The sequence below is a fragment of the Sphingopyxis sp. CR5 genome (genome assembly GCF_059693785.1).
The window spans coordinates 1-57,671 of sequence record NZ_JCATIE010000010.1 but is presented as its reverse complement, the minus strand read 5'-3'; the positions used below and the strand labels follow the sequence as shown (position 1 = coordinate 57,671).

At 63.0% G+C, this 57,671-nt stretch carries 49 protein-coding genes and 1 pseudogene (1 of these 50 running past the window's edge); 12 read left to right on the top strand and 38 right to left on the bottom strand.

Going from position 1 to position 57,671, the window contains the following annotated elements; all coding sequences use genetic code 11:
* The 6 genes from AC58D2_RS15560 to AC58D2_RS15535 form a co-directional block, all read right to left on the bottom strand.
* Positions 1-683: the 5' portion of a SulP family inorganic anion transporter gene (locus AC58D2_RS15560; RefSeq protein ID WP_497391886.1), read on the bottom strand. Its footprint begins 829 nt before the window's first position; 683 of the gene's 1,512 nt are visible here — the first part of the coding sequence; it begins with the start codon at positions 681-683; the stop codon falls past the left edge of the window.
* Entirely contained in the window at positions 683-1,375 is a 693-nt protein-coding gene (locus AC58D2_RS15555; protein ID WP_497391884.1) for a carbonic anhydrase, read from the bottom strand. Before AC58D2_RS15555 ends, AC58D2_RS15560 begins: the two co-directional genes overlap by 1 nt.
* An 82-nt stretch (positions 1,376-1,457) precedes the next feature.
* Positions 1,458-2,777, bottom strand: coding sequence for an ATP-binding protein (locus tag AC58D2_RS15550; protein ID WP_497391882.1), 1,320 nt, complete (start codon positions 2,775-2,777; stop codon positions 1,458-1,460).
* The gene (locus tag AC58D2_RS15545; protein ID WP_497391880.1) at positions 2,774-3,484 is read right to left on the bottom strand and encodes a response regulator; all 711 of its coding nucleotides are present in this window, start codon (positions 3,482-3,484) and stop codon (positions 2,774-2,776) included. The genes AC58D2_RS15550 and AC58D2_RS15545 overlap by 4 nt, the downstream gene beginning before the upstream one ends.
* Positions 3,485-3,688: 204 nt before the next feature.
* Positions 3,689-4,762: a hypothetical protein gene (locus tag AC58D2_RS15540; protein WP_497391878.1), complete on the bottom strand. Its 1,074-nt coding sequence runs from the start codon at positions 4,760-4,762 to the stop codon at positions 3,689-3,691.
* 130 nt (positions 4,763-4,892) lie between these two features.
* Positions 4,893-5,795, bottom strand: coding sequence for an SDR family oxidoreductase (locus AC58D2_RS15535; protein ID WP_497391876.1), 903 nt, complete (start codon positions 5,793-5,795; stop codon positions 4,893-4,895).
* A gap of 196 nt (positions 5,796-5,991) precedes the next feature.
* On the opposite strand from AC58D2_RS15535, the gene AC58D2_RS15530 reads away from it, so the two are divergent.
* Entirely contained in the window at positions 5,992-7,350 is a 1,359-nt protein-coding gene (locus AC58D2_RS15530; protein WP_497391874.1) for an OprO/OprP family phosphate-selective porin, read from the top strand.
* Positions 7,351-7,664: 314 nt separating this feature from the next.
* On the opposite strand, the gene phoB is transcribed toward AC58D2_RS15530, so the two are convergent.
* The 8 genes from phoB to uvrA form a co-directional block, all read right to left on the bottom strand.
* Entirely contained in the window at positions 7,665-8,363 is a 699-nt protein-coding gene (phoB, locus tag AC58D2_RS15525; protein WP_497391872.1) for a phosphate regulon transcriptional regulator PhoB, read from the bottom strand.
* 5 nt (positions 8,364-8,368) lie between these two features.
* On the bottom strand, positions 8,369-9,085 hold the full coding sequence (gene phoU / locus AC58D2_RS15520; RefSeq protein ID WP_497391870.1) for a phosphate signaling complex protein PhoU: 717 nt from the start codon (positions 9,083-9,085) through the stop codon (positions 8,369-8,371).
* A gap of 25 nt (positions 9,086-9,110) precedes the next feature.
* The gene (gene pstB / locus AC58D2_RS15515) at positions 9,111-9,893 is read right to left on the bottom strand and encodes a phosphate ABC transporter ATP-binding protein PstB (protein ID WP_497391868.1); all 783 of its coding nucleotides are present in this window, start codon (positions 9,891-9,893) and stop codon (positions 9,111-9,113) included.
* A gap of 2 nt (positions 9,894-9,895) precedes the next feature.
* Positions 9,896-11,152, bottom strand: coding sequence for a phosphate ABC transporter permease PstA (pstA, locus tag AC58D2_RS15510; RefSeq protein WP_497391866.1), 1,257 nt, complete (start codon positions 11,150-11,152; stop codon positions 9,896-9,898).
* A complete protein-coding gene (gene pstC, locus AC58D2_RS15505) occupies positions 11,145-12,521 on the bottom strand; it encodes a phosphate ABC transporter permease subunit PstC (protein ID WP_497391864.1) in 1,377 nt (458 codons plus the stop codon). The genes pstA and pstC overlap by 8 nt, the downstream gene beginning before the upstream one ends.
* Before the next feature lie 151 nt (positions 12,522-12,672).
* Positions 12,673-13,722 (bottom strand): substrate-binding domain-containing protein, encoded by a 1,050-nt coding sequence (locus AC58D2_RS15500; protein ID WP_497391862.1) that lies wholly within the window; start codon positions 13,720-13,722, stop codon positions 12,673-12,675.
* Positions 13,723-13,856: 134 nt separating this feature from the next.
* On the bottom strand, positions 13,857-15,746 hold the full coding sequence (locus AC58D2_RS15495) for an NACHT domain-containing protein (RefSeq protein ID WP_497391860.1): 1,890 nt from the start codon (positions 15,744-15,746) through the stop codon (positions 13,857-13,859).
* Between the two features lie 612 nt (positions 15,747-16,358).
* Positions 16,359-19,355: an excinuclease ABC subunit UvrA gene (uvrA, locus tag AC58D2_RS15490; RefSeq protein WP_497391858.1), complete on the bottom strand. Its 2,997-nt coding sequence runs from the start codon at positions 19,353-19,355 to the stop codon at positions 16,359-16,361.
* A gap of 204 nt (positions 19,356-19,559) precedes the next feature.
* On the opposite strand from uvrA, the gene AC58D2_RS15485 reads away from it, so the two are divergent.
* On the top strand, positions 19,560-21,608 hold the full coding sequence (locus AC58D2_RS15485; protein ID WP_497391856.1) for a M13 family metallopeptidase: 2,049 nt from the start codon (positions 19,560-19,562) through the stop codon (positions 21,606-21,608).
* 6 nt (positions 21,609-21,614) lie between these two features.
* On the opposite strand, the gene AC58D2_RS15480 is transcribed toward AC58D2_RS15485, so the two are convergent.
* Positions 21,615-23,150: a BCCT family transporter gene (locus tag AC58D2_RS15480; RefSeq protein ID WP_497391854.1), complete on the bottom strand. Its 1,536-nt coding sequence runs from the start codon at positions 23,148-23,150 to the stop codon at positions 21,615-21,617.
* 115 nt (positions 23,151-23,265) lie between these two features.
* Here AC58D2_RS15480 and AC58D2_RS15475 point away from each other — a divergent pair, with 115 nt between their 5' ends.
* Positions 23,266-23,748: a hypothetical protein gene (locus AC58D2_RS15475; RefSeq protein WP_497391852.1), complete on the top strand. Its 483-nt coding sequence runs from the start codon at positions 23,266-23,268 to the stop codon at positions 23,746-23,748.
* A 38-nt stretch (positions 23,749-23,786) separates the two neighbouring features.
* Here the strand turns inward: AC58D2_RS15475 and AC58D2_RS15470 are convergent, their stop codons facing one another.
* Positions 23,787-24,347, bottom strand: coding sequence for a hypothetical protein (locus AC58D2_RS15470; protein ID WP_497391850.1), 561 nt, complete (start codon positions 24,345-24,347; stop codon positions 23,787-23,789).
* Between the two features lie 207 nt (positions 24,348-24,554).
* Between AC58D2_RS15470 and AC58D2_RS15465 the strand changes: the two genes are divergently transcribed.
* Positions 24,555-24,896 carry a UrcA family protein gene (locus AC58D2_RS15465; protein WP_497391848.1) on the top strand — a complete coding sequence of 114 codons (342 nt, stop codon included), beginning with the start codon at positions 24,555-24,557 and terminating at the stop codon, positions 24,894-24,896.
* Positions 24,897-24,960: 64 nt separating this feature from the next.
* On the opposite strand, the gene AC58D2_RS15460 is transcribed toward AC58D2_RS15465, so the two are convergent.
* The 14 genes from AC58D2_RS15460 to AC58D2_RS15395 all read right to left on the bottom strand — a co-directional run bounded on the left by AC58D2_RS15460 (position 24,961) and on the right by AC58D2_RS15395 (position 41,382).
* Complete coding sequence (locus tag AC58D2_RS15460; RefSeq protein WP_497391846.1) at positions 24,961-25,692, bottom strand: LytR/AlgR family response regulator transcription factor; 732 nt, start codon at positions 25,690-25,692, stop codon at positions 24,961-24,963.
* A gap of 7 nt (positions 25,693-25,699) precedes the next feature.
* Entirely contained in the window at positions 25,700-26,872 is a 1,173-nt protein-coding gene (locus AC58D2_RS15455) for a sensor histidine kinase (RefSeq protein WP_497391844.1), read from the bottom strand.
* A gap of 82 nt (positions 26,873-26,954) precedes the next feature.
* Positions 26,955-28,421, bottom strand: coding sequence for an MATE family efflux transporter (locus tag AC58D2_RS15450; RefSeq protein WP_497391842.1), 1,467 nt, complete (start codon positions 28,419-28,421; stop codon positions 26,955-26,957).
* On the bottom strand, positions 28,418-31,324 hold the full coding sequence (locus tag AC58D2_RS15445; protein WP_497391840.1) for a valine--tRNA ligase: 2,907 nt from the start codon (positions 31,322-31,324) through the stop codon (positions 28,418-28,420). Before AC58D2_RS15445 ends, AC58D2_RS15450 begins: the two co-directional genes overlap by 4 nt.
* Before the next feature lie 156 nt (positions 31,325-31,480).
* Positions 31,481-33,556, bottom strand: a complete 2,076-nt coding sequence (locus tag AC58D2_RS15440; RefSeq protein WP_497391838.1) for a dipeptidyl-peptidase 5 — start codon at positions 33,554-33,556, stop codon at positions 31,481-31,483.
* A gap of 102 nt (positions 33,557-33,658) precedes the next feature.
* Positions 33,659-35,293 carry a recombinase family protein gene (locus tag AC58D2_RS15435; protein ID WP_497391836.1) on the bottom strand — a complete coding sequence of 545 codons (1,635 nt, stop codon included), beginning with the start codon at positions 35,291-35,293 and terminating at the stop codon, positions 33,659-33,661.
* 76 nt (positions 35,294-35,369) lie between these two features.
* Positions 35,370-35,567 carry a hypothetical protein gene (locus tag AC58D2_RS15430; RefSeq protein WP_497391834.1) on the bottom strand — a complete coding sequence of 66 codons (198 nt, stop codon included), beginning with the start codon at positions 35,565-35,567 and terminating at the stop codon, positions 35,370-35,372.
* Positions 35,554-35,790 carry a helix-turn-helix transcriptional regulator gene (locus AC58D2_RS15425; protein WP_497391832.1) on the bottom strand — a complete coding sequence of 79 codons (237 nt, stop codon included), beginning with the start codon at positions 35,788-35,790 and terminating at the stop codon, positions 35,554-35,556. Before AC58D2_RS15425 ends, AC58D2_RS15430 begins: the two co-directional genes overlap by 14 nt.
* A 616-nt stretch (positions 35,791-36,406) precedes the next feature.
* A complete protein-coding gene (locus AC58D2_RS15420) occupies positions 36,407-36,883 on the bottom strand; it encodes a TIR domain-containing protein (RefSeq protein ID WP_497391830.1) in 477 nt (158 codons plus the stop codon).
* 2 nt (positions 36,884-36,885) lie between these two features.
* Positions 36,886-38,325, bottom strand: a complete 1,440-nt coding sequence (locus AC58D2_RS15415) for an SIR2 family protein (RefSeq protein WP_497391828.1) — start codon at positions 38,323-38,325, stop codon at positions 36,886-36,888.
* A 160-nt stretch (positions 38,326-38,485) separates the two neighbouring features.
* On the bottom strand, positions 38,486-39,154 hold the full coding sequence (locus AC58D2_RS15410) for a uracil-DNA glycosylase (RefSeq protein ID WP_497391826.1): 669 nt from the start codon (positions 39,152-39,154) through the stop codon (positions 38,486-38,488).
* Positions 39,151-40,314, bottom strand: coding sequence for a nucleoside triphosphate pyrophosphohydrolase family protein (locus tag AC58D2_RS15405; protein WP_497391825.1), 1,164 nt, complete (start codon positions 40,312-40,314; stop codon positions 39,151-39,153). The genes AC58D2_RS15410 and AC58D2_RS15405 overlap by 4 nt, the downstream gene beginning before the upstream one ends.
* Positions 40,277-40,951 carry an Nmad2 family putative nucleotide modification protein gene (locus AC58D2_RS15400; protein ID WP_497391823.1) on the bottom strand — a complete coding sequence of 225 codons (675 nt, stop codon included), beginning with the start codon at positions 40,949-40,951 and terminating at the stop codon, positions 40,277-40,279. Before AC58D2_RS15400 ends, AC58D2_RS15405 begins: the two co-directional genes overlap by 38 nt.
* Complete coding sequence (locus AC58D2_RS15395; protein WP_497391821.1) at positions 40,915-41,382, bottom strand: TIR domain-containing protein; 468 nt, start codon at positions 41,380-41,382, stop codon at positions 40,915-40,917. The genes AC58D2_RS15400 and AC58D2_RS15395 overlap by 37 nt, the downstream gene beginning before the upstream one ends.
* A gap of 793 nt (positions 41,383-42,175) precedes the next feature.
* Between AC58D2_RS15395 and AC58D2_RS15390 the strand changes: the two genes are divergently transcribed.
* The 6 genes from AC58D2_RS15390 (at position 42,176) to AC58D2_RS15365 (ending at position 47,323) form a co-directional block, all read left to right on the top strand.
* Positions 42,176-43,924 carry a ParB/RepB/Spo0J family partition protein gene (locus AC58D2_RS15390; RefSeq protein ID WP_497391819.1) on the top strand — a complete coding sequence of 583 codons (1,749 nt, stop codon included), beginning with the start codon at positions 42,176-42,178 and terminating at the stop codon, positions 43,922-43,924.
* Positions 43,925-44,042: 118 nt separating this feature from the next.
* Positions 44,043-44,963: a nucleotidyltransferase and HEPN domain-containing protein gene (locus AC58D2_RS15385; protein ID WP_497391817.1), complete on the top strand. Its 921-nt coding sequence runs from the start codon at positions 44,043-44,045 to the stop codon at positions 44,961-44,963.
* Between the two features lie 218 nt (positions 44,964-45,181).
* The gene (locus AC58D2_RS15380; RefSeq protein WP_497391815.1) at positions 45,182-45,676 is read left to right on the top strand and encodes a hypothetical protein; all 495 of its coding nucleotides are present in this window, start codon (positions 45,182-45,184) and stop codon (positions 45,674-45,676) included.
* Positions 45,673-46,176 carry a sigma-70 family RNA polymerase sigma factor gene (locus AC58D2_RS15375; RefSeq protein ID WP_497391813.1) on the top strand — a complete coding sequence of 168 codons (504 nt, stop codon included), beginning with the start codon at positions 45,673-45,675 and terminating at the stop codon, positions 46,174-46,176. Before AC58D2_RS15380 ends, AC58D2_RS15375 begins: the two co-directional genes overlap by 4 nt.
* Positions 46,173-46,421 (top strand): sigma factor-like helix-turn-helix DNA-binding protein, encoded by a 249-nt coding sequence (locus AC58D2_RS15370; protein WP_497391811.1) that lies wholly within the window; start codon positions 46,173-46,175, stop codon positions 46,419-46,421. Before AC58D2_RS15375 ends, AC58D2_RS15370 begins: the two co-directional genes overlap by 4 nt.
* A 488-nt stretch (positions 46,422-46,909) precedes the next feature.
* Positions 46,910-47,323, top strand: coding sequence for a Ros/MucR family transcriptional regulator (locus tag AC58D2_RS15365; protein ID WP_497391809.1), 414 nt, complete (start codon positions 46,910-46,912; stop codon positions 47,321-47,323).
* 3 nt (positions 47,324-47,326) lie between these two features.
* Here AC58D2_RS15365 and AC58D2_RS15360 read toward each other — a convergent pair whose 3' ends face one another.
* From AC58D2_RS15360 to AC58D2_RS15350, 3 genes are read right to left on the bottom strand one after another with little or no spacing between them, the layout of a single operon-like run.
* Entirely contained in the window at positions 47,327-47,494 is a 168-nt protein-coding gene (locus AC58D2_RS15360; protein ID WP_497391807.1) for a hypothetical protein, read from the bottom strand.
* On the bottom strand, positions 47,491-47,787 hold the full coding sequence (locus AC58D2_RS15355) for a conjugal transfer protein TraD (protein WP_497391805.1): 297 nt from the start codon (positions 47,785-47,787) through the stop codon (positions 47,491-47,493). The genes AC58D2_RS15360 and AC58D2_RS15355 overlap by 4 nt, the downstream gene beginning before the upstream one ends.
* Positions 47,771-48,076 (bottom strand): conjugal transfer protein TraD, encoded by a 306-nt coding sequence (locus tag AC58D2_RS15350; RefSeq protein WP_497391803.1) that lies wholly within the window; start codon positions 48,074-48,076, stop codon positions 47,771-47,773. Before AC58D2_RS15350 ends, AC58D2_RS15355 begins: the two co-directional genes overlap by 17 nt.
* Positions 48,077-48,249: 173 nt before the next feature.
* Here AC58D2_RS15350 and traA point away from each other — a divergent pair, with 173 nt between their 5' ends.
* Complete coding sequence (traA, locus tag AC58D2_RS15345; RefSeq protein WP_497391801.1) at positions 48,250-51,195, top strand: Ti-type conjugative transfer relaxase TraA; 2,946 nt, start codon at positions 48,250-48,252, stop codon at positions 51,193-51,195.
* Positions 51,196-51,204: 9 nt separating this feature from the next.
* Positions 51,205-51,903 carry a DUF6118 family protein gene (locus AC58D2_RS15340; protein WP_497391799.1) on the top strand — a complete coding sequence of 233 codons (699 nt, stop codon included), beginning with the start codon at positions 51,205-51,207 and terminating at the stop codon, positions 51,901-51,903.
* 148 nt (positions 51,904-52,051) lie between these two features.
* Here the strand turns inward: AC58D2_RS15340 and AC58D2_RS15335 are convergent, their stop codons facing one another.
* The 5 genes and pseudogenes from AC58D2_RS15335 to AC58D2_RS15315 form a co-directional block, all read right to left on the bottom strand.
* Positions 52,052-52,825, bottom strand: coding sequence for an SDR family NAD(P)-dependent oxidoreductase (locus AC58D2_RS15335; protein WP_497391797.1), 774 nt, complete (start codon positions 52,823-52,825; stop codon positions 52,052-52,054).
* 34 nt (positions 52,826-52,859) lie between these two features.
* Positions 52,860-54,491, bottom strand: a complete 1,632-nt coding sequence (locus tag AC58D2_RS15330; protein WP_497391795.1) for a long-chain-fatty-acid--CoA ligase — start codon at positions 54,489-54,491, stop codon at positions 52,860-52,862.
* Between the two features lie 100 nt (positions 54,492-54,591).
* Entirely contained in the window at positions 54,592-56,859 is a 2,268-nt protein-coding gene (locus AC58D2_RS15325; RefSeq protein WP_497391793.1) for a TonB-dependent receptor, read from the bottom strand.
* Between the two features lie 103 nt (positions 56,860-56,962).
* Positions 56,963-57,400, bottom strand: a complete 438-nt coding sequence (locus AC58D2_RS15320; protein ID WP_494228052.1) for a nuclear transport factor 2 family protein — start codon at positions 57,398-57,400, stop codon at positions 56,963-56,965.
* A gap of 146 nt (positions 57,401-57,546) precedes the next feature.
* Positions 57,547-57,671, bottom strand: a pseudogene (locus AC58D2_RS15315) (IS5 family transposase); the annotation flags it as partial.

Here is a 57,671-nt window from a genome sequence, read left to right as displayed (position 1 = left end):
ATCGAATCGGGCACGTCGACGCGCGTCACCGCCAGGCCGAACAGCATGGCGACCAGCGTTCCCGCGACGACGCCGAGCAGCGCGCCGGGGACGAGGCGCAGCGATGCCGGGCGCCATTTTTCCCACCCCAGCATCACGCCGATCGTGACCGCGGCGATCGCCAGCGCGAGTTCGGCGCCGCCGGGGCTCGCCGCGTCGAGCCCGAGCAGCCGGCCCGGGATCGCGGCGATATTCTCCAGCCCGCTGGCCAGCGGCCGGGCGTCGAACAGAACGTGAAACTGGCCGATGACGATCAGCACGCCGATGCCGGCGAGCATTCCGTGGACCACGGCCGGAGAGATGGCGCGGAACCAGCCGCCGAGCTTGAAGATGCCGGCCGCGAGCTGGACGAGCCCGGCGAGGATCAGGATCGGCCCCAGGGCTTCGAGGCCCTGGGTGCGGATCAGCTCGAACACGATGACCGCCAAGCCGGCGGCGGGACCGCTGACCTGAAGCGGCGAGCCCGCGAGCAGCCCCACGACGATGCCGCCGATGATCCCGGTGATCAGTCCCTTTTCGGGCGGGACGCCCGACGCGACCGCGATGCCCATGCACAGCGGTATCGCGACCAGAAACACGACGATCGACGCCGCGAAGTCGCGCGACAGGGTGCCCGGGCTGGCGGGGAGAGCCTGGCTGGACATCAGGCGGCCTCCGCCTCGTTCGCCTTCATTGCGAGGCGCTGCGCGGCGGGGAGGGCGACGGGCAGGGGGTCTTCGGCGCGGATCGGCACAAATCGGCCCGTCTGGCCATCGAGGCCGAGGATCTGGCCCTGATGGATGTCGACGAACCAGCCGTGCAGCGAAATTTCGCCGCGCGCAATTCCGGCGGCAACCGACGGATGGGTCCGCAGGTGGGCGATCTGGACCACGACATTCTCGAGGCTTGCGGCCCGCACGCGGCCGCCTTCGTCGAGCTCGTCATATCCGGTCCGCACGACATGCTCGGCGGCATGGCTGTGGCGCAGCCACGCGGCGACATTGGGCATTCCGTCCATCATCTGCGGGTTCATCAGCGCTTTCATCGCGCCGCAGTCCGAATGGCCGCAGACGATGATGTCGCGCACGCCGAGCGCGGCGACGGCATATTCGACCGTCGACGATACCCCGCCATTCTGGGTCGCGAACGGCGGGACGATATTGCCGGCGTTGCGGCAGACGAACAGGTCGCCGGGTTCGGCCTGCATGATCTGTTCGGGGACGATGCGGCTGTCGGCGCAGGAAATCATCAGCGCCTTCGGGCTCTGGCCGTCGGCGACGAGCTTGGCGAACAAATCGTTGCGGCTGGGGAAGACGCGCTTTTCGAAGTCGAACACGCGTCCGATGACGTCGTTCATGAAACCACTCCTTGCTGATTGGTTTCACGCAAATGGCGCCGCTATTTTGCTGCGGTGCGGCGGCTATGTAACGAAATGTTGCTCAGCGGCGGGGCAACCGAATTCGCGCGCCCAATCCGCCCAGGTGACTGATTCCCAAGCTCAATTGGCCGTCGTGCATCGTTGCGACGCGCTCGACGATCGACAGGCCGAGCCCGAATCCGCCCGTGTCGCGCGCCCGTGCGCTGTCGAGCCTGGCAAAGGGTTGCAGCGCCTGCGCGCGCTGGTCGTCGGGGATGCCCGGGCCGTTGTCGCCAACCTCGATCTCGACCCAGCTTTCGGCTTCGCGCAGCCGCACTTCTACCCGGCTGCCAAAGTGCAGCGCATTGTCGACAAGGTTGAGCAGCGCGCGCTTGAGCGCGACCACCTGCACCGCCATCACCAGATGGTCGGGACCGGCATAGACGACGTCGTGACCGTGGTCGCTCGCGTCGTCGACGATCGTCGCGCACAATATCGCAAGATCGGATCGCGTCGCTTCGCTCGCCGGCTGGTCGATGTCGCCCGACAGATAGGCGAGCAGCGAATCGATCATCCCTTCCATCTCGACGATGTCGTGCTGGATCTCCGGGCCGACCTCGGGATCGGCGATGCGTTCGGCGCGCAGGCGAAGCCGGGCGAGGGGGGTACGAAAATCGTGGCCGACCGCCGCCAGCGCCTGGGTGCGATCGGCGATCATCGCGGTGATGCGTCGCTGCATGTCGTTAAAGGCGCTGATCACCTTGCGCACCTCGGCGGGGCCGCGCATCGGCACCGGTTCGAAATCGCGCTGGCCAATCGCCTCCGCGGCCCTCGTGAGGTCGCGGAGCGGGCGCAGCGTGTGAAGGATCAACAGGCTGGCGAGCAACACCAGCGCGACCGCGGGGACCAGCGTCGACAACACGCGCCCGACAGTGAGGTCGAGCTGACCGATATGGTCGCGCGCGCTGAAGCGCACCCAGCTGCGATCGTCGAGCCGGATCGCACCGCTTATCGTCCCGTGCCGCCCGGGAGATTGCAGGTAGAGGCGCAGGTCGCGCGCCTGGATCTCGGGCTCCCAGTCGATGATCTGCCGGGTGATGACCTCCAGCTTAGGAGAGACCGGGGGCGGGTTGGTCAGTCGTTCCTGCCACGTCAGGTGATAGCGCGAGGTCGTCAGTTCAGAGGCCACGGTGTCGCGTTCGGCCACCGGCGCTTCCTCGATCAGCTTTGCCGACAGCACCAGATGTTCGGCCAGGCGTCGCGCCTTGTCGCCGGTGATCGAAAACTGGCTTGCGCGCTCGTACAGGAACGTGCTCGCCGCGCTTTCGAGCAGCACGGCGGCGAACAGGATCGCCACGATCTGGCCGAACAGGCCGAAGGCGCGGCGCTCGAGCAGCTTCAAAGCCGGTCCACCGGAACGTTGAGCATATAGCCGATGCCGCGCACCGTAACGATCGGTGCGGGCCGGTCGTCGGCCGACAATTTGCGCCGCAGCCGGCTGATAAGAACGTCGACGCTGCGGTCCGAACTGTCGCCGAGCCGCGTGCGCGAAAGCTCGATCAGCCGCTCGCGCGCGATCACGCGCTGGGCATTGTCGCACAGGCTGACCAACAGGTCGAATTCCGCGCCGGTCAGCTCGATTGCGACCCCGTCGGGCGAGGTCAGTTCGCGGCGCGGCAGATTGGCGGTCCAGCCATCGAAGCGCAGAATGCCGCGCTCGCGGTCGGCGGGCGGGCGCTCGATCGCATGGCGGCGCAGCACGGCGCGGACGCGCGCGATCAGCTCGCGCACTCCGAAGGGCTTGGGGATATAATCGTCGGCGCCGAGTTCCAGCCCGACGATCCGGTCCATCTCGGTTCCCTTTGCCGACAGGAAGATGATCGGAACGTCGCTCGTCTTTCGAATCTCGCGGCAGATATCGATCCCCGACGTTCCGGGCAGCATCACGTCGAGCAGCAACAGGTCGGCGGGCGCCGCGCGCAGCGCGTCCCACATCTGGGGCGCGGTGCTCGCGGTGCGCACGATATAGCCATGTTCCTGCAGCGCGCGGGCAGTGAGGGTGCGGATCGGCGGATCGTCTTCCACCATCAGGATATTGGGGGGTGTCATGCCTTCGCCTGGGAGAGTGGACGTCGTTCGGGTTCGGCGCGGCCCCCATTCCGCGGTGCCCCTCTTATCGTTCTGCGGCGATCAGGCAAGGGGGCAGGCTTCTCGCGTCGGCCCCGCAATGGCAAACGGGCCCCGGTCGGGTTGCGACCGGGGCCCGCGAAAAGGGCGGCAGGACTTCGGGACGCCGCCCGGAACCGATCGGCGTCAGGCCGATGCGCGGGGCAGGATACCCCCCGCCGCCGGCAACTGGTCGGCGAGGTTCGCCGGCAGCACGCCGACGACGACCGACCGCGCGTTCTGCCAAAAGGCCGACAGCAGCAGCAGGGCGGAGCCGATGACGAACGCGGTCAGCGCAACGTTGAGTTCGACCGCGCCAAAGGTGCGGAAGAGCTGCGTCAGCGCGAACAGCACATAGGCGAGCGCCGACACCAGCAGCGCACGGCGGTCGATCGCCAATGCGACGAAGCCGAACAGGATATAGATGCCGACGACCATCACCGCCGCGCCGCTCGAAATATTGTCGCCCTGGGTGACGCCGAGCAGGTGAAAGATCGGATGCGCGATCATCGGCGCGGCGAGCAGGTGGAGCCAGAAAGCGACGTCGCTGCGACGGGTCTGGCGGACCCGGTCGCTGCGATCCCACCACATGGCCAGCGTGAAGACGCCCAGGCCGGCGACAAGGACGAGCGACATGACAAGGTCGACGTTGGGTTCGTCGGTGCCGCCGACAACGGCAAGGATCAGCGCGATGGCGGTGCCCGCTAGCGCCGCGCTGCCCGCTGCAACGGTGATGGGCACCATGAAGCGCTTCCAGTGGAGCCAGGTCGCGCCGGCGGTGATCAGCGCCATCGCGGCTACCACGAGGGCCATCACCGTTTCGCTTGGATGCCGCCCGAAGATCGCCTCGCCATGTTCGACGAGGAAGCCGATCATCGTCGCCAGGACCCCGCCGGCGAACGCGAGGACGAGAATGATGCTCGGAAGCGCCATGCGGCGCCGGCGCGTAAAATATTCGGCAAGGAACCACGCCGAGGCGGCGACGAAGGCGCCCGCGAGCGCCTTGTGGATCGACTCGCCGATCCATGCCACCGCGACGAGCAGGATGATCGCCGCGATGCTGACGAAAATATCGTTGAAGCCGGTTATCAGGCGGAAGGATTCCTCGTCCGCACCGGGGGCCGATCGCGTCGACGCAATGTGCGACCGGAAAGCCTGCGCGGCCTCCGGCGTCAACACTTTGGCATCGACCGCTGCTTGCAGGTCGCTTTCACTGTACATCGGGGTCGTCCTTCTGTCCGATCCCCTTGCCCCGCGCCTGCTATCGCACGAGCGTGTTATCGTGTCAATACAGTGATGCAGGCGATGCGCGCGCCACCCCGGCAGGTCCGGGGCGGCGGCGCGATCGCGATCAGCCGAGCGCCTGGAGCGCCTTCATCACGATCATCGACTGTTCGCTGCCCGACTGCGGGACGATCTCGCCCTTGCGGTCGATGATCTGCTCCCACGCCGCGGCGACGCCTTCGGGGGTCCGCTCGTCCTCGGGCAGCGCGACGCCGGGGGTCGCGGTGACATAGGCGGCGTGAAACGCGCCGGCGCCGGCGCCGACGATCATGTTCGTCGGCGCATCCTCGCTGACGAGGAACAGCGCGGCGGGAACGACATTTTCGGGGGTGAACTTCTCGAACAGTTCGGGCGGAAAGATATCCTCGGTCATGCGTGTGCCCGCGACCGGGGCGATCGTGTTGCAGCGGATATTATATTTCGCGCCTTCGAGGTGCAGCGTCTTGGTCAGCCCGGCGAGGCCCAGCTTCGCGGCGCCGTAATTCGCCTGCCCGAAATTGCCATAGAGGCCGGTCGAAGACGCGGTCATCAGGATGCGGCCATAGGCCTGGTCGCGCATCAGGTCCCAGCACGCCTTGGTGACGTTCGCGCTGCCGAGCAGGTGGACCTGCACGACCAGGTCGAAATCCTCCATCGTCATCTTTGCGAAGCTCTTGTCGCGCAGGATGCCGGCGTTGTTGATCAGGACGTGGACACCGCCCCATTCCTCCTTCGTCTTCGCCACCATCTCGGCCATATGCTCATATTCGGTGACGCTGCCGCCGTTCGACATGGCGGTGCCGCCCGCGGCGCGGATTTCCTCGACCACCTGCAGGGCGGCATCCGAATGACCGGTGCCGTCGCGCGCGCCGCCCAGATCGTTGACGACGACCTTCGCGCCGCGTCGCGCCAGCTCGAGCGCATAGGCGCGGCCCAGCCCGCCGCCGGCGCCGGTCACGATTGCAACACGTCCGTCGAAATTGATCGCCATGATAATCTCCCAGAAAATGCGACCCGTTGGGTTGCCGATAGAAACGGACCCGTCCTTAGTCGTTCGCGGCGGGCTGGCAAGGGGGCGCGCAAATTCGGCATTGAAACCGAAATGTCATCATAGTGACGCGTATCTGTCATTTATGCGTCATAAGTGCGACGCCAGATTGCAACCTTTACGCAATGGAGCGATTTCGATGCGCCACGCTTTCACCGCCGCCTTGCTCGCGACGACGATGCTCTGCCTCCCCGACAACGCGCATGCCCAGGCGATGAGCGCCGACGAAGCGGCAGCGTTGCGCGCCGAACTAGCGGCCTTGCGCGCGAAGGTCGAAACGCTCGAAGCACGGCTCGACGCCGCGACGATTCCGGCGGACGAAGCCGTATCGCCCGCGCCGCCGGCAACCGGACAAGCGGCGGCTCCGGACAGGCCCGCGACGGAGATTCACTGGAAGGGCGCGCCCGAGATCGAGAGCGCCGACGGCTGGAGCTTCAAGCCTCGCGGTCGCATCCAGGTCGATGCCGCCTATGTCGGTGCACCCGGCGCGATCGCCGACCCCGCGACCGGATTCTCGAACGAGTTGCGCCGCGTCCGCATGGGGTTCGGCGGCACGATCCCGGGGGGCTTCGGCTACAAGGTGGAGGCCGATTTCGCGAGCGGCGAGTCCGAATTGCTCGACGCCTTCCTGACGTACGACAAGGGGCCGCTGAAGGTCACCGTCGGCCAGCACAATACGTTCCAGGGACTCGAGGAGTTATCGAGCAGCAACGACACCAGCTTCATCGAGCGCGCCGCTTTCACCGATGCGTTCAATTTCATCCGCCGCGTCGGCGTGTCGGGTCAATATTCGACGGGCCCGGTGCTGATCGAAGCCGGGCTGTTCACCGACAATTACCGCGCGCTGGACAGCGGCAACGACGGCTACAGCGCCGACGGCCGCATCGTCTATGCGCCGAAACTCGGCGCGACGCAGCTCCATTTCGGCGCGTCGGCGCACTGGCGCCGCCTTGGCGACACCGTGCCGTCGGTCCGCTATCGCCAGCGCCCGCTTGTTCACAGCGCCGACATCCGTTTCCTTTCGACCCCCGCCATCGACGGACGCTCCGAAACCGGGCTCGGCCTCGAATCGGCCTTCATCAGCGGGCGGCTGCACGGCATGGCAGAGGGTTATTGGCAAAAGGTCGGTCGCCCCGGCTTCGCCGACCCGACCTTCTTCGGCGGCGCGGTGGAACTCGGCTATTTCCTCACCGACGACACGCGCAGCTACAAGGGCGGAATTTTCAAGGAGGTGAAGGTCCGGCACCCGCTCGGCGAAGGCGGCATCGGCGCGGTCCAGTTTAATGTGCGGTACGACCATCTCGACCTGAACGACGCCGGGATCGTGGGTGGCACGCAGGACGGTTATATGGCGTCACTGATCTGGACCCCGGTCGACTATCTGCGCTTCATGATCAACTATGCGCATCTCGACTATCACGACGCGGTGATTCCGGCGATCACCGACCGCGACTATGGCGTCGATACCGTCGGAGCCCGGGCGCAGGTCGTGTTCTGAGTGGGCGAGGCCGATGATGGCACCGGGGGCTCGTAGCGGCCTCTCCGTCGCTCGGATTTGATTCGGGGTCCCGCTGTCCACCGGCGGAACGAATAGCAGGAAACGACCGATTGTGGCCGTAATCTCCCCTCCCGCTTGCGGGAGGGGTCGGGGGTGGGCCTGCGACGTCGCGATCAGCCCACCCCACTGCGACTAACCAGCAAGCTGGCAAGTCTCGCTGCCCCTCCCGCAGGCGGGAGGGGATATTCGAGCACTACTCAAACGTCCGCTCACCACCCCAAATCGGACGTGCACCGTCCGAAGGCTCCTTCTTCTCAGACGCTCTTCCCCGCGTCGAGCGCGTAACCGGCCGACCGCACGGTGCGGATGATGTCGGCGGTGCCGGGCAGGTTGATCGCTTTCCTCAGGCGGCGGATATGGACGTCGACGGTGCGCAGTTCGATGTCGCTGTCCTGGCCCCAGACGCTGTCGAGCAATTGCCCGCGCGAAAAGACGCGGCCGGGATGTTCCATGAAATGCCGCAGCAGGCGGAACTCGGTCGGGCCCATGTTCACGATGTGGCCGCCGCGCACGACCTTGTGCGCGACCGAGTCGAGCTCGATGTCCGAGTAGGTCAGCATTTCGCCGGCGAGCGCGGGGCGCAGGCGGCGCAGCACCGCCTGGACGCGCGCGACGAGTTCGCGCGGGCTGAACGGCTTGGTGACATAATCGTCGGCGCCGGTTTCGAGGCCGCGGATACGGTCCTCTTCCTCGCCGCGCGCGGTCAGCATGATGATCGGCACATTCGCCGACTTGGGATTGCGTCGCAGCCGGCGGCAGACCTCGATGCCTGGCAGGCTCTCGATCATCCAGTCGAGCAGCACGATGTCGGGAACGCGTTCCTCGACGAGCACGAGCGCCTGTTCGCCATCGGGGGTCTGGCGCACCGAAAAGCCTTCGCGCGCGAAATGCCAGACGATCAGCTCGGCGATCGCCTCGTCATCCTCGATCAGCAGCAGATCGGGTTGCGGCATCGGCCTTACTCCTGCTCCGCGGAGGCCGCGCCTTCGGGCGTTTCGCCGCGCTCGCGTTCCTCCATCCGCTCGCCGGTGACGACATAATAGACCATCTCGGCGATGTTGGTCGCATGGTCGCCCATGCGCTCCAGATTCTTGGCAACGAACAGCAGGTGCGCGCTCTCGGTGATGTGCTTCGGATTTTCCATCATGAAGGTCACGAGCGTGCGGAAGATGCTGTTGTAGAAATCGTCGACATTCTTGTCGCGCACCGTCACCCGCACCGCGAGTTCGGCATCGCGCGCCGCAAAGCTGTCGAGCGCGTCGTGGACGAGTTCTGCGACCTGCGACGACATCGACATCAGCACCGGGATCGCCTCGATCGAGCGCGTCTGGTCCATCAGCGCGACGCGCTTGGCGATATTCTTGGCATAGTCGCCGATGCGTTCGACGACCGACACGATCTTCAGCGCCGCGATCATCTCGCGCAAATCGTCGGCCATCGGCGCGCGCAGCGCGATCGTCTGGACGGTCAGCTGTTCGACTTCGGCCTCGAGCGCGTCGATCTTCTTGTCGCCCAGGACGACTTGCGCGGCGAGCTCCTGGTCGCCCTTGCTGAGCGCCGCCATCGCCTGGAGCAGCGCCTGTTCTGCGCGCCCGCCCATCTCGCTGATCAGCCCGCGCAGGCGGTTCAGATCCTCGTCGAAGGCCTTGACGGTATGTTCGTTGACTACTGCCATCCTAACGTCCTTTCGCGGCTAGGCCTTAGCCATAGCGGCCGGTGATATAATCCTTGGTCCGTTCCGCCTTCGGATTGGTGAAAATGTCGGTCGTCTTGCCATATTCGACGAGCGTTCCGAGGTGGAAAAAGGCGGTGCGCTGCGACACGCGGGCCGCCTGCTGCATATTGTGCGTGACGATCACGATAGCATATTTGCCGCGCAGCTCGTGGATCAGCTCCTCGATCTTCGCGGTCGCGATGGGATCGAGCGCCGAGCAGGGCTCGTCCATCAGGATGACTTCGGGGTCGACCGCGATCGCGCGTGCGATGCACAGGCGCTGTTGCTGGCCCCCCGACAGCGCGGTGCCGCTTTCGGCCAGGCGGTCCTTGACCTCGTCCCACAGCCCGGCGCGGGTCAGCGCGCGCTCGACGATGCCGTCGAGGTCGGCCTTGCCCGACGCGAGGCCGTGGATGCGCGAGCCATAGGCGACATTGTCATAGATCGACTTGGGAAAGGGGTTCGGTTTCTGGAACACCATGCCGACGCGCGCGCGAAGCTGCACGACGTCCATCGACGGGGCATAGATGTCCTCGCCGTCGAGTTCGATTGTTCCGGTCACCTTTGCGCCCGCGATCGTGTCGTTCATCCGGTTTAGCGAGCGCAGGAAGGTCGACTTGCCGCACCCCGACGGACCGATGAAGGCGGTCACCAGGTCGGTGCCGACGTCGATCGACACGTCGTTGATCGCCTGCTTCTCGCCATAGAAGACGCTGACGCCGCTGGCGCGCATCTTGGGGTCGGTGATGGAGAGGTCGTCTTGGGTCATGATCACCAGCGTTTTTCGAATTTGTTGCGAAGATAGATCGCCAGCGCGTTCATCGACAGCAGCACGATGAGCAGCACGATGATCGCGGCGGAGGTTTTCTCGACGAAGCCGCGATCGACCTCGTCCGACCAGAGGAAGATCTGCATCGGCAGCACGGTTGAGGGCGAGCAGATGCCGCCCGGCACGTCGCCGATGAAAGCGCGCATCCCGACAAGCAGCAGCGGTGCGGTCTCGCCCAATGCGCGCGCCATGCCGATGATCGTGCCGGTCAAGATGCCGGGCAGCGCGAGCGGCAGGACATGGTGGAACACCACCTGCACCGGACTCGCGCCGACGCCCAGCGCCGCATCGCGGATCGAGGGCGGCACCGACTTGATCGCGTTGCGGCTCGCGATCACGATCACCGGCATCGTCATCAGCGCGAGCGTCAGCCCGCCGACGAGCGGGCTTGCCTGGCAGAGCCCGAACCAGTTGATGAACACCGCGAGCGCGAGCAGGCCGAAGATGATCGAGGGCACCGCGGCCAGATTGTTGATCGATACTTCGATCAGGTCGGTCCAGCGGTTCCGCGGCGCATATTCCTCTAGATAGAGCGCCGCGAGCACCCCGGTCGGAAACGCGATCAGGAACGCGATGAAGATCGTCAGCAGCGACCCCTTGAGCGCGCCCCAGATGCCCGCCACCGCGGGATCGGTCGCGTCGGCGTTCCTGAAGAAAGGCCAGTGGAAGCCGGTCGAGAGCCGCCCGTCGCGCTTCAGCGCATCGACGCGCGCGCCCAGGTCGCCCTTTGCGCCTTCCTTGGCGGCGATGTCGATCGTGCTCGACGCGGGCAGCTCGAACACCGACTTGCCGTTCAGCAGTTCGGGGTCGGCCTTGATTTCGCTGCGCACTTCCTTCCAGGCGTTTTCGCTTATCAAGCCCGATCCGCCGTCGCCCAGCGCCTCGTCGGCGGCAAAGGCGACGATGTCGGCCAGCCCGGCGCTCGCGATCGCCTGGTCGGCGTCGGGGTCGTTCAGGCGCGCGGCGTCGATCGTCAGCGGCATCGCCTTGAAGTCGATCGGCACCGCGACATGCGTATAGGTAAAGCCGCGCGCGCCATTGCCGACCATCACGAATAGCAGGAAAGCGAGGAAGAATCCCGACAGCAGCACCGCGCCCAGCCCCAGCGCCTTGAAGCGGCGCTCGGCGGCGTAGCGGCGCGCGATGCGTTTCTGCATCGTCGGGGCCTTCCAGTCGGTCGGGGCGGTCGGGTTACTCATAGGCTTCGCGATACTTTTTGACGATGCGCAGCGCGACGATGTTCAGGAGCAGCGTGACGAGGAACAGCACCAGCCCCAGCGCGAACGCGGCGAGCGTCTTGGCGCTGTCGAATTCCTGGTCGCCGGTCAGCAGCTTGACGATCTGCGCGGTCACGGTGGTCACGCTGGCAAAGGGGTTGGCGGTCAGGTTCGCGGACAGGCCCGCGGCCATCACCACGATCATTGTCTCGCCGATCGCGCGGCTGACCGCGAGCAATATGCCGCCCATCACGCCGGGCAGCGCCGCGGGGATCAGCACCTGGCGGATCGTCTCGTTCGGCGTCGCGCCCAAGGCCAGCGATCCGTCGCGCATCGCCTGCGGCACCGCGTTGATGCTGTCGTCGGCCATCGACGAGACGAAGGGGATAATCATCACCCCCATCACGATGCCCGCGGCGAGCGCGCTTTCGGTCGAGGCATTGGGGATGCCGATCGTCACCGCAAAGTTGCGCAGCGCCGGCGCGACGGTCAGCGCCGCGAAATAGCCGTAAACCACCGTCGGCACGCCCGCGAGGATCTCAAGGCACGGCTTCACCCATTTGCGCACCGTCGGCGCGGCATATTGGGTCAGGTACACCGCGCTCATCATGCCGACCGGGATCGCCACTATCATCGCGATGATCGCGCCGATCAGCACCGTGCCCCAGAACAGCGGGATGCCGCCGAAGGTGCCCGCGACCGGCGCGCCGCTCTGCGGGTTCCAGTGCGTCCCGAACAGCAGCTCGCTCACCGGCACCAGGCTGAAGAAGCGCAGCGATTCGACGAGCAGCGACAGCACGATGCCAAAGGTCGTCAAAATCGCGACGAGCGAGGCGAGCAGCAGCAGCGCCATGACGATCCGCTCGACCCGCGTGCGGGCGCGGAAATCGGGGCGGATGCGCGTGAAGGCGTAAAGCCCGCCCGCCAGCGCCAGCGCCAGCATCGCGGCGATGCCGATCCACGCATAGCGGTGCGTCGCGGCTTCATAGGGTTCGACCAGCGGCGCCGCGGCGGGCAGGCGCACCTTCGCCGCCTTGCCCTGCGCAACCTCGCGCGCGTCGGACAGGATCGCGCTGCGCTCGAAGCCAAAGGCGGGCAGGCTCTCGGCCGCGGGGCTCGTCAGCACCTGATTGGTGATCAGCCCCGGCGACACGCTCGACCAGATGGCGAGGAAGATCGCCGCCGGCGCGAACAGCCACAGCGCCACATACCAGCCATGATATTGCGGCCGCGAATGCAGCCGGCGGCCGCTGCGCCCCGCGAGCATCGCCGACCGCGCACGCCCGGCCAGCCAGCCGATCAGCGCGAGGCCGAGGATGAGGAGGAGCAAGGCGGCGGCGTTGAAGGTCACGTCTCGGCTATTCCATTTTATCCTGTTCCCCCGCGAAGGCGGGGGCCCAACTCCTGCACTATCGTTTTTCGGCGATGTTTGCTGAAGATCGTGAGGGTGGATGATGGGCCCCTGCCTTCGCGGGGGCACACGGAGTTGGCAGCAGGGAAACTTACTTCAGCACCGACCCGTCGAGCGGGGTCATGTTCGTCGCCGCGGCATTCGCCGCGTCCGACACCGCCTTGGGCGACACGATCAGGCCCTTTCCGGCGAGGTAGCCGCCGGTGCCCGCGCCCTTCAGGAATTCCGCGACATACTCTTTCAGCCCCGGAACGACGCCGACATGCGCCTTCTTGATATAGATGAACAGCGGGCGCGATCCGGGATAGCTGCCGTCGGCAATCGTGTCATAGGTCGGCGACACGCCCTGCACCGGCACCGCCTTGATCCTGTCCTTGTTCGCATCGAGGTACGAAAAGCCAAAAATGCCCAGGCTGTCGGGGTTCTTGTCGAGCTTCGAGATGATGAGGTTATCATTCTCGCCCTGCTCCACATAATAGGGCGACCCGCGCAGGCCGGTGCACACCGCCTCATGCTTGTCCTTGTCGGCGGCCTTCAGCGCCTTCATCTCGGGGTTCGCGTCGCAGCCCTTGCCCATGATCAGTTCCTTGAACGCGTCATAGGTGCCGCTGGTCGACGGCGGGCCGAATACCGAGATGCCGACCGCGGGGAGGGCGGGGTTGACGTCCTTCCACGTCTTCGCGGTGTTGGGCTTGCCATAGGGGTTCGCGGCGAGCGCCTTATAGACGTCTTCCTCGCTCAGCTTGAAGCCCGGGCCGCGCTGCGCCTCGCCCAGCGCGATGCCGTCGATGCCGACCTGGATCTCGACGATGTCCGTGACGCCATTCTTCTGGCAGGTGTCGAACTCCGACTTCTTCATCCGGCGCGACGCGTTCGAAATATCGGGGGTGTCGCCGCCGACGCCCTGGCAAAAGCGCTCGAAGCCGCCGCCGGTGCCGGTGCTGTCGATCTTGGGCGTCTTGTTCCCCGTCGCTTCGGCGAACTTCTCGCCGGCCGCGGTGGCAAAGGGATAGACGGTCGAAGACCCGACCGCGCTGATATAATCGCGCGCGCCGCCGCCCTGCGACGCCTGATCCTGGCAAGCCGAAAGCGCCAGCGCGCAGGTCGCGGCGCCGGCGGCGAGAGCGAAAGACTTCAGCATGGAAAATTTCCTGTCGGGGGTCGTTACCGAACCAAGCCGCCACCCCCGCGGCGACTCGCTGAGCCGCCAATGGGGGTTTTGTGTGACGCGTATGTGACAGGGAGTGTCATGGAAGTGTCATACGCAACGAGTGGCTATATGAACTGATCGCGAGTTCCCTTAACCTTCGCCAGAAATTTTTGCCTTACTACTTTGTGGTCGCTGACAGAGTTTAGGATTTCAACGAGGATTTTATGTTGGAGCGAAACTTGCTTCACCATTCCATTCTCAATTGAATATTTTTCGTCAGGGGAAAGGGAAATATTTCTTTTCTTCTTAGATGTAAAAAATTTGGAATCTCCGAGAGAAACATATTCATATCCGAGTGACGTGGCTATTTTAAGACAAAAATCGTCGACATCTCTACTGAATAGGCCCGAGTCCGCTGCCAAGAATTTTTCCTGATAGAATTTCTCTATTACGATTGTCATTCGACGAAATTGCCCACTTTGCATATTTCCAAAGCAGCACTTTTTCCCATGAAGGCTAAGATTGATCGACTTCCACTGTAGAAATAAAGCGCGCCGTGCTAATGCTCCCCTCAATTTTTCTACTTCTTCGACATACGCCTTCAGCCTCGGGAGCACCCATTCAACTTCTATACGCTCTTGGGCCATGTCGAAAAGCATTATTAAAACGGTGTCCCAAGGACGGAATACAAATTCGTCGAGGAACTCTCCGCGGAATTGCTCCGGACATTGGCTTAGGAAAACAGCGGTAAAATATTCCTGAAATGACCTATGAACAAATGAATACAAATTACCCTCTATCTGAACTAGGCACACTGATTCTGTTAAATCGAATAAAACTTCTTCAGGATTTAAGGCGTAACCGCAGTACGATATTGCATCGTTTATAAGTTCTATAATATCCGACTTTGAAAATTCAAATTTCTCATTCATGTATGAATTAAAGCAAAATACAGAAAATAATTTGGAAAACTGGTCTATCCTCAGATTTGATTTTCTTTTTCTCTCATACTGTTCTTTGTAAGTATCGTGCTTATCAAAAAGAGTTTCAAAAGCCCTCAGGTAAAAAAGATGCATCTTGTCTGGGATGTTTGCATTTTGCTCGTAAGTTAGCATCATTAAAGTCGATAAAAGTGGCGTAGATAAAAAGCTTTTATGCTTTTTGTAAAGCCCATTCTTAAGCTTTCCTATGAATTTTTTCTTTATATTTTCATCATATTCTATCTTTTCAACAAGTTGAATTACCTGCTTTAAAGACATTGGGCATACGCCGTAGCAGTTAAATGCCTGCCAGGAAGAGAACTGTTCGTCAGGCCGGCTTGAAACAATAATCGATGTTTCCGGATACTCTTTTGCTAAATCAATTATTTGCTCTTGAATAGATTTTCTATGTTCAAAATTTATTTCATCAAACCCATCTAAAAATAAAACAAATAGACCTGACTTTAAGCCCTTTTCAAATACGCCTCTCTCAATCTTTGATGTTTGCTTGTAAAGAGAATGAATATAAGAAATTATATTCGGACTTGTAGTCCTATTCAAATCTCTCAATTCGATAAATATAGGTATTTTTCCCGTTGGATTTTCATAAAATGACAGAGCAAGATATCTTAACAAAACACTCTTTCCGAACCCTGCGAGGGCAGTAATGATGATCTTACTCCCATCAGATAGAAATGACCTAAGATCATCTTGATTTATGACGGTGGAGTTTTGTTGAAGATTTGTTTCAACAAAATGATCGATCAGCGGCACCGGTTTTGTCGGGTCCGCGAATGTTTTGATGGTCGACACACGTCGATGCGTTAGGGACAGGTACTCTTGGTACGCCGAAAATGAATGGACGAGAGTTGTTGCGGCCGCAGTCAACCCCGACTTTCCAGTTTTGGCGAGGTGAAGCAATGCACTTGCTATTACGCGTCGGATTTTAGGATCGGCAATCAGTGAATCCAGCGCATCTACGCCATTTTGGTTTTCAGTATCAGGCAAATCGTATCCTCCCCACTCGAATGTCATCAAATACAAATAGATTTGTCAAGTTGGGGTCAGAAAGCAAGACGCGTCATCTTTACCCTGTCGAGTATTGGGACTGCGTCGAGGCGGTCCGCGCCCGCTTCGCCGTCCCCGCTGCGCGCGCCTGCGTCGCACAAAGGCGGGCGCTGTCGCCCGAACCGCCCGCGATCCGTATCTATGCCGTCGAGGAGGTGACGCGCAGGGATGGCGAGGGCGGGAAACCGCGCGGCAACAAAATCGCTGTCCTACATGGCCGCGCTGTGCCAGTCTGCATCCGGCTCTTTTCAGATCATGGACAGACGCGGGTGCCGTCCGCCGGGTGTGCAGGCTTGGCCGGCTTTTTCCCGGTCCCCGAACGGGGCGGCGAAAGGCGGCGCACGAGGCTGACTTTTACTGAACTTTGGACGAGCGTGGCGCGCGGTCGCCGCAGCCGCTCGCGATCGGCATCTATGCCGCCGAGGATATCACCGCGACACGGATGGGGTGATGGCTCCCCTCCCGCTTGCGGGAGGGGTTGGGGGTGGGCTTGCACCCTTTCGGAACCCACCCCGCTGCGACTGGGCGAGCAAGCTCGCAAGTCTCGCTGCCCCTCCCGCAGGCGGGAGGGGGCTTTCCCTATTTCTCCAGCAGCGGCTTCAGATATTGGCCGGTGAAGCTGCGCGGTTCCTTCACCACCTGTTCCGGGGTCCCCGCCGCGACGATCTCGCCGCCCTTCACCCCGCCTTCGGGGCCCAGGTCGACGATCCAGTCGGCGGTCTTGATGACGTCGAGGTTATGCTCGATCACCACCACGCTGTTGCCCTGATCGACCAGCGCCTGCAGCACTTCCAGCAGCTTCCTGACATCCTCGAAATGCAGGCCGGTGGTCGGCTCGTCGAGGATGTAGAGCGTCTGCCCGGTCGACCGGCGCGACAGCTCCTTCGCCAGCTTGACGCGCTGCGCCTCGCCGCCCGACAGCGTCGTCGCCTGTTGCCCGACCTTGATATAGCCGAGGCCGACGCGGCACAGCATCGCCATCTTGTCGCGGATCGCGGGCACCGCCTTGAAGAAGTCGGCGGCATCCTCGACCGTCATGTCGAGCACGTCGGCGATGCTCTGGCCCTTGAACTTCACCTCCAGCGTTTCGCGGTTGTAGCGTTTGCCGTGGCACGTCTCGCACGTCACATAGACGTCGGGCAGGAAGTGCATTTCGATCTTGATCAGCCCGTCGCCGGTGCAGGTTTCGCAGCGCCCGCCCTTGACGTTGAAGCTGAACCGCCCGGGTTTGTAGCCGCGCGCCTGGCTTTCGGGCAGCCCCGCGAACCAGTCGCGGATCGTCGTGAAGGCGCCCGTATAAGTCGCGGGGTTCGACCGCGGGGTGCGGCCGATCGGCGACTGGTCGATGTCGATCACCTTGTCGCAATGCTCGAGCCCGGTGAGGGCGTCGTGCGGCCCCGCGACGACGCGCGCGCCGTTCAGCGTCCGCGCTGCGCTGGCATAGAGCGTGTCGATGATCAGGCTCGACTTGCCGCTGCCCGACAGGCCGGTGACGCAGGTGAAGGTGCCGAGCGGGATCGTCGCGGTGACATTCTGAAGGTTGTTCGCGCGCGCGCCCTTCAGCACCAGGTCGAAGCCGTTGCCGGGGCGGCGGTGCGTCGGCACGTCGATCTTCTTCGCGCCGGTCAGATACGCCGCGGTCAGGCTCTTCTTGTTCGCGAGCACCTGTTTCAGCGTGCCTTCGGCGACGATCTCGCCGCCGTGGACCCCGGCGCCGGGGCCCATGTCGACGACATGGTCGGCGCTGCGGATCGCATCCTCGTCATGCTCGACGACGATCACCGTATTGCCGAGGTCGCGGAGCCGCTTCAGCGTTTCGAGCAGCCGGTCGTTGTCGCGCTGGTGCAGCCCGATGCTCGGCTCGTCGAGGACATAGAGCACGCCCGACAGCCCGCTGCCGATCTGGCTCGCGAGGCGGATGCGCTGGCTCTCGCCGCCGGAGAGCGTCCCGCTGGTGCGGTTGAGGTTCAGATAGTCGAGCCCGACATTGTTGAGAAAGCCGAGCCGCTCGTTGATCTCTTTCAAAATCGCCTTCGCGATCTGCTTCTGCTGGTCGTTCAGCCTCTCCTCGAGGGTGCCGAACCACGCATAGGCGTCGGCGACGCTGCGCTGCGCCGACTGGCTGATATTCTCGCCCGCGATCTTCACCGCGAGCGGTTCGGGGCGCAGGCGCGCGCCGTGGCACGTCTCGCACGGCTGCGCGGTCTGATATTTGCCCAGCTCCTCGCGCATCCACGCGCTCTCGGTCTGCAGCATCCGGCGGTTGAGGTTGCCGATCACCCCCTCGAACGCCTTGTGCGTCGTATAGGTGCGCCGCCCGTCCTTGAAGGTCAGCTCGACGGGCATCCCGCCGCTGCCATAGAGGATGATCTGCTGCACCCCGCCGGGCAGGTCGGCCCACGGCGTCGTCAGGTCGAAGTCATACGCCTTTGCGAGGCTTTCGAGCACCTGCATATAATAGGGCGAGGGCGGGTTCGATTTCGCCCACGGCACCACCGCGCCCTTCTTCAGGCTGAGCGCATGGTTGGGGACGACGAGTTGGGGGTCGAACTCGAGCCGCTCGCCGAGCCCGTCGCACGCCGGGCACGCGCCCTGCGGCGCGTTGAAGCTGAACAGCCGCGGCTCGATCTCGGCGATCGTGAAGCCCGAGACGGGGCAGGCGAATTTCTCCGAAAAGATGATGCGGTTGAGCGGTATTCCGACATTTTTCATCCCCGTTCGCCCTGAGCTTGTCGAAGGGCCGTCCTGTTCTTCGGAAGGCAAGGACGGTGCTTCGACAAGCTCAGCACGAACGGAATTGGATGAGCCGGAGTCGTTAGTCTTACCATTAGACGACTGCGCCTCCGCCACCGTCGTATCGGCAAGATCGACATAGGCCAGCCCCTCGGCGAGCTTGAGCGCGGTTTCAAAACTGTCGGCGAGCCGCGTTTCGATGCCCTCGCGCACGACGATGCGGTCGACGACGACCTCGATGTCGTGCTTGTACTTCTTGTCGAGCGCCGGCGCGTCCTCGATCTCGTAAAACTCGCCGTCGATGCGGACGCGCGTGAAGCCTTCCTTCTGCCACTGCGCGAGTTCCTTCTTATACTCGCCCTTGCGCCCGCGCACGACGGGGGCGAGCAGATAGGCGCGCGTCCCTTCGGGCAGCGCCATCACGCGGTCGACCATGTCGGCGACGCTCTGAGCGCTGATCGGCTCGCCGGTCGCGGGCGAATAGGGGATGCCGACGCGCGCCCACAAGAGGCGCATATAGTCATAGATTTCGGTGACGGTCGCGACCGTCGAGCGCGGGTTGCGGCTCGTCGTCTTCTGCTCGATGCTGATCGCGGGCGACAGGCCGTCGATATGCTCGACGTCGGGCTTTTGCATCATCTCGAGGAACTGGCGCGCATAGGCCGACAGGCTCTCGACATAGCGGCGCTGGCCCTCGGCATAGATGGTGTCGAAGGCAAGGCTCGATTTGCCGCTTCCCGACAGGCCGGTGATGACGATCAGGCTGTCGCGCGGCAGGTCGACGTCGACGCCCTTCAGATTATGCTCGCGGGCGCCGCGCACCGAGATGTGGGTCAGAGTCATGGGAGGGGTGTGTTCCAGATTTGTTCTTGATGCGCAAGAGGCTGCGCTACGGGGTGGGAGATGGGGCGGGTCGGCGGCGACCGCAAGGTGTCCGCCGCATATGCGAGCCGTTCGTCGAAACATTTCCGCAGCTTGCCAGAAAGGCCGTGCCGCCCGGCCGCATTGTCGTCAGGATCGAGCATCACAATAGTACGGGGACCTTTTATGAAGAAATTTCTGCTTTTGTCGGCGGCGTCGCTTGCGTTGGCCGGCCCGACCGCGATGGCGCAACCGGACAGCGCCCCCGCCGCGCAGCCGGCCCCGGCCGACAGTGGCACGCTCGACCCGCTCCGGTTCGGAAGCTGGGGCGTCGACCTCGATGCCCGCGACACGTCGGTGCGGCCCGGCGACGATTTCGACCGCTATGCCAATGGCACCTGGTTCAGGAACACCGAAATCCCCGCCGATCAGGCATCGGCAGGCGTCGACTATGACGTCTATAATCTGACCCAGCGCCAATTGCGCGCGCTCGTCACGACCGCTCCCCCGACGAGCCAGGTCGGCGGCCTTTATCAAAGCTTCATGGACGAAGCGCGGGTCGAAGCGCTCGGCGCCAAGCCGCTTATGGCCGACCTGGCCCGCGTCGCGGCGATCAAGGGCAAGAGCGAAATGGCGCGCTTCATGGGACGCTCGCAGGGGGCGTTCGGTTACAGCATCGTCGGCGGCGGCCCCTATGCCGACACCGACGATCCGACGACCAACGTGCTGTGGCTGGGACAGGGCGGCATCGGCCTTCCCGATCGCGAATATTATCTGTCGGATCAGTTCAAGACGCAGCGCGACGCCTATCGCGCCTATATCGTGCGGACGATGAAACTGATCGGCAATCCGGCGCCAGAGAAGGCGGCGGACACGATCATAGCCTTCGAAACCGACATCGCCAGGGCGAGCTGGGCGATCGCCGATCGCCGCGACCTCGGCAAGATCAACAACCCGATGTCGTCGGCCGAGCTGGCGGCCTATGCGCCGGGGCTCGACTGGGACGCCTGGTTCAAGGGCGCCGAAATCCCCGCGCAGCAGCGGGTTATCGTCAACGAGAACACCGCCATCCGCGACATCGCCGCGCTCTATGCAAAGACGCCGCTCGACACGCTGAAACTCTGGCAGGATTTCCACGTGACCGACAATGCCGCGCCCTATCTTTCCAAGGCGTTCGTCGACAACCGCTTCGAATTCACCAAGGCGTTGAGCGGGGTCAGCGAGCTGCGTCCGCGCTGGAAGCGCGGGTTGACGCTCGTCGACGGCAGCCTTGGGGAATTGGTCGGTCGCGAATATGCCGCCAAATATTTCCCGCCGAGCGCCAAGGCCAAGATGGAAGATCTGGTCGCGAACCTGAAACTAGCGATGGCCGACCGCATCCGCGGCAACAGCTGGATGGCGCCCGCGACCAAGGACGCCGCGCTCGCGAAGCTCGACAAGATGCAGGTCATGGTCGGCTATCCCGATAAATGGCGCGACTATTCGGCGCTCAAGATCGATCCCGCAGATCTGTACGGCAATGTCGAGCGCAGCGCGGCATTCGAATATGCCTATTCTCTGAGCGATCTCGACCAGCCCGTCGATCGCAAGAAATGGGCGATGAACGCACAGGAAGTGAACGCCTACAACGGCGGGCTTGAAAACAAGATCGTGTTCCCGGCGGGTATCCTGCAGGCGCCCTACTTCAGCGAGGATGTCGACGATGCGGTCAACTATGGCGCGATCGGCGCCGTGATCGGGCACGAGATCAGTCACGGGTTCGACGACCAGGGGCGCAAGATCGACGCCGACGGCGCCGTGCGAGACTGGTGGACGGCGGCCGACGCCAAGCGGTTCGAGGAGCAGGCCAAGGGCTTCGGAGCGCAATATGCGACCTATGAGGCCGCGCCCGGCGCGTTCATCAACCCCGATTTGACGATGGGCGAGAACCTGGCCGACCTTGCAGGCCTGGAAGTTGCTTATGACGCGTATCATCGGTCGCTGGACGGCAAAGAGGCGCCGGTGATCGACGGGCTGACGGGCGATCAGCGTTTTTTCCTGGCGTTCGCGCAAGCCTGGCGCGACAAGGCGCGCGAGGACGCGATCAAGCAGCAGGTCGCCAGCAACGAACATAGCCCGGCGCGCTGGCGGATCATCGGCCCGACACGCAATGTCGATGCCTGGTACAAGGCGTTCAACGTCAAGCCCGACGCCAAATATTACCTGAAGCCCGAGGATCGGACCCGCATCTGGTAAGACTGTCTAACCGGTGACGGCGGGGGCGGTGTCGTGCCGCCCCCGTATCGCCATCGCGCCGACCGACAGGGCCGCGCCGCAGATCACGAACAAGGCCGGGAATCCTCCGAGGATCGACATCATGCGGATGCCGTCGATACCCGATGCGGCGACCAGAATGATTGCGACAAGACCGACGGTCACCCCCCAGACCACCTTGACCCACAAGGGCGCTTCGGGCGTTTCGGGCGAGATGCCGTGCGTCGAAAGCGCGCTCATCGCCGAGACATTGCTGTCCGCGGCGGTGACATAGGACAGGAAGATGGCGGCAATCAGCACGACAAATACGGGAAGGCCGCCGCCAAGGTCGCTGAAGAGTCGATAGAGCAGGGGGTCGGGCCCGGCGCTGGTGAGGAGCGCATAGAGATTGCCCCCCGCCTGCTGATCGAGCGCGATTGTCGTGCCTGCGACGATCGTCATCCAGGCGGCACCGAACATCGCGGGCAACAGCAGGTTGAACAGAATGAAGACGCGGACCGTGTAGCCAACCGCGAGGCGACCCAGAAAAAGAGCGGTGACCGGGGCCCAGGCGAACCAGTTGGCCCAGTTGAAGACCGTCCATTGCCGGTGCCACCCGGTATCGACGTCGAGGCCGAGGCTCCGCGGAAAGAAGGTCGCGGCGTAATCGCGTGCGCCCGACAGCCCGAGGCCGGCGAGGCGGTCGCTCGGCCCGGCAACGAGCACGAAAAGCAGCACGGCAAAAAAGAGCCAGACATTGAGCAGCGACAGGCGCGTGATCCCGCGTTGCAGCCCCAGGGCCGCCGACACGACGAAGGTCGCGACGATCGCGCCCGCGATCGCCCAGCGGAGCGCCGGACCGCCGGAAAAATGGCCAAGGCCCTCGATCCCGCCGGCGAGCGCCAATATGCCCGCGCCCAGCGATGCCGCCATCCCGGCCACAAGCGCGAACAGGCACAATATGTCGATGACCGTTCCGACGGTACCGTGCGCTCGTTTGCCGATCAGCGGCACGAACAGCGATGAAAGGCTGAAGGGTTCGGAGCGATTATAGTAGAGGAGGGCAAAGGCGAGCGCCGCGACGGTGTAGATGGCATAGGGCGTCAGCGTCCAGTGCAGGAACATCGTCGACATGGCGAAGGTCGCGGCCGCGTCGGTTCCCGGCTCCAGGCCCAGCATCGCGGGCGGATCGTTGAGGTGGAACAGCGGCTCTGCGGCACCCCAGAACAAGATGCCGGTCGCGATCGTGGTGCACAAGGTAACCGCGAACCACCGCCAGCGTCCCAGCAGCGGCGTGGCGCCGACGCCGCCTATCACGGTCTTTCCGAATGGCGAAACCGCGACGAAACCCAGCAACAGCAGGAAGGCGACGCTCGTAACCGAAAAGGCGGCACCGAAATTGTCCAGGATCCAGTCGTTGATCGCCGTTTCGGCCGCGACGAACGCGGTGCCTTGCCAGAGGCTGAGGAGCAGCGCGGCGACGAGCACGCCGAGGGGGACGAAGAATACCGGGCGATTGATCGGGTGGAGAATGGGAGCGGCCATGTAGGCGGCAGCATGGCCGGTCGGTGAAGCGGGGTCAAATCCCGCGCCGATGGGAACGCAATGTGCGACGAAGCGTTCTGGCCGCGAATAGCGTTCCGACCGCAGGAGACATGCGATGACCAAATTTGTTCCGACCGTCGTCACGGCGCTTGCCGTGGCGATCGCCACGCCGGCTCTGGCGCTCCAGCCCACAAGCGACGGGAAGGACGACCTGGCCCAGGCGGTCAGCGAATTGTCGCAGGTCGACGAGAATGCGGACGCCGCGGCTCCGAAGAAGCCGGACGGAACGACGCCCGAGGAACGTGCCAATACGGCGCGGCTGAATGCCGAACAGGCGGCGAGGGCCCGTTCGGAAAAGATCGCTTATGAGCAGCAGGTCCAGGCCGCCGCACAGGAAGAGGCCGATGCCCGGGCGAGCTATGCCGAAGAAACGGCGGCCTATGAGGCCGAAAAGGCGCGGGTCGCTGCTATGTCGGCCGAGGAACGGATGCGGTTCGAAGCCCGGAAAAAGCAGTGGGAGGCCGATGTCGCTGCGTGCAAGGCCGGCCATTCCGATCGTTGCGCCCAGCCGTCCGATCCCAAATCCTCCAACCCCTGAACCGGTCGCCGATCCGCTGAGGATTGGCCGGCGGGCCGCTATTTCGTCTGGGGCTTGGCCGCGGGCAGGGCGACGGCGACCGGCTGCGGGGTCGGGACGGCGGGGACGCTGTCGCCGGACAAGATGACCATTCGGGAATTGCCGACGTTTCGCTCGGAGAGCGTCGTCGAAGTATCGGCTGCACCTGCATTGGCCAAGGGATCGCTCGCTGGCCCGTCGACTTCGGCATACAGGCCGTTGGCCTCGCCGGCGGCGGGCGCAGGATATTCGATCGCCACCGGATCGAGGGCGCGATAGTCGTCTCCCGTGCGATCGTAGCGCGCGTGGCGCAGTCGTGCGGCGGCGGCCGCGCCATCGGCGCATCCGATGCACCGGGGCGCAAGAGGCTGGCTGTCGGTGGTCACCGAGTCGGGATTGCCGCTCAATTCGGCAAAGCTCGAAGGTATTTCGCTTGTTGTCGCGGCGCCGTACAGTCCGTCTCCTACCGCGACCTGTCCGAGCAGCCATCCCGCAACCAGTCCCGAACCCGCCGCGACGACCCCGTAAAGGAGGTAGCGGTGCCACCGCGCGGTGCCGTTCCCGCTCGATCCTGCGGTCACGGAAAAGGCTCCCCGCCGGCCGGACGTTGGTCGATCCGTGAACGTCCTTCATCCTTCAATCGAGCATTCGATGGGGCCGATCGAACCTTGGATGCGTTGCGGGGCAATCTGACCGAGATATCGAACTGCGAGGTGCGGGGGCACCGGTCTCCCCGGTCCGGACTTCCGCATCTCGCGTCTCCCCCTCGGTTCGAAAGGACTGCCCCCATGGTGAAACTTTCCCTCTTCCTTCTCGCCGCGCCGATGGCTGCGGCCAGCGCTGTTCCTGCCGTTGCGGCCGACGAAACAGGTGAACGGCGTGCCTATGTGCACTACAGCGACCTCGACCTGTCGACCGCCGAAGCCCGTGCCGCCTTGCGCGCTCGCGTCGCGAGAGCCGCGCAAAAAGTGTGCGATGGCGGGTCCATCAATCGCCTTACCCTTGGCGAACAGCGCCGATATGTCAAATGCCGCACCGTGGCGCTGCGCAGCGCCGAACCCCAACTGGCACTATTGTTCGAGGGCAAGAAGCTGGCGAGTGGAGGTCCCTTGCACGTGGCGGCGAATTGACCGACGCGGTGCCGAAAGACGGTCATGCCGAAAGGCATGGCCGCCTTTTGTTGAAAGCCAGCGCCTAGTCCTGCTGCATGATCGCCTTGACGTCGTGCAGATAGGTGCGTCCAATCCGGTGGGCGCCGCCTTCGCCGAGATCGACGCTCCAGGCCCCGTCGCCATGATGTTTCAGGCCGACGATGCCGTCGCGGCGCACCATTTTCGACCGATGGATCCGCATGAACTGGTCCGGATCCATCCGCGCTTCGAGCGTCTTGATCGTCTGGTGGATCAGCCAGCTTCGAGCCCCGACGTGCAGGCGCATATAGTCGCGTTCGGCCTCGATAAGGTCGACATGCTTGGCATCGATCCGCAGCATCTCGCCGCGGTTCTGGACCCAGAACTCTTCGATCCACTGACTCTTTTTCTGGCTGGGCCGGCCGGTGGCGCGCCAGTCGCGTACGCGGTCGAGCGCCTTGCCGAGGCGTGCGGGCGATACGGGCTTCAACAGGTAATCGACCGCTGCGACGTCGAAGGCGGCGACCGCATAGCGATCGAACGCCGTAACGAAGACCACGGCGGGCGGGCTGTCGAGCTTTTCGATTGCCGCGGCGACTTCGAGTCCGTTGAGGTCGGGCATGGCGATATCACAGAGCAGAAGATCGGGAGCGAGCGCCTCGACCATCCTCAGCGCCGAGGCGCCGTCGCTCGCCGTGCCGACCAGCGAGACACCGTCCTGCTGGCCCGCCAATATCTGCAATCGTTCGATCGCGAGCGGTTCGTCGTCGACAATCAGCGTGCGCAGCGTCTGCATTGTTCCGTCAGCATCCCTGTTGAGTAAGTGGCAGCCACAAAGACACAAAGAAGCCGCCGTCGTCGGCGCGGCCCCATTCGCAACCTGCCGACGGACCATAGCGCGTCAACAGTCGTTCGCGGACGTTGCCCAGCCCCAGCCCGGTCCCAGGCTCGGGCGCCGGGACCGCCGGGTCGATGTCGTTTTCGACGCGCAGTACGAGCAATCCATATTCGCTCGTCGCAGTCAGGCGGATGCCGATCTTTCCCTTGCTCGGTGCAACGCCGTATTTGATCGCATTTTCGATGATCGGCTGAAGGATCAGGACCGGGACACAGGCGTTTTTCAGCTCGGCCGGCATATCGACCGCGACCTGGAGCCGGTCGGGAAAGCGGGCCTGCTCGATGTCCAGATATAGTTGCTGGAGGGCGATTTCCTCGTCCAGGCTGACAAACTGTTCGGGATCGACTTCCAGGCTCGAGCGCAGGAAAGCCGACAGGTTCATGATCATCGCTTCGGCCTCGGTCTTCGACCCGCGCATGACGAGGGTCGAGAGCGAATTGAGCGTGTTGAACAGGAAGTGGGGATTGACCTGATAGTGCAGCGCGCGAAGCTGCGCATTCTTCGCCTCCAGCCGGTAATTGTTCGCGCGCCGCTCGACCGCCCGCATCTCGTTTGCATAACCGAAGGCGACGTAGAGCGCGGCCCACACGGCGAAGAAGAAATACCAGCGGATCGAGCTGTCGAGAATGAGCATCATTTCCCAGGCGACGGGGAATTTCGACTGCACCTCCTCGATGATCTGCGCGGTGTCTTGCGACGGGAACCAGTAAAAGAAGACGAGCAGGTTCACCGTGGCGTAGAGGATGACGAGCGGAATCGCCGCGCCCATCGCCGCGGCAAGGCGCGCGCCGAAGCTGCGCGGCTGCGCCCGCTGGAGCAACTGGTAAAGGGTGAAGGTACAGAAAATCCCGGCCAGCACGACGAGGCCGCGGCGGCCGATGAACGCCCACTGGTCGGGCGCGCCCGAGAGCATGGCGAGGCCCGTCGTGATCAGGAAATAGATGAGCCACATCGCGACGATCGATCCGATTGCGACACGCGGATCGATGCGCGCGTCCGAAGCGCGCCAGTCTGGTGCGGCGGCGAGGAGGCGCGCGCGCTTGTCGCGCTGCATCACCCTGGGATCCGAAACCTTCATTCTGCCCCCCTAACGCACCCGCGCTGGAAAAAGCCAGCGGTCCCCGCGCCACCAGTCGAACCGGGCGGGGAGTTGGTCGAATCTACTCCTGGCCGGTGTCGCCCGGCTGGTGCAGCGTCCGGCGCCAGTTGCCGCGTTTGTAGACGATCCAGGCCATCGCCAGCGAAGCGAGCGAGGACAGCGGAAAGCTCCACCAGATCGCGTCGCCGCCGAGTGAGGGATAGCCGAGCCAATAGATGCCGAGGCGGATGGGGAACATCGAGAGGAAAAGGATGATCAAGGGCGGCACCACCGCGCCGTTCGCGCGCAAGGTGCCGATGACGACGATGGTGGTTCCGAAGGGGAGGAAGGTCCAGGTCGCGATGAGCTGGATATGGCGGGCAATCTCGATCGCTTCGCTACCGCTGCCGAGGAAGAGGCCGAGTGCGGCGCGATCGAAGGCGAGGAGCAGCGCGATCAGCACCCCGGTCATCGCGAGATTGATGGCGATGCCGCTGTTGGTGATCGACGTGACCCGGTCCCAGCGGTGCGCGCCGATATTCTGCGCCGCCATCGCACTGACCGCGGCACCGACCGCGAGCGCGGGCATCTGGACATAGTTCCACAGCTGGAGCGTCGCGCCATAGGCGGCCGCGGTATCGAGCCCCTCGCGGTTGACGAGGCCGACCATGATCAGGCCCGCGCTCGAAATGACGAGCATCTGCGCGCCCATCGGCAGCCCGCGGCCGATGATGAAACGCAATTCCTCGGCATTGGGGAGAAGATAGGCGAGTTCGCGTCCGCGCAGGCGCAGCACATGATCCCTGGCATAGAACCAGACGAGCATCGCGATCAGGCTGATCGTCCCGGCGATCGCGGTCGCGAGCGCGCTGCCCGTGATGCCGAGCCGGGGAAAGGGGCCGAGGCCGAGGATCAGCACCGGGTTGAGGACGATATCGAGCCCGACCGACAGGATCATGAAGCGCAGCGGGGTCACGGCATCGCCCGCGCCGCGCGAGGCCATCATCAGCGTGACCATCAACATGCTCGCCGGGATCGCGACGAAGGTGACGCGCAGATAGTCGTGCGCGAGGCCGAAGGCTTCGGGGGGCGTTTCGAGCAGGCGCAGGATCGCGTCCGACGCGAACCAGCCGACGACGGCGATGACGAGAGAGAAGATCAGCGCCAGGCCGATCGCGCCGCCGCTGGCGCGCCGCGCCGCGTCGATGTCGCCGCGTCCGATCGACTGGCCGATAAGGACGGTCGCCGCCATGCCGAAGCCGAAGAAGGTCGCGAACATCAGGAACATGATGATGTTCGCGTTGGCAGTCGCCGCGAGTGCGCTTTCGCCGAGAAACTGCCCGACCCACACCGAATTGACCGACCCCGACAGCGTCTGGAGGATGTTCGACGCCAGCGTCGGCAGCGCGAAGACGATCAGCGTCTTGGTAATCGGCCCATTCGTCAGGTCCATCCGCCCGCCGCCGCGCGCGGTCTGCCGCGGCGGCACCGGCCCAGACGCGGGGTCGGCGGCAGCGGCAACCGGCTGGGCTGGGGCCTCGCCGCTCACCCCAGCCGCGCCAGCGCGGCGGTCAGGCGTTCAGCCTCGGCGGCCTTGGCATCATGGTCGGCGCGCGCCTTCTCGACCGCTTCGGGCTTGGCGCGTTCGACGAAATTCGGGTTCGACAGGCGGCCGGCGAGGCTGTCGCGCTCCTTCGTCGCGGCGGCAAGCGCCTTGCTCAGCCGGTCGCGTTCGGCGGCGATATCGATTACGCCTTCGAGCGGCACGGTGATCGTCTCGCCTTCGACGACGAGCTGCGCCGATGCGCCGGCGGGAGCGGGATCGAAGCTGACCCGCTCAAGTCGCGCGAGACGGTCGAGCTGGGCCGCGAGTGTGTCGGTGCGCTGTTTAAGCGCGGCCGGGAAATGCGCGGTCAGACGCGCACCCGGCGGCAGGCCGAGTTCGGCCTTGGCGCCGCGCAGTTCGCCGACCAGCTTGATCAACCAGTCGATGTCGGCGCTCGCCTCGGCATCGCGCTCCACGTTCGGCGCGGGCCATTTGGCGGTGATCAGCGGATAATCGGCACGGTCGCCGAGCCCGGTCCACAGCTCTTCGGTGATGAAGGGCATGAAGGGGTGGAGCATGACGAGGATCTGGTCGAGCACCCAGCCCGCGACGGCGCGGGTTTCGGCTGCCTCGTCCCCCTCCCGCTTGCGGGAGGGGTTAGGGGTGGGCATGTCCCCATCGGTCGGCGCAGAAGTCGGCCCACCCCCGACCCCTCCCGCAAGCGGGAGGGGGGAAAGCACCGGCTTGATCAGTTCGAGATACCAATCGCAGAACCGATCCCACGCAAAGCTGTAGATCGCATTGGCGGCGTCGTCGAAGCGATAGGCGGCGAAAGCCTTGTCGATCGCGGTGACGGTGTCGGCGACTTCGCCGATGATCCAGCGGTTGACGGGCAGGGTGGCGGCGGGCGCTTCGATGCTGGTCGAGGCCGAAATGCCATTGGCTTCGCAGAAGCGCGCGGCGTTCCACAGCTTGGTCGCGAAATTGCGATAGCCCGCGAGGCGCGCGTCATCCATCTTGATGTCGCGGCCTTGGCTTTCCATTGCGCTCATGAAGAAGCGCAGCGCGTCGGCGCCATATTGGTCGATCAGACCGAGCGGATCGACGACATTGCCCTTCGACTTCGACATCTTCGCCCCGTCGGGCGCGCGGACGAGGCCGTGGAGATAGAGCGTCTTCCACGGCACTTCGTTCAGGAAATGCATCCCCTGCATGGCCATACGCGCATCCCAGAAAAACAGGATGTCGAAGCCCGAGATGAGGACATCGTTCGGATAGTGGCGGGCGAGGAGGGATTGCGCGCTGCCCCCCAATTCCGTTTGTGCTGAGCTTGTCGAAGCACCGTTCTTTCCTTCTCCGTCGGAAGAAGAGAAGGACGGCCCTTCGACAAGCTCAGGGCGAACGGAGTTTTGTGGATCGTCCTCGGGCCAGCCGAGCGTCGCGAAAGGCCAGAGGGCAGAGGAGAACCAGGTGTCGAGGACGTCGGGGTCGCGTGTCAGGACAATCTCGTCACCCGCTTCGGCCCGTGCCTCTTCTTCGGTTTCGGCAACGAAGATGCGGCCATCCTCGGCATACCACGCCGGAATACGGTGCCCCCACCAGAGCTGGCGCGAGACGCACCAGGGCTGGATATTTTCCATCCAGTTGAAGAAGGTTTTTTCCCACGTCTTGGGGACGATGTTGATGCGCCCGTCGCGCACCGCCTGCATCGGGGGCTGCGCGAGCGTTTCGGCGTCGACATACCATTGATCGGTCAGCCAGGGCTCGATCACCACGCCGCCGCGGTCACCGAAGGGCGTCTGGATCGTGCGCGGCTCTGCGTCATGCTCCACGCCGTCCTTGTCGGTGTGCGGGATCAGGAAGCCGCCTTCCTTCATTCGCTGCACGACCAGCTCGCGCGCGCCGTCCTTCCCATCGCGCTTGAAGCGATGGAGGCCCAGATACTCGTCGGGGATCAACCCGTCGGCGGTCTGGATGACGTTCGCATCGCCATCGAGCATGTTGAGCATCTCGGCGGGTTTGAAGCCCGCGCGCTTGCCGACCTCGAAGTCGTTGAAATCATGCCCCGGCGTGATCTTCACCGCGCCGCTGCCCAGTTCAGGATCGGCATGTTCGTCGGCGACCACCTTGAAGCGGCGCCCGGTGATCGGCTGGAGGATGTCCTTGCCGATCACGCTTTTGTAACGTTCGTCGTCGGGATGCACCGCGACCGCCATGTCGGCGAGCATCGTTTCGGGGCGCGTCGTCGCGACCTCGATATAGTCGCGACCATCATCAAGGGTGACGCCGTCGGCGAGCGGATATTTGAAGTGCCAGAAGCCGCCGTTCACCTCATGCGTCTCGACCTCGAGGTCGCTGATCGCGGTCTTCAGCTTGGGATCCCAGTTCACGAGGCGCTTGTCGCGATAGATCAGGCCCTGCTTGTGCAGGTCGACGAACACCTTGACGACGGCGCGGGTGAAATGCGGGTCCATCGTGAATTGCTCGCGCGACCAGTCCATCGAGCAGCCGAGGCGGCGGAGCTGGCCGGTGATCTGGCCGCCGCTTTCCGCCTTCCACTGCCACACCTTTTCGACGAATTCCTCGCGCGTATAGTTGGTGCGCTTGTCCTGCCGCTCTTCGAGCTGGCGCTCGACCACCATCTGCGTCGCGATGCCGGCATGATCCATGCCGACGACCCACAGCGCATCCTTACCGCGCAGCCGCTCGTAACGGACGAGGACGTCCTGCAACGTATTGTCGAGCGCATGGCCGATATGGAGCGCGCCGGTGACGTTCGGCGGCGGGTTGACGATCGTGAAAGGCTGCGCGTCGGGGCGCGCGGGGCGATAGAGCCCGCGGCTCTCCCACGCATGGGACCATTTCGCCTCGATGGCGGCGGGATCGAACGTCTTTTCCATTGGCATAGCCGGGCGCCTTTGCCAGTCGGGGAGCGCAGCGGCAAGGGGGAACGAACCCCTCTTTCATCATGCCGGACTTGATCCGGCATCCCGCTTTCGACGCCGAAAGGAAAAAGCGGGACCCCGGATCAAGTCCGGGGTGACGAGATAAGGGGGACGCGCCTACTTCTTCAGATACTCACCGAGCCAGTCGAACACGGTGCGGTGCCACTGGACGCTGTTTGCACCCTTCAGCACCCAATGATTCTCGTCGGGAAAAACCAGCAGTTCGGACGGCACGCCGCGGCGCTGGAGCGCGGTGAAGGCGGCGATCCCCTGCGTATAGGGAATGCGGAAATCCTTCTCGCTGGTGATGACCAGCATCGGGGTCTGCCATTTGGCGACATGGTTCACCGGGTTCCATTTCTCGAACTCCTCGGGAACCTCGAAATAGGCGCCGCCATGTTCCCATTCGTCGAACCACAGCTCTTCGGTCTCATAGGCCATCGCGCGCGCGTCGAAGACGCCGTCGTGCTGAACGAGGCATTTGAAGCCATCGGTCCACTGGCCCTCGATCCAGTTCATCATATAGCCGCCATAGGAGGCGCCGAGCGCGCAGGCGTTGGCGATGTCGAGCTGCCCGTCCTGCTTCCCCGCCGCGGCAAGGCCAAGCTTCAGATCCTGAAGCGGCTTGCCGCCCCAATCCTTGTTGATGCTATCGGTGAAGGCCTGGCCGTAACCGGTCGAGCCGTGGAAATCGACGGTGACCACGCCATAGCCCTGCTGCGCGAACAGGCGCGGGTTCCAGCGCGTCGACCAGCTGTTGCCGAAGCTGCCCTGCGGGCCGCCGTGGACGAAGAAGGCGACGGGCAGTTTCTGGACCGGGCTGACGGGCTTCAGGATCATGCCCCACACCTTGTCGCCATTCGCGCCCGCAAACTGCATCCGTTCGACTTCGACCTTGTCGAACTGGGCGAGCGTATCGGCGTTGGCGGCGGTGAGCTGCGTCACCTTGCCCTTGGCGTCGCGGGCGTAGATGTCGGTCGGCATCAATATGCTGTTGCGCGTGTAGACAAGGCTGCCGTCGGCGAGCGGGGTGACGTCGCCGATATTGCCTTCGGTCGGCTGGTTCGAGGCTTTGAGCCGTTCGACCTTGCCGCTCGCGGCATCGACGCGAAAGACAGGGTGGTCCAGCACGTCCTGCGCGGTGACATAGAGCGACTTGCCATCCGCCGCCCATGCGATCGAACCGACCGAGCGGTCCCACCCGTCGGTGAGCTTTCGCGTTTCCCCGGTTTCGAGGTTGCGCAGCATCAGCACGACGCGGTCGCTTTCGTATCCCGGTCGCGCCATCGCGCCATAGGCGAGCCATTTGCCGTCGGGCGAGGGAGCGGGAAGGGTATCGGTCGCCCGATTGTCTTGGGTCAGGTTGACCGGCATAATCCGCGCGTCGACCTTGGCCTGATAGATGTCGAGATTGGTCGAGCGTGGCTCGTCGCGGTCGGACTTTCGGAGCGCAAAATAGACGGTGCGGCTGTCGGTCCCCCATGCGAGCTCCTCGCCGCCGCCGAAGGGTTTTGACGGCGTGTCGCCGACGAGTCCGGCGTCGAGCGGGCGGCCCACGGTCGCCTTGCCATCGACGAGGTCGAACACGAACGGACGACTGTAGGTGCCCGGCGTTTCCCACTGATCCCAATGGCGCACAAAGCCGACGCCATCCTTGTAGAGCCGGCCGCTGCCGGGGCCGACGAGCGCGCCCTTGTCCTTCGCCTCGCAGCCAAAGCTCGTGCATTCCTTCGGCACGTCGCCCCAGACGAGCAGGCGCTTGCCGTCGGGAGAAATCTTGAAGCCGGCGACGCTGGCCTTCTCGTCGGTGACCTGCGTCGCGGCGCCCGCGTCGAGGCCTGCGGCGACACGCCAGATCTGGTCGCTGCCCGAGGCGTCGGAAATGAAATAAAGGAGGCCGTCGGGGCCGAAGGCGGGCGAGCTTTCATTCTTGCCCGCCACATCGGCGATCCGCACCGGCTGTGCCCCCTTCGCCTTGCGGTCGACGAGCCACAGTCCGGTCGATCGCTTGTAGGTTTGGGGCGCGGTTTCGGTGATCTGGAATGCGACCCAGCGCCTGTCGGGCGACGCGGCTGGAGCGGCGACGCGCTTCATAGTCGCGAGGTCGACCTCGGTCATCGGGCGCGCAAACGCGGGAGTTGCAGAAAGGACGGCGGTTAGCGCGGCGGTGCCGGCAAGAAGATGGTTTCGCATGTGACGGGTTTAACCGCACCACGCGCGCGTTCAACCCCGTTCATGGCGTTGATCGTCGACGTCGGATTTGGGGGTGGGGGAGCGGACATCCCCCAGCCTTTGTCATTCCCGCGAACCCGGGCACACCTTTGTTACAACTCGGTCGGTGCCCGGTTGCGCGTTGTCATTCACGAAGTCGAGAATACCCATCAGCGAGCCATGTAGCGTGGCATGAACCTCGCCGCGCTTCTCGCCGGAATGCAGCACGATCTTGCCGACGAGCGAGCGGATGTCGGCTGACGCATCGAGCCGTGCGTGCGGGTCTTTGAGTGTTTCGGTGAGTCTGGCGACCTTGCGCTTGTAGATCTCGGCAATGCCGGGATGGACATCGGGGATGCCAGCGGGCGTCTCGGCAAGCCGCGCGGTGATTTCGGCCTTCTCGTGTTCGAGTTCGGCCATGCGTGCCTTCATCGACGGCTGATAAAGCCCGTCCTCGATCGCCGCCATGATGCCCGCGATAGCCTTGTCGATCTTCGCAAGGGCACGGCTGTCGGCATCGGCCTGGATACGGCGCTCGCGATTCTCGCGGTTGATATGGTTCGCATAGGCGGCGACGGCCGCGTCGATCTTGTCAGCCGACACCAGCCGGTCGGCGATGCCCGCGAGCGCCCGACGCTCCAGTTCCTCGCGCCGGATCGTCCGGCTGTTGGAGCAGGTGCGGCTGCGATAATGGCCGACGCAGCCATAGCGGTCACTGACGACGATGGCGAAGGTACTGCCGCACTCACCGCATTCGAGCAGGCCTGAGAGCAGATAGGCTGGACGCCGCTTGCCATGCAGCGCCCGCGCCTGCGCCGCTGCCTTGATGCCCTTGTTCCGCGCGGCAAGCGCTTCCTGTTGGCGCTTGGCCGCGTCCCATAGCTCGTCGCTGACGATGCGCAGTTCGGGCACCGCCTTTCGCACCCACTCGGATTCGGGGTTGAGCCGGGTGACCTGCTTGCCGGTGGTCGGATCTTTCACATAATGTTTGTGGTTCCAGACGCGGACACCGACATAGAGTTCATTGTTCAGAACGCCGAGACCCCGGCGCGGCGTGCCCCGGATGCTCGTGTCGCGCCACGACTTTCCCGACGGCCCCGCAATGCCCTCGACGTTGAGGTCGCGTGCGATGGCGATGGGACTTTTGCCAGCGGCAAATTCTCGGAAGATGCGCTCGACGATCAGCGCTTGCGTGGGATCGACCTCGCGCTCGCCGCGCACCAGCTCACCTTCGCTGTTCAGGCGCCGGACCATGCGGTAGCCATAGCCGACCGCGCCGGCGGAGAAACCTTTCTCAACCCGCCCCCGCAGACCGCGATGCGTTTTCTTGGCGAGGTCTTTGAGGAACAGCGCATTCATCGTTCCCTTGAGCCCGACATGCAGCTCAGAGATTTCGCCTTCGGCGAGCGTGATCAGCGGCACCCGTGCGAACTGGAGATGCTTGTAGAGCGTCGCGACATCGGCCTGGTCGCGCGATACCCGGTCGAGTGCTTCGGCGACCACGATGTCGAACTTGCCGCCCTGCGCATCGGCGAGCAGCTTCTGGACGTCCGGCCGCAGGATCATGCTGTCGCCCGAGATGGCGGCATCGGCATAGCTCGCGACGATCTGCCACCCTTCGCGCTCCGCGCGCTCGCGGCAGAGGCGCTGCTGGTCGGCGATCGAGGCGGCATTCTGCTGGTCGGAGGAATAACGGGCATAGAGCGCGGCGCGGATCATAGCGTCTTCCTTTGCAATAGCGGGATGGAGCCCTGCACAGCCGGGTAAGACAGTCTCCCGCGCCAACACCCTATGGTCAATGCGTCGGCGCCTTCGGGTTTTTCAGAGGCTCGTTGTCGTTCGCCGCCTTGCGGGCACGGATATGCTCGCGGGCGATGTGGCGACCGATTGCTTCGGCGATACGCGTCAGCGCCGCATCGACAGCGGCGGGATCGACTACGCCATTATCGTTCGCGGCTACGATGCGGCCGTGCGGCTCGTCATCCTCTTGCATGACCGGCCCGCTGCGCATCGCGATTGTCGTTGTCGGCGCGGTAGGCAGGCGGGTCGGCGATCCAGCGGTTGACGGCGGACTCGTACCAGCCAGCACCGTGGACGCTGATCCGCACCTGCGGAGGGAAAGTGCCTTCGCCGATCTTGCGATATAGCGTCGAGCGGGAAAGCCCGGTGCGGGCGAGGACGGTCTGGAGGCGGATGATCCTATCAGGAACGGGCATGGGACATACTCCATCGGCTGACGGTGGCTGGGTTCCCCTGGGTTGAAGAATTGGCGACTCCTCCTTGCTTTGCAAGGACATGGGCACGGTCGTGCTACCCGGGGTGGCGGGGTCTGGCGTCTCCTGGCGTCCGTTGGCGTTTCGTGGCGGCCATTGGCGGGGCGGAAATATTTTTTCCATGTTGTCCCAGCGACCGGATTGGCGCCCAGACCGCATCGCTGCGCACGTCGCTCAGGAGGATCAAGCCGATCCGAATCGGCCAAGCTCAGATAAGGTCAAAGCGGGCTCGCCCATCGACATCGGGCGTCACCAGCGCCCGCGTCGCAGCGGTACACGGCGTCGCGCCCGAAGCCGCGACGAGCGCAGTTGCCAAGAATCTGGCGAGAAATAATCCATACGGCATCATTATCTTCCCCGTCCGCTGGCGGTCTGGTCGCCTCGGTTCATGGGCGGGGAAGATCGATCAAACGGCCAGGCCTGAAAACTACGGCCTTGCGGCGCCAAACCGCGCCAGCGAGCGCCAGCAGCGATGAGCAATCCTGAGCCAGCCGCGTGCTGCCGACAAGGGCTTGCCGCCCGCCGGTTAGAAAAGCTCCGCGCTGCCGGGTCTGCTATCCTAGCGTCCGGCGGCCTTTGCCGCAGTCTCTATCCAACTGCCGAGATTGGCGTAGCCGTTGTCGCTGACCCAATCATAGGTCGGGATCGAGACGACCACGCCATCACGCTTGAACGTCCACTGACTGAACGGATTGACGCCCTTGATGTCGGCTTTCTGCGCGGTGTCCTTGAGATTGTGGATGTAGACGCCCAAGAGACCGTTGCCCTTGGCCCAGCTTTGGGTGATCTCGTAATTCACATAGTCGCGGTTCGATGTCTCGGCGCCGATCAGCACGACCGTCACCGACGTACCCTTCAATTGCGCATCGATCCAGGCTTTGATCGCCCCGTCGCCCTTTTTCTTGACCTCTTCCCACGCCGCCTTGTCGAAGAAGCCCGATGCGACCCGCTCCTGCGTGACCCAGCTGTTGCGGACCTGTCCCGCCCGCCAGACGTCGCGCTCATAGTGGAAGCTGAAAAAGGTGTGGCGCGCCATGCCTATTCCTTTCTTAGGATGTCGATGATCTGAAGAATGGGATCGATAAGCTCGAGCGGATTGTCGACCTGCTGACCGAGCCGCTCGAACAGTGCATAGAAATTGTCATCGCGCTCCGGAAACGCGGTCTTCAGATCGGCCATCGTCTCGCGCCAGAATTCGGCCGATATCCCACCGCTCGCGCCGATCGGCAGACAATGCAGGCCCTCCTTGCGCGCGAGATCGAATTCTACGCGCATGCCGTCTGCTGGCACAACGCCGTCTGACTGAAGCTTGTTCCCCATCACGAAGATGGCGATTCCAGCCTGGGCGATCAGCTCTTCTCGGTAGCGCGCGAAAACGCGCGTGCGTTCGGCTTGGTCCTGTATCCCTGCCGGAAAGGGCCGCAGGATCAGATGGCTGTCGATGCTGCGTTGGCTGCTTGAATAGATTTGTTCGACCGCGCCGGTAACGATGGCGCTGCCAATTCCCAAACCAAAGCCGCTGGTGATGCGGCAGTCGCGATCGATCAGTGCCGACGAAAGACGCATCAGGAAATTCTCAGTGTTCTGTTGTCCCCACGGGCCATAGTCCGCCGCGCTTCCGGACATGAACACCGTCCGCTGCCGGAATCGGTTTGAGATCGTCCGCAGAAGCTCGGTAATATCGCCGAACTCGTCGACAAAAATGGTCTTGATGTTGAAACGCAGCAGGTCTTGGGCGACGAGATCCTGGCGTGTCTTGGCATACGTGAAGTCGGCCTCGGATTCGTCCGGTAGCTTCGAGCGGGTCTTGACGATGCAAAAATGCTGCCGTTGGTTCTTTTCGAAGCGTGAGCGTATGCGCGCCAGCACATAGTCGAGATTGGGATCGGTGAAGCTGAAGCCGAGGAACAGGAAGGTCCGCTCGACGAGATCACCGGTAAGCGCAGTGATGAACGGTGCGTGCGTCGTTGAGTAGCGCTCATAGTCGTCTTTGGTGAGCACGGCTTTGTCCGCATGCTCAATATCGCCGTGCATCTTATAGACTACGGCGTCGCGGCCGCGAACGGTTAGAGCGAGCTGTTCGATGGTGTATTTCGAGTCGACCCGCTTGCCGCTGTCTTTCAGGGCCTGTTCGATCAGCCGATCATAGTTGGTAGTCCAGTAGCTGCGGATCGGAAGGCGGGCGAGCAGCCGGTGATTTTCACTGGGCGCGGGCAAATCCGTGAATTGTTCAATAAGGAGCTGGTTGAGCTGATTTCGATTGCCGGCGTTTGTATTGAGGTGAAATTGGGCCAAGCCGACGAGATCGCTTTCCTTGTCGACATCGAGGCCCAACGGAGTGGCAATGGGTTTGAGAAGGCCGCGCCAATCTACAAAACCGGCCGCTTTGGAAAGGCCGGCCCCAATAAAAATGGCGGCATTGTCCTCGCGCAGTTCGGTCAGGAACTTGCCTATGAATTCCTCTGCGACGCGGTTCATCGATCACCCCCTGTCCAGCTTTATCGTCATCCGCAGGCGCTGCTGGACATTCCCTCAGAAAGCCCGTGACGATAACTTTGGCCAGATTCTTCTCCAATTCTTCATTTACATCCGTCGCCTTCGGGCGGCCGTCACGCTGCAGCAAGCAGTGGTGGTACCGCTATAGCAACCGACGCACGGCCGGCTCGGGCGCCTCGGCCAATTCATAGGCTTCTCTGATCTGCCGCAGAAACTGCGTCTGCCCTCCATAGCTGGGATGCCGGACGGGAACGGTCGGCAAACTTGCATCTATGCGGCCCACCGCGAGGGCTGCATCATTACCGATCGCGAATACTCTGCGCGGTTGCAACAGCTCGATCAGCATTGCCAGGATATCCTCGCCGGCTCGCCGTTCCTTCGCATTATGCGTGCGATTGGTGAATGGTTGGCCTGGTTCGTGGGGATGGAGCGGAAACACGTTCCAGAGGAATATCCGGGCATCGATCTGCGCCAGCATCGTCCAGATCACCGCAGCCGTGCGCTCTGCCACAATGTCACCCACGGTCGGGCGATCGATCTCCACGCCCCATCGGCTCATGTGCGCGTTCGCATTCACTTCGTCGGTGAGCGCGAGGCCCGTTCTTCGTCCGCCACGGTAGCCAAGGTCTCTGCCGACCCAGATCGCGTCTACCGGCGCCAACATGGCGCTTTCGAGCATGGCCGCCAATGCGGCCGCGCGCGTCCGTGCAGCGTCGGCGCGGTCGAAAATCGCGCAACGGTCAGTATAGGGGTTGAAGGCGTGCTCGAACGACAGCTGCGACACAGCGCGAACGAAGGACTGCGTGGTCATGCGGGCTCCTCTAGAGGTTCGTAACGGATTGTTCGCGCATCCCGGTCACCCACGATCCAACCTCCTTGCGCATCGCGCATCTGCCTGAAAACCTCGTAGCCGTCCAGAATGGCGCGCTCCCAGAGCTTCGGTGGGCACCCCGAAACCTCATAGCCGGCGACAAACTCGCCGATCGTCTTCAATAGGCCAAACGATATTCGGCTCTGATCTTCGAAGAAATTCAGCTCCTTGGCGCGAGAGAATATCCAAGCGGTCAGGCCTTCCTCGACAACGATCGCACGCCCGCTGTCCTGCTCCTCGTCATATTCTTTCCGGCTCTTCCGCTTCTGCTTGATTAGGGCTCGGACGACCGGAGACCAGTGCAGAATGGCGGCGTGGGAAAAATGAAAGACATCGTGAAAACGGTAGTCGTCGCGGTCTGCGATATTGTCGGTAAGCGGATCACCGATGAAGACGCCGTTCCATTGCAGATAGGTCTTTCCGCTGGCTCGCTGGCTGACCTTGATCCGGAACTGGCGAGGCAATTGCTCTTCAGGCAGGAAATCGTCATCGAAATCGCAAAGCGTGGCGGGATCAGGGTCGAGAAACGCACCGCGCGTTTTCTTGATATTGCCGCGCACTACGGTCGAGAAATCGAGCCCCGCGCCGCTCAGCGCCTTGAGATAATGGCCCGCAAACCCGACGAGGTCCTCGCGCGTCGGCGATGCTTCGAGTAGCGTCGCGGCCGCGCGCCCGAGGTCAAACAGCGCAGTATCGAGATTCACGGCAGTTTCCGGCACTAAGATATGCGCAAGCGCGCCTCGACGGTAATCGCTGGCGACGCCGATCCGCTTATATCCGCCGTTCGCGCTACCGTCGGTGAAGATGTCCTCAAGAGGATGTCCGAGGCGCCTGCAAAGAGCAGCAAAATACCACAGTGTGTCGCCAAATTCCTCTTCTGCCGCCTTACGGAAACCCGGAAAAGCCTCGCCTTCGCGCACATGCTTTTTCGAGGCTGACATGATGCCGCCGACCTCGCCATAAAGCCCGAGCTGGACCGGTTCGAGGCTATCGGCACTTAAAACATCGGTGCCATCAATCTGCGCTACATAATCGCTGAGCGGCACGGACCCGCTCGCGCTGTCAGTACCGGGTGCCGCCACGAAGTTGCCTCCATTCATAAGGCGCGTTCCGATAGCCGGCTTCGCCGAGCGAGCGAATCCACTGTTCGAAATCCGCGATCAATTTGGGATCGTCGAAAACATTACGCCCGATCCCTTGCTTGCACACCGGGCGGCCATCGGCGTCGACCAGTTCTTCGGGTATTCGGGGGCCGTATCCGCCGTAGTATACGAAGTCTTCGCTTATCAGGACCCGATTGACGCCGGTATCGCGCGCGATATGCCTCGGATGCTGTTCGCCTGCGTCGGTCGTGTGGAACGAGTCTCGTTGCAGCCAGCCATTGTCAGCAGAATTGCGAAAGTAGATATTGTCGCCGCAGCTTTGCTTTCTGCTGCCCGAACGATAGGGCTTCTTCCTCGCAAAACGGGGATCGGCGTCATACTCTTGGAAGCTCAGAATCTCCGTGACTCGCATCGCATGGACGAGATATCCGCCGCGCCGTACGGTCTTCGCGGCGCTTCCGCTTCCAACCACCCAGTCGCCAGGCTTCGCCGCATTACGAATATCTGGCTTGCAAGTGGCGAGCGTGCAATATCCATAGAACGGATTGGGCGCGAATCCGCTGTCGTAGCGGACGACATAGGAATGAAGTCGCGGCATCAGCAGGGATGTTTCTTGAGGCCAACCGTATCGCAAGGCCCGCCGTCGGGTTTCTCCCAGCCATCCTTGCCGTTAATTGCGTCGATGATCGCATCGCCGTTCCAGCCGACAACCGCGTCGGCATATTCGGTCAGCGCCGAAGGCAGTTCACATTCCTTCTGGCCGTGCTCCCAGACGCCAATGATGCGCTTCCCCTGCTTGGCGGCATATTCGATTTCCCAATTGACCCAGTCGCTGTCCTTGGTCTGCGGCGAGACATAGCAAATGAAAACACCGGCCCAGTTGATCGCGGGCGCCAGTATCCCGGTCTTGATGTATTTTTCATCGGTCGCGTTGTTGAACTTCCCCGTGTGGATCGACGAGTCCCGTATAGCCAAGCCTTTGGAAGCGAGCAGATTCCTGAGCTTCGTCAGACCGATGTCGTCCTCGTGGACGTGGCTAATGAACACGTTTTTCGTGTCGGCCATAAAATCTCCCCCCGAAGAATTGCCTCAATCCCTAGCGCGAAGATCGCAAAATAGGAAGCATTTGCTCATAAATACTTTAGCGCAATTTTAACCCATTTTGGACCGAGCTAAGCAGATAGCGCCGGGGGTTATCGCAATCGTTTTGATCAACGATTTGCAGCTGTCCGAACAGCAGCCTCCCGGCGCCGACCGACAATCTTTCGTGCTCCAATCGAATGGCCCCTTCTAGGTGCAGTTCGAGTTTTGCAAGCGAGGCTACCGTACTCCCCGTTCGGACATCGAGCGGTCGAATTGCGCGCGGCTCTTTCCTCATCGGGATTTGGAGGGAAACGGCAGCTACAACCCCGTGATTTCCCAAAGCTCGCCAGTACGAACCGCTCATAATGCCAGCACACGCCGGATCGATAACCAAGCAGGCATGCCGACATGACCGGGATCAGCGTGACATCGACGTCCCGCCCGCGGCGGCCGCGCTCTATTCCGCTTCGCTCCACCGAGCCGCCGCTGCACGCCGTCTCGTCGGCTGACGCCGCTACGATCGCTGACGCGGGGCCGGCTTTCGCCGACCGGATCGTCATCGCGCTGACGCGCGCTGGCGTAGGGCCTCCGGCCGTGCGGGGTGGTCGTCGCTCTCCTCTGAGGCCCGCCCGGCAGGGCGCAACCCCTTCGGGGTCCTCCACTCTGTTCCGGCCTGCGGTGCGCCCCGCCTTCACGGCGGACCTCTCCGGTCGCTCTCGCCGCCCACCCCGCTCAGCCGGGGCTGCGGTGGTTGAAGAGCAAAGGAGAGATTATCATGGAATTCAAGCATATCGACATTTCGCAGCTTTCGGTGTCGTCCGCCAACATGCGCGGGGTCGCCAAGAAGCCCGACCTCACCAACATTCTGCCGTCTGTGCGGGCGCGGGGTATTCTGGTCCCGTTGATCGTTCGTCCGAATGGTGCGGAAGGAGCCTATGAGATCGTCGCGGGCAAGCGGCGCTATCATGCGGCGCTGACCGTTGCGGATGAACAGGACGGCATCGACCCGCTACCCTGCGCGGTGATGGAAGCCGGAGACGATGCGGCGGCATTGGAAGCCTCGCTGATCGAGAATATCACCCGCCTCGATCCCGATGAGGTGTCGCGCTGCGAATCCTTCACTCGCCTCGTCCGCGAAGGAAGGAGCATCGAGGATATCGGCATCACCTTCGGTCTTACCAGCTTGCAGGTGAAGCGGACGCTCGCCATCGGCAATCTGCTTCCCCGCATCCGCACGATGTATCGCACCGACAAGATCGATGCGGTGACGATGCGGCATCTGACCCTCGCCACGAAAACGCAGCAGCGCGAGTGGCTGGCGCTCGTCGATTGTGCCGAGAAGCACGCGCCCACGGGATCGCAGCTCAAATCATGGCTGTTCGGCGGCAGCGCCATCGCGGTCAAGGTCGCGATGTTCGATCTTGCCGATTACAAAGGCGAGGTCGTTTCGGACCTGTTCGGCGAGGATAGTTATTTTACGGATAGCGAAGCATTCTGGACCGCGCAGATGGCCGAGGTCGACAGACAGGCGAACTTCTACCGCGACAGCGGCTGGGCCGATGTCGTCATCATGGAGCGCGGAGCCTATTTCAACGGCTGGGAGCATGAACGCTGCCCGAAGAAGAAGGGCGGCAAAGTGTTCGTGACCGTCAGCCATCGCGGCGAGGTCGCCTTCCACGAGGGCTATATCACCACCAAGGAGGCGCGGCTGCGCGCCAAGGGCGAGGCCAACCCGCCCAAGCCGGTGCGTCCCGAGGTCAGCGCGGCGCTCGGCAACTACATCGACCTGCATCGTCACGCCGCCGTGCGCGCGTCCTTGCTGTCCGAACCGGGGATTGCGCTGCGCATGATGGTCGCCCACGCCATTGTCGGTTCGCACCTGTGGCGCGTCGATGTCGAACGGCAGCGCGCCGCGAGCGATGCGATTGCGGAGAGCGTCGAGATGTCGGCGAGCGAAGCGGCATTCGACGCGGCGCGCCGTGCGTTACTCGATATGCTGGGGTTCGACCCGGAGACGCCGACCGTGGTTGGCGACTACGATGGCGATCATGGCGTTGCCGGGCTGTTCATCCGATTGGCGGCCCTGTCCGATGACGAGGTGATGGGTATCCTTCCCGTCGTGATGGGCGAGACGCTGGCGGTCGGCAGCGCCGAGGTCGATATGCTCGGTCAGCTTACCGATGCCGACATGGGGGCTTGTTGGAACGACACGACCCTGCTTCCTGACCTCATTCGCGACAAGCAATTGCTCAACGCCGTCGTCGGCGAGGTCGCGGGCGAAGATGTCGCCGTTGCCAATGCGGATGCGACCGCCAAGGTGCAGCGCGGCATTCTCGTCGATTGCCTGACCGGTAGCAATGGCCGGACGAAGGTCGAGGGCTGGCTTCCTCGCTGGTTCGCCTTTCCGCCGTCGGGCTACACCGAGCGCGGAGGCATCGGCTGTATCGAACGGAGCGAAGCCATCGCGGCGCTCATCACCCAGCCGGAGGCCGCGAAGGAACCGGAATTGCGCGAAGCCGCCTGATCGGTCCCTACCATCGGAGGAACGGCATTGCCGTTCCTCCAGATTTTTGGCCCGGCGCAAAGCGCCGGGCAATCTGTTCTTGCCAAGTGACGGGCATTGCCCGAAGATTCCTGCACGCATGCGAACAGACGTCGATCATCTTCCCGCCGCCAAGCAGCGCGAGCTCGAACGTATCGTCGAGATCATCTTCGACGAGTTCGGGCAGGCCACCGAGAATGCGACCGGGCGCCGCAAGGGCGCGCGCATTCTCAAGATCATCCTGTTCGGCAGCTACGCGAGGGATGATTGGGTCGACGCGCCGGCGTCTGCCAACCAGTATAAATCTGACTATGATATTCTTGTCATCGTCAGCCAAAAGGAGCTGACCGACCGCGCCGCTTATTGGGCGAAGGCCGAGGAACGGCTGATCCGCGCCTACACCATCGAAAAGAGGCTGCGGACGCCGGTCAATTTCATCGTCCACTCGCTCCACGAGGTCAACGACGGGCTCGCGCATGGCCGGGTCTTTTTCATGGAGGTCGCGAAGGATGGCATCGCGCTTTACGAAACGGACGGCAGCGAACTGACTACGCCGCGTCCCAAAACACCAGAACAGGCACTGGATACCGCACGGGAGTATTTCGAGGAGTGGTTACCCAACGCGGCCGGCTTCTTGAAGGTATTTCACTTCTGCATGACGGAGCGGGATTGGAAGCGCGCAGCGTTCCTTCTGCATCAGGCGACGGAAAGCCTCTACCAAGGATTGTTACTGACCCTGACCTATTACACACCATACAACCATAACATCGCCTTCTTGCGGTCGCTCGCCGAGGGACTCGATCGGCGTCTGTTCGGGATTTGGCCGGAGACCAATCGCCGCGAACGCGCGATGTTCCAGAAGCTGAAAGAGGCCTACACCAAGGCGCGCTATTCGAAGCATTACCGGATCAGCGAGGAAGAGCTAACCTGGCTTGGCGAGCGCGTCGAGGAACTCGGCCGCGTCGTCCATCAGGTCTGCACCGATAGGATCGCCGAACTCGAAAAGGCGGCGCGCGAATAAACACGGCCGGCCGCCCGGCTTGCCGGGACTCCCCGCTTCTGGCATAATCCCGCGTACGGGATGGAATGACTGGCGGCCATCCCGGGGATAATCCTGCCAGCATCATGCAGGTCCGGCCGAGGGTCGGGCAGTTGCTGTAAGCCGATCGATCGGCACACAGCGGACACCGCTTGCACATCCGCGCGATCACGCGTGGACCGCCGTTGTGCGAGCTCAACATGCATACCCCCAAAGCGAACGACGTTTACGCGCGCGAAGTCGTGATGGCGCGCGTCGGCCATCTGATCCGCCGCAAGCAGCAGGAGGTCGAACGGATCACGCGCATATTGCGCGCCTGCTTCGACCCCGATGCGGTGCAGGCGCCCGAGCCGGGCGAGATTCGCCGCATCATCCTGATCGGCCCCTATGCGCGGAAGACTTGGTACGAAGACGACGAGACGATCAACTTTTCCGATTACGAATTCTGGATCGTCGTCAATCATCCGCTGTTCAAGGAAGCCGAATGCTGGACCCGCGCCCGCGATGTCATCGACAGCGAGCTTGGCAACCGCTGTGCAGTCGGCCTCGAATTTTACTCCAGAGCCGACATCCGCATCGCAAAGGCCGAGCGCGACACCTTCATCCTCGACCGGATCGAGGCGGGCATCACCCTCTATCGCGTCTCGCGCGATGCGCCGCTGAATGACCGCGAGCGGAAGGCGGTGCGCTCGTGACCGCGCCGAGGCAGGCCGCGGTATTCGAAGCCATATATCACGGCGAGTACCGGCGGCTTGTGCGCAAGCTGAGACACCGGATCGGTCCCGACGAAGCCCCCGACATCGTGCAGGACGCGTTCGCGCGCTTGCTGCGGTGCGATCTTGATCGCGTCGACAATCCCCAGGCCTATCTGTCGCGGATCGTTCGCAATGTGCTGATCGACCGCGTGCGACGAACGCAGCGGGTGCCGATCTTCTGTCCGTTCGACGAAGGCAGGGATGCTGGCGTGCAGGCCGACCAGGCGCAGCGGATCGAGGCGATCGACTTGCAGCGTGCCTACCGGCGCGCGGTGCGCGCCATGCCGCCGAAGACTCGGCGCGTGTTCGTGATGCACCGCGTCCATCACCGCTCCTACAAGGAGATCGCAACCGAACTCGACGTCTGCATCCAGACCGTCGAATATCATATGTCGAAGGCATTGAGGCTGTGCCGCGCCGCGGTCGCCGCGCAATGGTGAAGCGCATTGGTATAGGCCGCCTGTTCGGTTGGCGGCGTGCATCGGATGATAGCGACATCCGGCGTGCCGAACGGGCGATCGCCCGCTTGCCGGACCGCACGCGCGAGATATTCTTCCTCCACCGCTTCGATGGCCTGAGCTATGCGTGCATCGCACGGCAACTCGATATCGATGTCAAAGAGGTCGAAACCCATATCGCGGCGGCGCTCATCGCCATACGCCGTGCCCGGCGAATGAGCGGGTAGCGAAGCGATGCCGTGTTCGGCTCGTCGCAACGCGGCCCTAAAATCAATATTCCGTTAACGCTTGTGCCCGACCATGACCTTCACAGACATCCCGATGCCGCCGGCCCTCTTACCCCCCACTCAGCGGCATCGCGAAGGGCGACGCGATCCGGCTGGTCCCTGATCGCGTCGCCCGTATCGCTCTACATCCGGAAATGATGAAGGGTCCTGCCCCCTGACAGGACCCTTCGACCTCGCTCCTAAAGGGGGGGAGGGATAGAAACGAGGTCATCTCGTGCCCGCGCGCCGCAGACAGGAAAACGCCCCGCCAACGGGCGGGGCGCTCCTGTAGGTGACCACGAGAATGATCGGCAAGCCAACGCGCGATCTTCACCGCGGTTCCGGGCATGGATGGTTTTCGTATCATGGTTGAAGCAGAACCCCGATGCGTGCATGCCCGTAGCTTGGAATGACAAGAACTATCTCGCCGGGTCGAAGGAGAACAGGAAATGGAAGATACCGAAACGCTCGTCACGCTGACGGCAGATATTGTTGCGGCGCATTTCAGCAACAATAGCGTCGCGATATCGGATATTCCGCTCGTCATTCGTTCAGTGCACGACGCGCTCGCCGGACTTGGCGAGGCCGATGAGCCCGAAGTCAAACAGGAACCGGCGGTGTCGATCCGCGCATCGGTGAAGCCCGATTACATCGTGTGCCTCGAAGACGGCAAGAAGCTCAAGATGCTGCGGCGTCACCTGATGACGCATTACGGCATGACGCCCGAAGATTATCGCGCGAAATGGAATCTCTCCCCGGACTATCCGATGGTCGCACCGAACTATGCCGAGAAGCGCCGCACGCTCGCGAAGGAGATCGGGCTCGGCAAGAACGGGCGCGGCGGACGACCGCGCAAGAAATAGACGTCAGCTTTCGGGGTCGGCTTGACTGTCGAGCGCGTCCGCGATCATCGCGGCGAGGGATTCTTCGGCTCGGATGCGCACGACCGGATCTTTGGCGTCGAGGTCGCGCCTGATCCATTGCGGCAAGCGTTCGACCACGCGCAGGATCGTATCGGTCAACTCCCGTGTCATCGCGCGCCTATGGCAGACGGATCCGAGTCGACCAAAGCTTCGGCGTCGAACGCGCGCGTCCCGCGCCGCTTCCACAGCGCCGCGGCGTGAGCACCCTCGTCGCTCCTGAGCTTGTCCGCCATCCACAGAAACGCGCCATAGAGCATCGCGAGATCGTCATTACTCTGTTCGACCAATCCGGCTTTGGCGACGAGCCCGCCCAGTTCGATCAATTGCCGCGTTCGCTCGCGCCGCTTCACTTGCCATTCGCGTGTGCCGGTTCGTGCCTTCACCGCTTCAAGCCGATGCCGCATGGTGATCGTGCGCCGTGTCATTCGCTGCACCACGATCAGGTCCCGTCGCAGCCTTGCGTGCACCGCGCTGAAAGAAGCGCGCGCCCGCCTTGCGCCAGCCCTCCTTGGCACCTGTGTCTTTCGTTGCGACCGCGCCGAGTAATGCGCCGGTGAGCATGTCGGCATCGAGCGCATCGGCGCCGGTCGCAACGACGAGTTCGCCGAGCTGGCGAACGCGGCGTTCCTTGAGGGACTTCGCTTTGGCTTCGAGCGCCTTCAATTCCGAATCGATATCTCGTGGTTTGCGCATCATAAGTCTCCGTTGAGTGACGATGCGGCCATGATAGAAGATGCGTGGCGCCAGCGCAGTAGTGTCGCCGGGACAGTCTGACACCGCCTAGTCCCGTCCGAGAATTTATTCGAGAAGGGCGCGCTTATACGTCGTGCCGACGTGCGCTTCGCAGTGTAGCTGGTATGTCCGCTATGGCGATATTCCATCTCTCGGTCAAAGTCATCGGTCGCGGCGCGGGGCGCAGCGCTGTTGCCGCCGCAGCCTATCGCGCGGGCGAGCGCTCGCACGACGAGCGGCTCGACCGCGATCATGATTTCCGGGCAAAGTCGGGGGTCGAGCATAGCGAGATCATGCTGCCCGACGGCGCGCCCGAACGCCTGTCGGATCGGGAAACACTCTGGAACGAGGTCGAGGCAACCGAGAAGCGGAAGGACGCGCAGCTTGCCCGCGAGGTAGAGTTTGCCATCTCGCGAGAGATGACCAAGGCCGATGGTATCGAGCTTGCCCGCGATTTCGTGCAGACCGAGTTCGTTGATCGCGGCATGATCGCTGATTTAAGTGTGCATTGGGACATCGGCGCCGACGGACTCGCCAAACCCCATGCCCATGTCATGTTGACGATGCGCGAGGTGGGCGAGGAAGGCTTCGGACAGAAGGTCCGCGACTGGAATCGCACCGAATTGGTCGAACAATGGCGCGAGCGTTGGGCCGATCATGTCAATCAGCGGCTTGCGGAACTGGATATCGACGCCCGCATAGATCACCGTTCGTTGGAAGCGCAGGGCATCGACCTGGAGCCGCAGGACAAGATCGGCCCCGCCGCTTCGCGCATGGGTGAGCGCGGACTGGAGTCGGAACGCATCGAGGATCACCGCGCCGTCGCACAGCGGAACGGCGAACGCATCATTGCCGAGCCGCGTGTCGCACTCGACGCGATCACGCACCAGCAAGCGACCTTCACCCGGCGCGACATGGCGATGTTCGTGCACCGTCACACGGACGGCAAGGAGCAATATGACCGGGCGATGAGCGCGGTTCACGAGTCGCCAGACATGATCGCGCTTGGCAAGGACGGGCGCGGCGAAGATCGGTTCACATCGCGCGAGATGATCGACACCGAGCAGCGGATGCACAATGCGGCGGAGCGGCTCGCGCACGAGCGCAGTGTCAAAGTCCCGGCGGCATCGATGCAGGGAGTGCTCGATATCGCCGGGACGACCGGCCTTATGCTGGGTCGCGAGCAGCAGGCGGCGGTGGCTCATATAACCGGGCCGCAGAGACTTGCAATCATCGTCGGCTATGCGGGCACCGGCAAGAGCGCGATGCTCGGCGTGGCGCGCGGCGCTTGGGAGGACGCAGGGCTGAACGTGCGCGGTGCAGCACTGTCCGGCATCGCCGCCGAGGGATTGGAGAACGGCTCCGGCATCGCGTCGCGGACCATCGCCAGCATGGAACATGGCTGGTCGCAGGGACGCGATCTTCTGACCTCGCGCGATGTGCTGGTGATCGACGAGGCGGGCATGGTCGGTACGCGCCAGATGGAACGGGTGTTGTCCCATGCCGCAGATGTCGGCGCGAAGGTTGTGCTGGTCGGCGACCCGCGGCAGTTGCAGGCGATCGAGGCCGGTGCCGCATTCCGTGCGATTCACGAACGGCATGGCGGCGTCGAGATCACCGAGGTGCGGCGTCAACGTGAGGGATGGCAGCAGGACGCGACCCGGCATCTGGCGACCGGCAGGACCGGTGAAGCCATCCATGCCTATGCCGAGCGCGGCATGGTGCATGCAGCCGACACGCGCGAAGCGGCGCGCGCCGAGCTTGTCGAGCGTTGGGACCGCGAGCGCATAGCCGCGCCCGATCAATCCCGCATCATTGTCACCCACACCAATGCCGAGGTGCGCGAGCTCAACGAGGCTGCCCGCGACCGGATGCGCGAGGCGGGCCAGCTTGGCGATGATGTGCGCGTAAACACGGAACGAGGCAACCGGGCCTTCGCCAGTGGCGACCGCATCATGTTCCTTCGCAACGAGTGCAGCCTTGAGGTGAAGAACGGCACGCTGGGGACGGTCGAGCGGGTCAGCCAGCAGAGCATAACCGTCCGCACCGATGACGGGCGCAGCGTCGCGTTCGACAGCAAAGATTATAGCCATCTCGATCATGGCTATGCGGCGACGATCCACAAGGCGCAGGGCATGACCGTGGACCGCAGCCATGTGCTCGCAACCCCCGGCATGGATCGGCACGGCGCCTATGTCGGCCTGTCGCGTCACCGCGACGGGATGGCGCTTCATTATGGGCGCGACGACTTCAAGGATGATGCGCGCCTTGTCCGCACCCTATCGCGTGAACGCGCCAAGGATATGGCGAGCGATTATGCCAAGGCCGATCCGGCGCGCGACTTCGCCGAGCGGCGCGGCATCTCCATCCGCGAACGGGTCACAGAGATCGTCCGTAGCGGGAAAGAGAAGGCGCGCGGGATCTTCGACGGCTTGCGCCTGTCGCAGCCCGGTCCGCAGCGCGAGCCGGGCATGTTCGCGGGGTTCCGTCCGCCCGAACGGACGGGCGAGCAGGCGAAGGCCGAGCCAGCCCATGCGACCGGCCAGCGCCGCGCCGTCGAACGCTATGCCCGTGCTGTCGATGAGATTGCCCGAATGCGCGATCGGGGCTTGCCGGTGCTGCCCCACCAGCATGACGCCCTGAACCGCGCAGGAGACGCACTCGACGCAATCCGGCCCCATGCTGCCACCGACCTCGGCAATGCCTTCCAGCAGCAGCAAGAGCTTGCCCACGAGGCCGCACAGGGCCGAGGCCAGGCCGCGGTGCGCGCGATGAACAAGGAGGCGGAGCTTCGCGCCGATCCGTTCCAGCGCGCCGACCGTTTTGTCGAAGGCTGGAAGCAACTCCGGCAGGCGCACGATGACTTACGCCGTGATGGCGATTTCCGGGGCGCGAAGCGCGTCGGTCAGCAAATGGCGGGCATGGCAAAAAGTCTCGAACGCGACGCGCAGGTCGAATCGCTGCTGCGCGGGCGGCGGCAGGAACTCGGCATCGGGACGAACAGGGGCCGTGACGTCGCGCGCGATCTCGCGGCGTCGGTCCCCGCCGATCTGGGCAAGAATCTTGGCATGAGCCGATAGGAGGACAATATGAACGATGACAACGCGCTATCCCGGCTGCCCTATGACGATCCCGGACCCGATCCGGCGACAGAGGCGTTCACCCGTCTCGAAGGCGAAATGGCGATGATGCGCCGTGCGGTCGCGAATCTCGCTACCGAGAAATCTGAAATAGACATTCCCGATTACAGCAAGACGCTCGGCGAGATGGCCAACCGGCTTGTCTCCATCGAGCGCCAGCCCGCCATGCAAATGACCCCCGAAGACTTCGAGGCGCGGATGACGGCGGCGGCGGCGCGAGCGCGACGCGACGACGAGGTCTTGATTGTGGCTGCGAAGCGGGAGCGTGGCGAGGCCATCCGCGATCTGCGGGCGATCATCGGCACGGCCAACTCCATCTACGAGCAAAAACGGCTTCGTTGGTGGTACGTCGGCGGCGGCTTGCTTGCCGGGTGCATCCTGTGGTCGGTGCTCCCCGGTTTTGTTGCACGCATTCTTCCGACAAGCTGGCATGTGCCCGAACGCATCGCCGCGCGCACCGTTCGTGCGCCGACCTTATGGGAGGCCGGAACCCGGATCATGCATGCCGACAGCCCCAAAGCATGGCAAACCATCGCAGAGGCCGCAGAGATGCGCCGCGACAACCGCGAGGCCATCGACGCTTGCATGCAACGCGCCGCCCGAGCCAAGCAGCCGGTGCGATGTACGATCAGGGTAAGACATCTATAGATGGACGCCTCACTCCCGTGGTATTCAACACCTCCACTTTGGCAGATTGATGTCGTCGGGGGGGGGGGCGTCCACGCCATCACTTACGATCAACACGGACCACGCGGTGGGGGCCGGCCATTTCAATCATCACCGCGTGCAAAAACCTTCAGTCGTAGGTACCGATCAACAATCCACCGTCCAATACGAGCGTTTGCCCCGTCATATAGCTGCTGCCGGTTCCAGCCAGAAAAACGGCGGCGGCCGCCATTTCTTCAGGATCGGCCAACCGGCCAAGCGCGGTGCGGTCGATTATTCTCGCCGCTGATTCAGCATCGCTCCATAGCGCGCGCGAAAAGTCGGTACGCACCAGACCCGGCGCGATGCCGTTGACGCGAATATTGAACGAGCCAAGCTCCGCTGCAAGATTGCGGACAAGGTGCAGTCCTGCCGCCTTGGAGATATTATAGGGACCGATCGTTCGCGACCCGATGAAGCCGCCGGTCGACGAAATCAGAATGATCGATCCTTCGCCTTTCGCCTTCATGTCCGGCAACACCATTTGGACCAGCCAATGGTTGGACAGGATATTGTTGCTGAGTATTTTCTGGAATTGCTCGTCGCTGATCCCGCCGATCGGCCCGAAATATGGGTTGGTCGCCGCATTGCCGACGAGGATATCGATTGGCCCGATCTGCTCGCGCGTCTTGTCGACCAACCGCTGCAAATCCTGCTTGGATCCGATGTTCGCCGCCACCGGCAGCGCGGCATCCGGAAAGGTCTCGTTGATTTCTTGGGCTGCGGCAGCGCACCGATCGGGGTCGCGGCTCGACACGACCACACGGCAGTTCTGTGCCGCAAGTCCCCCTGCGATCGCTCGTCCAATGCCGCGCGATGCCCCGGTGACAATCGCAACGCGGCCTTCAAGATTGAATATGCTCAACTATACCCCCGTCATATGCAGGATCGCGACCGGACTACCATCCAGCGCTCATCGCATTGCGCAGTTGCTTCTTGTCGATCTTTCCCACGCTGGTCCGTGGTAGTTCGGGCAATATGACCACCGTATCGGGGCGCGCGATCCTGCCGATTTCACCCGAGCTTATCCATTGCTGCAAATGATCCCAGATTTCATCGCGCGTTGGCGCTTTCGCACCGTCAGCAGGAACGATTGCCGCCGCTGGCCTTTCGCCCCACTTGTCATCTGGGATTCCGATCACCGCCGCCTCTCGGATGCCGGGATGGGCGACAAGCAGGTCTTCGAGTTGGATCGACGAAATCCATTCGCCGCCCGACTTGATGACATCCTTGGTGCGATCGATAATGCGGATATGACCCGATGGCGTCATCGTCACCAAGTCCTGCGTATGCATCCAGCCGCCCGCCCACAGCGCCTGCGACGCTGCGTCATCGCCGGCGTAAGACATGGTTAGCCACGGAGCGCGCAGCACGAGTTCGCCGACCGCCTCACCGTCATGCGGAACGTCACGCATCTCGGAATCGACGATGCGCACCTCCACCAGCGGCGAAGGGGAGCCGGCCCACGACAGCACCGGGGGGACGGCATCCGCCATCACGTCGATCGGTCGGCTCACCAATGCGGTCGAACATGTTTCGGACATGCCGTATCCGGCCAGGACCCGCAATCCGCATGCTTCCGCGCGGGCAAGCGCCGTTGGCGTCAACGCACTACCTCCAACCGCGATCGTCCAGCCGGATAAGTCACAACGCCGCGCCTCTGCGGCATCCACCAGCATTTGCAGCACCGTCGGAACACAATGCGAGTAGCTGACGCATTCACGATCGCGCAGATCGAGCAGCGCATCGACGTCATAGCGTCCGGGATAGACCTGCGTCATTCCCAGCATCGTCGCGACGAAGGGCATACACCAGGCAAGGACGTGGAACATCGGCGTCATCGGCATGTACACATCGTCCCGTCCAAAGCCGTAAGGCTGCTGCGTGCCGAATGCGGCAGCGATGGACAGGCATTGCAGAACGATCTGACGATGGGTGAACAAAACGCCCTTCGGCGCCCCGGTGGTACCGGTGGTATAAAAGGTGGCGGCGAGGGCACGCTCGTCGAAATCCTCGAATTGATAGGTGTCTGGTGCCGCTGCCACAAGCCCTTCATAATCACCGCAGATTCGGACTGACGGCTCGCACCGTTGATCGTCATCCATCAGCAGCAGATGGCGAAGCGAGACGATTGACGGCACCACCCCCGCCACAATCTCGGCGAAATCGGCGTGGAACAGCAGGACCTCGGCCCCACTATGGTCGAGGCAATAGGAAATTTCGCGCGGTGACAGGCGCACATTGACGGTCATCAGCACCGCACCCATCATCGGGATCGCCAGAAAACATTCCAGATAGCGATGGCTGTCCCAATCCATCACCGCCACGGTTGTCCCCGGCCCGACGCCTAGTTCGTGCAGGACCGAGGCCAGCCGGGCAACACGCGTTTCGAGGTCGAGATACGACATGCGCACCTCGCGATGGACAATCGCGTGTGCATTGCCGGACGCCACGCCGGCACGCAGGAGATGGCGGATCGTCAGCGGGTAATTATAGGCGTTCGTCGCCGGTTCTTCGATGCGTAGCGGCACTCTCAGCCTCCCGGTCCGGATCAATGTTCTCGCCCTGTCCGGAGAGGGCGTCGCTCACGACAGTGCGGTTCCGGCGGCTACGCCGCCGGAACTACGCGAATCAGTATTTCACGGACAGCGTCACGCCATATTCGACCGGCCTCGCGGCGATCCGAAAACGGGTATCGATGAACTGAAAGACGTTATTCCAGTAATATTCGTTGAAGATGTTCTTGCCATACAGCGACACTTTCCAGCTGTCGTCCGCCGCACCGAACCCGACGCGCGCATCGACGGTAACATAGGGATTGAGACGGAAATTCGCGTCTTCACCCAGGCTGGAATAGGTGCTGCTATGGTGAACCAGCGAACTGCCGATGAAAGCCTTTTTCCCGTCCGCCACATCAAAGTCATATTGCGCGTCGGCAACGGCCTGCCATCGCGGAGCATAGGGGAAGGATGACCCGGCGAAATCGCGCGTTCCTCCCGTCGGCGTGATGCCGATGAACCGCTGCACCTTGCTGTTGGTATAGGTCACCGATCCGCTGATCCGAAGGCCGTCGAGCGGCTGGACCACTGCTTCGGCCTCAAAGCCATAGAGCCGTGACTTCGGGACATTCACCAGCGCTTCCAGGGCCCCGAAAATCGGATCGGCAATACGGCCACGTATCTGCTTGTCGCGATAGTCGTAATAGAAGCCCGCAGCGTTGAGTTGAAGGCCGCGAGCGATCGGCCATTTAGTGCCCACTTCATAGGCAAGCACGGATTCCTGCGTAACGGGTGCGAATTGCGCGGAGCTGGAGGCCGAAACGGTCGGAAAGCTGCCCGACTTATACCCCTTGCTGACATTCGCATAGATCAACCCGTCGCTGGGCAAGTCGTATGACAGGCCCACACGAAACGACACATTGTCCTCTGAAAGGCGGCCCGTCGAGCGCCCCTGCAGGAACGTATCGGCATCGAGCGAGATGCAGCCGTCCGCAGGGACCGGCATCTGCGTGTAACCGCCGAGCGCCGAGCCGATGATCGAAAGCGCGATACCGAGTTGCGGGTCTGGACCCGACGTTTCACACCCGCTGAACTTGCGTACCGATTTCGTGTACCGGATACCGCCGGACAGGGTCAGGCCATCGACCAGTTGCCATTCCGCATTGGCAAAGACCGCATAGCTGTTCACCTTATGCAGGAAATCCCCGCCAGCGGTTGTAAAGACCGGAAGCCCCGGAATCGGCAGGTTCGTCGACAAGCGAGGCGTCAGGATCAAAAAGTCGTCATCGACCTTTGCGGTGGAAAAATATCCTCCGACGATCCAGTCCAGCCGGTCGTGATTTCCCGTCACCCGGAGTTCCTGGTTGAACGATCGGACGCGGCCGGTCTGGCCAAAGGACAGGTTGTCGACGGCCGTTCCGTCCTGGTCGATCCACTTGCGCTGCCGCATATTCTGATAGCCGGTTACCGCTATCAGCGTCACCTCCGGCGACAGGTCGACTTCGCTGCGCAAGGTGGTCTGGAAGAAGCGATCATCGTTCGACATCGGATTGGTCGGCGTCCAGTCGGCCGCCCGGGCGTTGTCGGGCGCAACCGGATATCCGATCAGTTCAGCCGGGCAATTGCTCGGCACCGTGCATTCGGTTTCCTGATATTGAAAAGCCTGGGTGTCCGACTTGTCGATCCAGCCGTTGACGTTGAGCGTGAAGCGCGCGCTCGTTGATGGTTCCCAGGCCAGGAGCAAGCGCGCCGCCGTCTGGTGCGTGTCGCCAATTCGGTCGTTACGAAGATAGTTGGCTTGCCAAGCGCCGCTTTGCGTCGATTTGATCGCAACGCGGGCCTTGAGGGTGTCGCTGAGCGGGCCGCTGACATAGGCTTCACCCTGCAGCGTCGAAAAGCGACCATAGCTCAGGCTCCCGCCTGCCGAAAAGGTCGAGGTCGGCTTGGCCGCGATATAGTTGATCGCACCGCCCGTAGAATTTTCGCCGTAGAGTGTTCCTTGCGGTCCCTTCAACACCTCGACGCGCTCAACGTCGATCACGCCGACCTGCGAAAAGATCGGATAAGCGAGCGGCGCTTCGTCGACATAAACGCTGACCGCGGGGGCCGCAGCAAGGGTCGAATCGTAGAAGCCGACACCGCGAAGAGTATAGACCGGCGGCCCCGAAGGCGTCTGCGTAAAGGTCAGGCCGGGAACGATCCGTTCCAGGTCGGCCGTCTTGTCGATCCGACGCGTCGCAAGATCGTCGCCGCTGGCAGCAACCATCGTGATAGGGACATCATTGATGGACTGGGCCCGCTTCTGCGCGGTCACAATGATTTCTCCGCTATCGGCGGCGTCCTGCGCATAAGCATGACCAGACACCGTCAGGCCGCAGCCGACAATGGCAATGACCAGCATGCTAGCGCGGCCACCCAAGTTACAGTTTGCAAAATTTGTCGTCATCGGATCCTCCCACCCGAAACGGGGCAGGACGTCTGCGCGCCCCGCCCCATTATGATTATCAGCCGTTTTGCGCACCAAGGCCGCCCGGCGTTGCATGGGGCGCGGCGAATTCGATTGCCGGCCAGTTGGACGGATCAAGATAGGTGCGATCGGTCAGCACCTTTCCGTCGCGGAAGGTTAGAATGGCGCAAAACGGTGAGAAAAATTCCGGCCGTGCGGTATCGAGCACGACAGCCTCCACGACCGCGAGATCGTCGCTGACCCAAAGAATCTCATCGATCCGCATATAGCGTCCGGGGGCACCGTCGATTACCGCCTGTTCGACGCGCTTGAACTGTTCGTGGCCATGAGCCGAGGCTCCGGTAAAAAACACGTTGGCGTCAGGGAGGTAACTCGCGTTGACGAACTGTTCGACATCGCCTGAATTATAGGTCTGCTCCCAGGTCCGAATGGCTTCGAGATTTACCTGACGAAGCGCCGAATCACTTCCAGACATTTCACTCTCCTCTTCTGTTCATTCGCAAACCACTTTATGATGCGGGTCTCGGTGAAGCTTGTGCGAGCCTGAACCATCTTGTGGATTCCAGCTTCACTGTTCCGATTGGCGCCCGTCCTCTCGCCCCGCCCGAGCGGGCCGCTGAATTAGGCTTCGTGGACAAAGGGTATCCAGAGTTTAACTGAGGCGAGCGCGACGAAGCCGAGGTAGGATTCCTTGGTTTTGTCGTAGCGGGTGGCGACCCTGCGCCAATTCTTGAGTTTGTTGAACA

Bases quoted from the DNA above. Each gene is read 5' to 3' on its own strand.
- AC58D2_RS15555 (WP_497391884.1), bottom strand. From the start codon at position 1,375: ATGAACGACGTCATCGGACGCGTGTTCGACTTCGAAAAGCGCGTCTTC.
- AC58D2_RS15545 (WP_497391880.1), bottom strand. From the start codon at position 3,484: ATGACACCCCCCAATATCCTGATGGTGGAAGACGATCCGCCGATCCGC.
- AC58D2_RS15540 (WP_497391878.1), bottom strand. From the start codon at position 4,762: ATGTACAGTGAAAGCGACCTGCAAGCAGCGGTCGATGCCAAAGTGTTG.
- AC58D2_RS15535 (WP_497391876.1), bottom strand. From the start codon at position 5,795: ATGGCGATCAATTTCGACGGACGTGTTGCAATCGTGACCGGCGCCGGC.
- AC58D2_RS15530 (WP_497391874.1), top strand. From the start codon at position 5,992: ATGCGCCACGCTTTCACCGCCGCCTTGCTCGCGACGACGATGCTCTGC.
- phoB (WP_497391872.1), bottom strand. From the start codon at position 8,363: ATGCCGCAACCCGATCTGCTGCTGATCGAGGATGACGAGGCGATCGCC.
- phoU (WP_497391870.1), bottom strand. From the start codon at position 9,085: ATGGCAGTAGTCAACGAACATACCGTCAAGGCCTTCGACGAGGATCTG.
- pstB (WP_497391868.1), bottom strand. From the start codon at position 9,893: ATGACCCAAGACGACCTCTCCATCACCGACCCCAAGATGCGCGCCAGC.
- pstA (WP_497391866.1), bottom strand. From the start codon at position 11,152: ATGAGTAACCCGACCGCCCCGACCGACTGGAAGGCCCCGACGATGCAG.
- AC58D2_RS15500 (WP_497391862.1), bottom strand. From the start codon at position 13,722: ATGCTGAAGTCTTTCGCTCTCGCCGCCGGCGCCGCGACCTGCGCGCTG.
- AC58D2_RS15495 (WP_497391860.1), bottom strand. From the start codon at position 15,746: ATGACATTCGAGTGGGGAGGATACGATTTGCCTGATACTGAAAACCAA.
- uvrA (WP_497391858.1), bottom strand. From the start codon at position 19,355: ATGACTCTGACCCACATCTCGGTGCGCGGCGCCCGCGAGCATAATCTG.
- AC58D2_RS15485 (WP_497391856.1), top strand. From the start codon at position 19,560: ATGAAGAAATTTCTGCTTTTGTCGGCGGCGTCGCTTGCGTTGGCCGGC.
- AC58D2_RS15480 (WP_497391854.1), bottom strand. From the start codon at position 23,150: ATGGCCGCTCCCATTCTCCACCCGATCAATCGCCCGGTATTCTTCGTC.
- AC58D2_RS15475 (WP_497391852.1), top strand. From the start codon at position 23,266: ATGACCAAATTTGTTCCGACCGTCGTCACGGCGCTTGCCGTGGCGATC.
- AC58D2_RS15465 (WP_497391848.1), top strand. From the start codon at position 24,555: ATGGTGAAACTTTCCCTCTTCCTTCTCGCCGCGCCGATGGCTGCGGCC.
- AC58D2_RS15460 (WP_497391846.1), bottom strand. From the start codon at position 25,692: ATGCAGACGCTGCGCACGCTGATTGTCGACGACGAACCGCTCGCGATC.
- AC58D2_RS15455 (WP_497391844.1), bottom strand. From the start codon at position 26,872: ATGAAGGTTTCGGATCCCAGGGTGATGCAGCGCGACAAGCGCGCGCGC.
- AC58D2_RS15445 (WP_497391840.1), bottom strand. From the start codon at position 31,324: ATGCCAATGGAAAAGACGTTCGATCCCGCCGCCATCGAGGCGAAATGG.
- AC58D2_RS15440 (WP_497391838.1), bottom strand. From the start codon at position 33,556: ATGCGAAACCATCTTCTTGCCGGCACCGCCGCGCTAACCGCCGTCCTT.
- AC58D2_RS15435 (WP_497391836.1), bottom strand. From the start codon at position 35,293: ATGATCCGCGCCGCGCTCTATGCCCGTTATTCCTCCGACCAGCAGAAT.
- AC58D2_RS15430 (WP_497391834.1), bottom strand. From the start codon at position 35,567: ATGCAAGAGGATGACGAGCCGCACGGCCGCATCGTAGCCGCGAACGAT.
- AC58D2_RS15425 (WP_497391832.1), bottom strand. From the start codon at position 35,790: ATGCCCGTTCCTGATAGGATCATCCGCCTCCAGACCGTCCTCGCCCGC.
- AC58D2_RS15420 (WP_497391830.1), bottom strand. From the start codon at position 36,883: ATGGCGCGCCACACCTTTTTCAGCTTCCACTATGAGCGCGACGTCTGG.
- AC58D2_RS15415 (WP_497391828.1), bottom strand. From the start codon at position 38,325: ATGAACCGCGTCGCAGAGGAATTCATAGGCAAGTTCCTGACCGAACTG.
- AC58D2_RS15410 (WP_497391826.1), bottom strand. From the start codon at position 39,154: ATGACCACGCAGTCCTTCGTTCGCGCTGTGTCGCAGCTGTCGTTCGAG.
- AC58D2_RS15405 (WP_497391825.1), bottom strand. From the start codon at position 40,314: ATGAATGGAGGCAACTTCGTGGCGGCACCCGGTACTGACAGCGCGAGC.
- AC58D2_RS15395 (WP_497391821.1), bottom strand. From the start codon at position 41,382: ATGGCCGACACGAAAAACGTGTTCATTAGCCACGTCCACGAGGACGAC.
- AC58D2_RS15390 (WP_497391819.1), top strand. From the start codon at position 42,176: ATGGAATTCAAGCATATCGACATTTCGCAGCTTTCGGTGTCGTCCGCC.
- AC58D2_RS15385 (WP_497391817.1), top strand. From the start codon at position 44,043: ATGCGAACAGACGTCGATCATCTTCCCGCCGCCAAGCAGCGCGAGCTC.
- AC58D2_RS15380 (WP_497391815.1), top strand. From the start codon at position 45,182: ATGCATACCCCCAAAGCGAACGACGTTTACGCGCGCGAAGTCGTGATG.
- AC58D2_RS15365 (WP_497391809.1), top strand. From the start codon at position 46,910: ATGGAAGATACCGAAACGCTCGTCACGCTGACGGCAGATATTGTTGCG.
- AC58D2_RS15360 (WP_497391807.1), bottom strand. From the start codon at position 47,494: ATGACACGGGAGTTGACCGATACGATCCTGCGCGTGGTCGAACGCTTG.
- AC58D2_RS15355 (WP_497391805.1), bottom strand. From the start codon at position 47,787: ATGCGGCATCGGCTTGAAGCGGTGAAGGCACGAACCGGCACACGCGAA.
- AC58D2_RS15350 (WP_497391803.1), bottom strand. From the start codon at position 48,076: ATGCGCAAACCACGAGATATCGATTCGGAATTGAAGGCGCTCGAAGCC.
- traA (WP_497391801.1), top strand. From the start codon at position 48,250: ATGGCGATATTCCATCTCTCGGTCAAAGTCATCGGTCGCGGCGCGGGG.
- AC58D2_RS15340 (WP_497391799.1), top strand. From the start codon at position 51,205: ATGAACGATGACAACGCGCTATCCCGGCTGCCCTATGACGATCCCGGA.
- AC58D2_RS15325 (WP_497391793.1), bottom strand. From the start codon at position 56,859: ATGCTGGTCATTGCCATTGTCGGCTGCGGCCTGACGGTGTCTGGTCAT.
- AC58D2_RS15320 (WP_494228052.1), bottom strand. From the start codon at position 57,400: ATGTCTGGAAGTGATTCGGCGCTTCGTCAGGTAAATCTCGAAGCCATT.